Annotated in this window: 48 protein-coding genes; 22 read left to right on the top strand and 26 right to left on the bottom strand. The window is 65.9% G+C overall.

Features of this window, described 5'->3' with window-relative positions:
* Nucleotides 1-99: 99 nt before the first annotated feature.
* Nucleotides 100-2,196, bottom strand: coding sequence for a prolyl oligopeptidase family serine peptidase (locus tag O0K41_RS10540; RefSeq protein ID WP_164222975.1), 2,097 nt, complete (start codon nucleotides 2,194-2,196; stop codon nucleotides 100-102).
* A gap of 69 nt (nucleotides 2,197-2,265) precedes the next feature.
* Entirely contained in the window at nucleotides 2,266-2,592 is a 327-nt protein-coding gene (locus O0K41_RS10545; RefSeq protein WP_024957062.1) for a hypothetical protein, read from the bottom strand.
* A 128-nt stretch (nucleotides 2,593-2,720) separates the two neighbouring features.
* On the opposite strand from O0K41_RS10545, the gene O0K41_RS10550 reads away from it, so the two are divergent.
* The gene (locus O0K41_RS10550) at nucleotides 2,721-3,323 is read left to right on the top strand and encodes a lipocalin family protein (protein WP_005411103.1); all 603 of its coding nucleotides are present in this window, start codon (nucleotides 2,721-2,723) and stop codon (nucleotides 3,321-3,323) included.
* A gap of 70 nt (nucleotides 3,324-3,393) precedes the next feature.
* Here O0K41_RS10550 and O0K41_RS10555 read toward each other — a convergent pair whose 3' ends face one another.
* From O0K41_RS10555 to O0K41_RS10565, 3 genes are all read right to left on the bottom strand, one after another.
* Nucleotides 3,394-4,083 carry a methionine ABC transporter permease gene (locus tag O0K41_RS10555; protein ID WP_005411104.1) on the bottom strand — a complete coding sequence of 230 codons (690 nt, stop codon included), beginning with the start codon at nucleotides 4,081-4,083 and terminating at the stop codon, nucleotides 3,394-3,396.
* Nucleotides 4,080-5,087: a methionine ABC transporter ATP-binding protein gene (locus O0K41_RS10560; RefSeq protein ID WP_005411105.1), complete on the bottom strand. Its 1,008-nt coding sequence runs from the start codon at nucleotides 5,085-5,087 to the stop codon at nucleotides 4,080-4,082. Before O0K41_RS10560 ends, O0K41_RS10555 begins: the two co-directional genes overlap by 4 nt.
* A 201-nt stretch (nucleotides 5,088-5,288) precedes the next feature.
* Nucleotides 5,289-6,185, bottom strand: a complete 897-nt coding sequence (locus tag O0K41_RS10565) for a DMT family transporter (RefSeq protein ID WP_005411106.1) — start codon at nucleotides 6,183-6,185, stop codon at nucleotides 5,289-5,291.
* A gap of 126 nt (nucleotides 6,186-6,311) precedes the next feature.
* Here O0K41_RS10565 and O0K41_RS10570 point away from each other — a divergent pair, with 126 nt between their 5' ends.
* From O0K41_RS10570 to O0K41_RS10580, 3 genes are all read left to right on the top strand, one after another.
* On the top strand, nucleotides 6,312-6,794 hold the full coding sequence (locus O0K41_RS10570) for a YajQ family cyclic di-GMP-binding protein (RefSeq protein ID WP_005411107.1): 483 nt from the start codon (nucleotides 6,312-6,314) through the stop codon (nucleotides 6,792-6,794).
* A 101-nt stretch (nucleotides 6,795-6,895) separates the two neighbouring features.
* Entirely contained in the window at nucleotides 6,896-7,462 is a 567-nt protein-coding gene (locus tag O0K41_RS10575; RefSeq protein WP_024957065.1) for a DUF1415 domain-containing protein, read from the top strand.
* Entirely contained in the window at nucleotides 7,459-8,262 is an 804-nt protein-coding gene (locus O0K41_RS10580) for an SDR family oxidoreductase (protein ID WP_012481308.1), read from the top strand. Before O0K41_RS10575 ends, O0K41_RS10580 begins: the two co-directional genes overlap by 4 nt.
* A 169-nt stretch (nucleotides 8,263-8,431) precedes the next feature.
* Here O0K41_RS10580 and O0K41_RS10585 read toward each other — a convergent pair whose 3' ends face one another.
* On the bottom strand, nucleotides 8,432-10,462 hold the full coding sequence (locus O0K41_RS10585; protein ID WP_099605137.1) for a M3 family metallopeptidase: 2,031 nt from the start codon (nucleotides 10,460-10,462) through the stop codon (nucleotides 8,432-8,434).
* Between the two features lie 170 nt (nucleotides 10,463-10,632).
* Here O0K41_RS10585 and O0K41_RS10590 point away from each other — a divergent pair, with 170 nt between their 5' ends.
* Complete coding sequence (locus O0K41_RS10590) at nucleotides 10,633-11,037, top strand: hypothetical protein (protein WP_005411111.1); 405 nt, start codon at nucleotides 10,633-10,635, stop codon at nucleotides 11,035-11,037.
* A gap of 138 nt (nucleotides 11,038-11,175) precedes the next feature.
* On the opposite strand, the gene O0K41_RS10595 is transcribed toward O0K41_RS10590, so the two are convergent.
* Nucleotides 11,176-12,288: a PLP-dependent cysteine synthase family protein gene (locus tag O0K41_RS10595; protein ID WP_049450416.1), complete on the bottom strand. Its 1,113-nt coding sequence runs from the start codon at nucleotides 12,286-12,288 to the stop codon at nucleotides 11,176-11,178.
* Between the two features lie 125 nt (nucleotides 12,289-12,413).
* Between O0K41_RS10595 and gloA the strand changes: the two genes are divergently transcribed.
* Both gloA and O0K41_RS10605 read left to right on the top strand, forming a co-directional pair.
* Nucleotides 12,414-12,932, top strand: a complete 519-nt coding sequence (gloA, locus tag O0K41_RS10600) for a lactoylglutathione lyase (protein WP_099605171.1) — start codon at nucleotides 12,414-12,416, stop codon at nucleotides 12,930-12,932.
* A gap of 94 nt (nucleotides 12,933-13,026) precedes the next feature.
* Nucleotides 13,027-13,455, top strand: coding sequence for a VOC family protein (locus tag O0K41_RS10605; RefSeq protein ID WP_005414534.1), 429 nt, complete (start codon nucleotides 13,027-13,029; stop codon nucleotides 13,453-13,455).
* A gap of 67 nt (nucleotides 13,456-13,522) precedes the next feature.
* Here the strand turns inward: O0K41_RS10605 and O0K41_RS10610 are convergent, their stop codons facing one another.
* Entirely contained in the window at nucleotides 13,523-13,954 is a 432-nt protein-coding gene (locus tag O0K41_RS10610) for a CBS domain-containing protein (protein ID WP_005411115.1), read from the bottom strand.
* Between the two features lie 1,344 nt (nucleotides 13,955-15,298).
* On the opposite strand from O0K41_RS10610, the gene O0K41_RS10615 reads away from it, so the two are divergent.
* Complete coding sequence (locus O0K41_RS10615; RefSeq protein ID WP_149501333.1) at nucleotides 15,299-15,994, top strand: lysozyme inhibitor LprI family protein; 696 nt, start codon at nucleotides 15,299-15,301, stop codon at nucleotides 15,992-15,994.
* 148 nt (nucleotides 15,995-16,142) lie between these two features.
* Here the strand turns inward: O0K41_RS10615 and glmS are convergent, their stop codons facing one another.
* Entirely contained in the window at nucleotides 16,143-17,981 is a 1,839-nt protein-coding gene (gene glmS / locus O0K41_RS10620; RefSeq protein WP_049450412.1) for a glutamine--fructose-6-phosphate transaminase (isomerizing), read from the bottom strand.
* 203 nt (nucleotides 17,982-18,184) lie between these two features.
* Between glmS and O0K41_RS10625 the strand changes: the two genes are divergently transcribed.
* The 7 genes from O0K41_RS10625 (at nucleotide 18,185) to O0K41_RS10655 (ending at nucleotide 25,983) form a co-directional block, all read left to right on the top strand.
* The gene (locus tag O0K41_RS10625) at nucleotides 18,185-19,462 is read left to right on the top strand and encodes an efflux RND transporter periplasmic adaptor subunit (protein WP_308304503.1); all 1,278 of its coding nucleotides are present in this window, start codon (nucleotides 18,185-18,187) and stop codon (nucleotides 19,460-19,462) included.
* 35 nt (nucleotides 19,463-19,497) lie between these two features.
* Nucleotides 19,498-20,223, top strand: coding sequence for an ABC transporter ATP-binding protein (locus O0K41_RS10630; RefSeq protein ID WP_005411118.1), 726 nt, complete (start codon nucleotides 19,498-19,500; stop codon nucleotides 20,221-20,223).
* 10 nt (nucleotides 20,224-20,233) lie between these two features.
* The gene (locus tag O0K41_RS10635; RefSeq protein WP_043035642.1) at nucleotides 20,234-21,532 is read left to right on the top strand and encodes an ABC transporter permease; all 1,299 of its coding nucleotides are present in this window, start codon (nucleotides 20,234-20,236) and stop codon (nucleotides 21,530-21,532) included.
* Between the two features lie 20 nt (nucleotides 21,533-21,552).
* Complete coding sequence (locus tag O0K41_RS10640; RefSeq protein WP_005411120.1) at nucleotides 21,553-22,770, top strand: FtsX-like permease family protein; 1,218 nt, start codon at nucleotides 21,553-21,555, stop codon at nucleotides 22,768-22,770.
* Between the two features lie 16 nt (nucleotides 22,771-22,786).
* On the top strand, nucleotides 22,787-23,164 hold the full coding sequence (locus O0K41_RS10645) for a PDZ domain-containing protein (protein ID WP_169449123.1): 378 nt from the start codon (nucleotides 22,787-22,789) through the stop codon (nucleotides 23,162-23,164).
* A gap of 123 nt (nucleotides 23,165-23,287) precedes the next feature.
* Complete coding sequence (locus tag O0K41_RS10650; protein ID WP_012481316.1) at nucleotides 23,288-24,634, top strand: sigma-54 dependent transcriptional regulator; 1,347 nt, start codon at nucleotides 23,288-23,290, stop codon at nucleotides 24,632-24,634.
* Nucleotides 24,631-25,983: an ATP-binding protein gene (locus O0K41_RS10655; RefSeq protein WP_024957073.1), complete on the top strand. Its 1,353-nt coding sequence runs from the start codon at nucleotides 24,631-24,633 to the stop codon at nucleotides 25,981-25,983. Before O0K41_RS10650 ends, O0K41_RS10655 begins: the two co-directional genes overlap by 4 nt.
* Nucleotides 25,984-26,039: 56 nt before the next feature.
* On the opposite strand, the gene O0K41_RS10660 is transcribed toward O0K41_RS10655, so the two are convergent.
* Together O0K41_RS10660 and glmU are read right to left on the bottom strand one after the other, a co-directional pair.
* Nucleotides 26,040-26,573, bottom strand: coding sequence for a GNAT family N-acetyltransferase (locus O0K41_RS10660; RefSeq protein ID WP_099605173.1), 534 nt, complete (start codon nucleotides 26,571-26,573; stop codon nucleotides 26,040-26,042).
* Nucleotides 26,542-27,909 (bottom strand): bifunctional UDP-N-acetylglucosamine diphosphorylase/glucosamine-1-phosphate N-acetyltransferase GlmU, encoded by a 1,368-nt coding sequence (gene glmU / locus O0K41_RS10665; protein ID WP_308304504.1) that lies wholly within the window; start codon nucleotides 27,907-27,909, stop codon nucleotides 26,542-26,544. Before glmU ends, O0K41_RS10660 begins: the two co-directional genes overlap by 32 nt.
* A gap of 84 nt (nucleotides 27,910-27,993) precedes the next feature.
* On the opposite strand from glmU, the gene O0K41_RS10670 reads away from it, so the two are divergent.
* Nucleotides 27,994-28,377: a GtrA family protein gene (locus tag O0K41_RS10670; RefSeq protein WP_099605175.1), complete on the top strand. Its 384-nt coding sequence runs from the start codon at nucleotides 27,994-27,996 to the stop codon at nucleotides 28,375-28,377.
* Between the two features lie 244 nt (nucleotides 28,378-28,621).
* On the opposite strand, the gene O0K41_RS10675 is transcribed toward O0K41_RS10670, so the two are convergent.
* From O0K41_RS10675 to O0K41_RS10715, 9 genes are all read right to left on the bottom strand, one after another.
* Nucleotides 28,622-29,044, bottom strand: a complete 423-nt coding sequence (locus tag O0K41_RS10675; RefSeq protein WP_005411127.1) for a F0F1 ATP synthase subunit epsilon — start codon at nucleotides 29,042-29,044, stop codon at nucleotides 28,622-28,624.
* 113 nt (nucleotides 29,045-29,157) lie between these two features.
* Complete coding sequence (atpD, locus tag O0K41_RS10680; protein ID WP_005411128.1) at nucleotides 29,158-30,564, bottom strand: F0F1 ATP synthase subunit beta; 1,407 nt, start codon at nucleotides 30,562-30,564, stop codon at nucleotides 29,158-29,160.
* Nucleotides 30,565-30,601: 37 nt separating this feature from the next.
* Nucleotides 30,602-31,465, bottom strand: a complete 864-nt coding sequence (atpG, locus tag O0K41_RS10685) for a F0F1 ATP synthase subunit gamma (protein ID WP_005411129.1) — start codon at nucleotides 31,463-31,465, stop codon at nucleotides 30,602-30,604.
* Between the two features lie 97 nt (nucleotides 31,466-31,562).
* Complete coding sequence (atpA, locus tag O0K41_RS10690) at nucleotides 31,563-33,110, bottom strand: F0F1 ATP synthase subunit alpha (protein ID WP_005411130.1); 1,548 nt, start codon at nucleotides 33,108-33,110, stop codon at nucleotides 31,563-31,565.
* Nucleotides 33,111-33,154: 44 nt separating this feature from the next.
* The gene (locus tag O0K41_RS10695) at nucleotides 33,155-33,682 is read right to left on the bottom strand and encodes a F0F1 ATP synthase subunit delta (RefSeq protein WP_005411131.1); all 528 of its coding nucleotides are present in this window, start codon (nucleotides 33,680-33,682) and stop codon (nucleotides 33,155-33,157) included.
* A gap of 2 nt (nucleotides 33,683-33,684) precedes the next feature.
* The gene (locus O0K41_RS10700) at nucleotides 33,685-34,155 is read right to left on the bottom strand and encodes a F0F1 ATP synthase subunit B (RefSeq protein ID WP_005419512.1); all 471 of its coding nucleotides are present in this window, start codon (nucleotides 34,153-34,155) and stop codon (nucleotides 33,685-33,687) included.
* A 106-nt stretch (nucleotides 34,156-34,261) separates the two neighbouring features.
* Nucleotides 34,262-34,567, bottom strand: coding sequence for a F0F1 ATP synthase subunit C (gene atpE, locus O0K41_RS10705; RefSeq protein WP_005411133.1), 306 nt, complete (start codon nucleotides 34,565-34,567; stop codon nucleotides 34,262-34,264).
* A 73-nt stretch (nucleotides 34,568-34,640) separates the two neighbouring features.
* Nucleotides 34,641-35,441 (bottom strand): F0F1 ATP synthase subunit A, encoded by an 801-nt coding sequence (atpB, locus tag O0K41_RS10710; protein WP_005411134.1) that lies wholly within the window; start codon nucleotides 35,439-35,441, stop codon nucleotides 34,641-34,643.
* 31 nt (nucleotides 35,442-35,472) lie between these two features.
* Complete coding sequence (locus O0K41_RS10715; protein WP_006394654.1) at nucleotides 35,473-35,838, bottom strand: hypothetical protein; 366 nt, start codon at nucleotides 35,836-35,838, stop codon at nucleotides 35,473-35,475.
* A 457-nt stretch (nucleotides 35,839-36,295) separates the two neighbouring features.
* Between O0K41_RS10715 and O0K41_RS10720 the strand changes: the two genes are divergently transcribed.
* Complete coding sequence (locus tag O0K41_RS10720) at nucleotides 36,296-37,114, top strand: hypothetical protein (protein WP_032967007.1); 819 nt, start codon at nucleotides 36,296-36,298, stop codon at nucleotides 37,112-37,114.
* A gap of 375 nt (nucleotides 37,115-37,489) precedes the next feature.
* Here O0K41_RS10720 and lpdA read toward each other — a convergent pair whose 3' ends face one another.
* The 3 genes from lpdA to O0K41_RS10735 all read right to left on the bottom strand — a co-directional run bounded on the left by lpdA (nucleotide 37,490) and on the right by O0K41_RS10735 (nucleotide 41,808).
* A complete protein-coding gene (gene lpdA / locus O0K41_RS10725) occupies nucleotides 37,490-39,298 on the bottom strand; it encodes a dihydrolipoyl dehydrogenase (protein WP_099606027.1) in 1,809 nt (602 codons plus the stop codon).
* A 108-nt stretch (nucleotides 39,299-39,406) separates the two neighbouring features.
* Nucleotides 39,407-41,125, bottom strand: coding sequence for a dihydrolipoyllysine-residue acetyltransferase (gene aceF, locus O0K41_RS10730; RefSeq protein ID WP_164223112.1), 1,719 nt, complete (start codon nucleotides 41,123-41,125; stop codon nucleotides 39,407-39,409).
* A gap of 167 nt (nucleotides 41,126-41,292) precedes the next feature.
* Complete coding sequence (locus O0K41_RS10735) at nucleotides 41,293-41,808, bottom strand: DNA-deoxyinosine glycosylase (RefSeq protein ID WP_005411139.1); 516 nt, start codon at nucleotides 41,806-41,808, stop codon at nucleotides 41,293-41,295.
* A gap of 186 nt (nucleotides 41,809-41,994) precedes the next feature.
* On the opposite strand from O0K41_RS10735, the gene O0K41_RS10740 reads away from it, so the two are divergent.
* The 3 genes from O0K41_RS10740 (at nucleotide 41,995) to glpK (ending at nucleotide 45,930) form a co-directional block, all read left to right on the top strand.
* A complete protein-coding gene (locus tag O0K41_RS10740; protein WP_005411140.1) occupies nucleotides 41,995-42,630 on the top strand; it encodes an OmpW family outer membrane protein in 636 nt (211 codons plus the stop codon).
* 188 nt (nucleotides 42,631-42,818) lie between these two features.
* The gene (glpD, locus tag O0K41_RS10745) at nucleotides 42,819-44,324 is read left to right on the top strand and encodes a glycerol-3-phosphate dehydrogenase (RefSeq protein ID WP_049450398.1); all 1,506 of its coding nucleotides are present in this window, start codon (nucleotides 42,819-42,821) and stop codon (nucleotides 44,322-44,324) included.
* 106 nt (nucleotides 44,325-44,430) lie between these two features.
* Entirely contained in the window at nucleotides 44,431-45,930 is a 1,500-nt protein-coding gene (glpK, locus tag O0K41_RS10750; protein WP_005414549.1) for a glycerol kinase GlpK, read from the top strand.
* A 106-nt stretch (nucleotides 45,931-46,036) separates the two neighbouring features.
* Here the strand turns inward: glpK and O0K41_RS10755 are convergent, their stop codons facing one another.
* Nucleotides 46,037-46,831 (bottom strand): MetQ/NlpA family ABC transporter substrate-binding protein, encoded by a 795-nt coding sequence (locus O0K41_RS10755; RefSeq protein ID WP_012481327.1) that lies wholly within the window; start codon nucleotides 46,829-46,831, stop codon nucleotides 46,037-46,039.
* Nucleotides 46,832-46,857: 26 nt separating this feature from the next.
* Entirely contained in the window at nucleotides 46,858-47,829 is a 972-nt protein-coding gene (locus O0K41_RS10760) for a YafY family protein (protein WP_005411144.1), read from the bottom strand.
* 81 nt (nucleotides 47,830-47,910) lie between these two features.
* On the opposite strand from O0K41_RS10760, the gene O0K41_RS10765 reads away from it, so the two are divergent.
* Complete coding sequence (locus tag O0K41_RS10765) at nucleotides 47,911-48,513, top strand: hypothetical protein (protein ID WP_049450396.1); 603 nt, start codon at nucleotides 47,911-47,913, stop codon at nucleotides 48,511-48,513.
* Between the two features lie 106 nt (nucleotides 48,514-48,619).
* Nucleotides 48,620-49,396 carry a DUF481 domain-containing protein gene (locus tag O0K41_RS10770; protein ID WP_005411146.1) on the top strand — a complete coding sequence of 259 codons (777 nt, stop codon included), beginning with the start codon at nucleotides 48,620-48,622 and terminating at the stop codon, nucleotides 49,394-49,396.
* A gap of 71 nt (nucleotides 49,397-49,467) precedes the next feature.
* Here O0K41_RS10770 and hemC read toward each other — a convergent pair whose 3' ends face one another.
* Complete coding sequence (gene hemC, locus O0K41_RS10775) at nucleotides 49,468-50,379, bottom strand: hydroxymethylbilane synthase (protein WP_038646370.1); 912 nt, start codon at nucleotides 50,377-50,379, stop codon at nucleotides 49,468-49,470.
* Nucleotides 50,380-50,550: the final 171 nt, after the last annotated feature.

Consider the following 50,550-nt stretch of genomic DNA (forward strand, 5'->3'; position numbering starts at 1 on the left):
CCCCCCCCCCCCCCCCCCCCCCCCCCCCCCCCCCCCCCCCCAAACCTTAAAAAAAAACCCCCCCCCCGGGGGGCGGCGTTTTCCGTTCTGCCTGTCTGCTTACTTACCGCCCAACCGCTCCCACAGGAAGCTGTAGGCCAGCGCCGACATGTGTGCGGCCTGCGCATTGTTGGCTGCACCGCCGTGGCCACCTTCGATGTTCTCGTAGTAGGTCACGTCCTTGCCGGCGTCGATCATCTTCGCCGCCATCTTGCGGGCGTGGCCCGGGTGCACGCGGTCATCGCGGGTGGAGGTGGTGAACAGCACCGGCGGGTACTTCTTCTTCGCGTCGAACAGGTGGTACGGCGAGAAGGTCTTGATGAACGCCCAGTCGCTGGTATCCGGGTTGCCGTACTCGGCCATCCACGAGGCGCCGGCCAGCAGATGGCTGTAGCGCTTCATGTCCAGCAGCGGCACCTGCACCACCACCGCACCGAACAGTTCCGGGTACTGGGTCAGCATGTTGCCGGTCAGCAGGCCACCGTTGCTGCCGCCCTGCACGCCCAGGTGACTGGCGCTGGTGATCTTGCGCTTGACCAGATCGCGTGCCACCGCGGCCATGTCTTCATAGGCCTTGTGGCGGTTCTGCTTCAGCGCCGCCTGGTGCCAGCGTGGGCCGTATTCGCCGCCGCCACGGATGTTGGCAACCACGTACACGCCGCCCTTTTCCAGCCAGGCGCGGCCCATGCCACCGGAGTAGCCCGGGGTCAGCGAGATCTCGAAACCACCGTAACCGTACAGCAGGGTCGGGTTGGAACCGTCCAGCTTCATCGCCTTGTCGTGCACCACGAAGTACGGCACGCGGGTGCCGTCCTTGCTGGTGGCGAAGTGCTGCTCGATCACCTTGCCCTTGGCATCGAAGAAGGCCGGCATGGTCTTCAGCGTTTCCGGGGCCTGCCCGATCTCGGCCAGCGCCAGAGTGGTCGGGGTCAGGTAGTCGGTGGCGGTCAGCCACACCGCGTCGCTGTCGTTGCTGTCGACAGCAGCCACGCCCAGCGTGCCGAAGGCCGGCGCGCCAACGAAGCGGCTGGTCTGCCAGCCATTGGCGCCCGGGGTCAGCACCGACAGGCGGTTCTTGACGTCATCCAGCACGTTCAGCACCAGGTGGCTCTTGGTCCAGGTGGCGCTGGCCAGCGAGGTGGTCGCGGTCGGGGTGAACAGCACGTCGAAGTCACGCTTGCCGGCCAGGAAGTCATCCAGCCTGGTCGCCAGCAGCGAACCGGACGCATAGGTCTTGCCACCCACGGTCCACGGATCACGCAACTCCAGGGTCAGCCACTGCTTGTGCAGGCCCTTCTCGGCCGAGTTCGGCGCATCGATCTTGGTCAGCGTGCCATCGTCGCCACGCAGGTAGATCTCGTTGTTGTAGAACGCCAGCGTGCGGCTGACCAGGTTGCGCTCGAAGCCCGGGGTGTCATCGTGCATCGCCGCGATGTACATGTCTTCCGGCTTGCCTTCATACACCACGCTGGCGGAGGCCATCGGCGTACCACGCTTCCACAGCTTGGCCACGCGCGGGTAGCCGGAGGTGGTCATCGAGCCGGCACCGAAGTCGGTGTAGACGAATACGGTGTCGCGATCGATCCAGTTCAGGCCGCCCTTCGACTCCGGACGGAAGAAGCCGTCCTTGATCCAGGTCTTGTTGGCCAGGTCGAACTCGCGGGTCACGTCGGCGTCGGCACCACCGCGCGACAGCGCGATCAGGCAGCGGCTGTAATCCGGGCGCAGGCAGTCGGCGCCGTGCCAGACCCAGTTCTCGCCCTCGGCCTTGTTCAGGGCATCGAGGTCAAGCACGGTCTCCCACTGCGGCGAGGCCTTGCGGTACTCGGCCAGCGTGGTGCGGCGCCACAGGCCACGCTCGTGCTGCTGGTCCTTCCAGAAGTTGTAATAGTAGTCACCGATCTTCTGCACGGCGGGAATCTTGGCATCGGAGTCGAGCACCTCGCGGATGCTGGTCTCCATCTGCTTGAAGGCCGGGGTCTGCGCCAGGCGCGCCTCGGACTTGGCGTTCTGTTCCTTGACCCAGGACAGCGGCTTGTCGCCGGTGACGTCCTCCAGCCAGGCGTAGCGATCGGTGTCTTCAGCAGCCACGGCGGTCCCCACCGAGGCAGCGGTCATCATGCCAGCCAGCAGGCAGGCGGAAGCGAGTCGAGACATTGCAGCTCCAGGCAGTCATAAGCCGTGGAACGCTAGCATGGATCGCTGCAGCCGCCCCCGTGTCGAAGGTCAGGCCGTGGCCGTAGCGCGGCGGCGACGGCGGGGCGTCCCGGCGGTGCGACGATGTGCCTGTCCACCGGTGCGACGGGCCAGCCGCAGCCACGACAGGCGCGGCACAGGGAAGCGCAGCAGCGCCCACCAGGCCACCAGCGGCATGCCCACCAGCCACATCGGCAGCCAGCCCAGCCAGGCGTTGCTGCCGCGCGCGGCTGGCCAGACCAGTACCAGCGCCAGGCCGGCCAGGGCCACCTGCTGCACGCTGCGCAGCAGGCGCGGATCGGCGCGTTCAATGATGACGCGTTCAGTTGCAGGGCGGCGGACGGAACGTGCGTTCATGGGGCTTCTCCGGTGGACAATGCAACACAGCTTGGGCAAGGCCCTTCTCACAGGTTGCGACACCATTGACGGATCGCGCACGCTCAGTCGACCATGCTCAGGCAAAGCCCTCCTGAGCCCGCTCCCGCATGACTTCGATCCGCCCGCTCTGCGCCATGCTGTTGGCCCTGTCCCTGGCGGGCCCCGCCGTGGCCGCCAGTGAGCCGCCATCGCCCCGCGCCAGCACCCCGCGCGCGACCGACCCGGATGCGCCGATCGACCTGAAGCGCTTCATGGGCACCTGGTACGTGATCGGCCGCGTGCCGAACTTCATCGAACGTGGCCATGTGGCCAGCGTCAACGACTACGAACTGCGGGACGAGCACAAGGTCGGCATCACCTACCGCTACCGTGATGGCTTCGGCGAACCGCTGCAGGAAGTGCGTGCCCGCGCCAGCGTCGACCCGGACAGCGGCAACCACGGCTGGCGCACCTGGTTCTACCGCGTCGTGCCTACCCATTCGCGGGTGCTGGAAGTGGCACCGGATTACTCGTGGGCACTGATCGGTTACCCGGGCCGCGAGATGGCCTGGATCTTCTCGCGTACGCCGGACATGGACAAAGCCCTGTACAAGGAGCTGGCCGAACGCCTGCGTGACGAGTACGGGGTGAACACCGACAAGCTCAAGCGCGTGCCGCAGCACCCGGAGCAGGTCGGGAAGCTGGGTTACGAAGTACCGAACGTGCGTTGACCGCACGTGGGATTGCCGGCCAGCGGCCGGCACTACCCAAACGAGATGCCGGGCGCCGCCCGGCATTCTGTTATCTGCGGCTGTAATGCGCGACCAGGCGGTCGCCAAGCATCTGCAGCAGCTGCACCAGGATCAGCAGCAGGACCACGGTGACCAGCGCCACGTCGGTGTGCGAGCGCTGGTAGCCGTCGCGGAAGGCCAGGTCGCCAAGGCCACCGGAGCCGATCGCACCGCCCATCGCGGTGAAGCCGATCAGCGCGACGGTGGTGACCGTTGCGCCAGCGATCAGGCCCGGGCGCGCTTCCGGCAGCAGCACGCGGGTGACCAGCTGCCAGGTGGTGGCTCCCATCGCCTGGGTCGCTTCGATCACGCCACGGTCAACTTCGCGCAGTGCGGTCTCGACCAGGCGCGCGTAGAACGGCGCGGCACCGATGACCAGAGGCACGATCGCACCGCGTACACCCAGCGACGTCCCCATCAGGAACAGGGTGACCGGGATCAGCACGATCATCAGGATGATGAAAGGCACCGAGCGCAGCAGGTTCACCACCAGCGCCAGCACGCCATAGGCGAACGGACGGCGCTTCATCTGCGGTGCACCGAACAGGTACAGCAGCACGCCCAGCGGCAGGCCGATGGCCAGGGTCAGCGGCAGCGAACCGAGCAGCATCAGCAGGGTGTCGATGGTGGCCTGGCCGATGTCGGCCCACTTGCCCGCGTCCAGGTGGCGGAAGAATCCGCCGGCAGTAGCGATGATCATCGACGCAGCTCCTCAACATGCACGCCGGCGGCCACGAACGCGGCCTGCGCGGCGGACTGGTCGCCGCCCACCAGGGCGACCACCAGTTGGCCATACGGGGTGTCCTTGATCCGGTCGATGCGGCCGGACAGGATGTTGTAGTCGACCCCGGTCTCGCGCGCGACGCGGCCGAGCAGGGGTTCGTAGGTGTCGCCACCGAGGAAGGTCAGGCGCACGATGCGGCCACCGACGGCATCGAAATCGCGGTGCAGCGTGCCCTCGTCCACATGCTCCGATTCGCTGACGAAACGGCGCGTGGTCGGGTGCTGCGGGTGCAGGAACACCCGGGTGACCGGACCGGTTTCGACCATCTGGCCGGCATCGAGCACCGCAACGCGGTCGCAGACACGGCGGATCACGTCCATCTCGTGGGTGATCAGCACGATGGTCAGGCCCAGCTCGCGATTGATCTTCGACAGCAGCGACAGCACCGAAGCGGTGGTCTGCGGGTCGAGCGCACTGGTGGCCTCGTCGCACAGCAGGATCTGCGGACGGGTCGCCAGCGCGCGGGCGATGCCGACGCGCTGTTTCTGGCCACCGGACAGCTGCGCCGGATACTTCTGCGCATGCGCTTCGAGGCCCACAGTCTGCAGCAGCTCGGCCACGCGCGCGTCGATCTCCGTCTTCGGCGTGCCGGCCAGTTCCAGCGGGAAGGCGACATTGCCAGCCACCGTGCGCGAGGACAGCAGGTTGAAGTGCTGGAAGATCATGCCGATGCGCCGGCGCAGCGCGCGCAGGCCGTCCGCGTCCAGCGCGGTGACATCCTCACCGCCGATCAGCAGCCGGCCACCACTGGGTTCTTCCAGGCGGTTGATCATGCGGATAAGTGTCGACTTGCCGGCGCCGGAATGGCCGATGATGCCGAAAACCTCACCGGCCTCGATGGTCAGGTCCAACGGTTGCAGCGCGCTGACTTCGCGGCCGGCAACGGCATAGGATTTGTGCAGGCGCTGGAACTCGATCACGGGCGTGGCTCACCGGCTGGGTGACGGAAGGGGGCGTGCAGCCTACCAGCGCAGGCGGTCGCGCGCCCGCGCCATGGCCCAGAATGTTATTCCTTTTGGTTCTAAGAAACTGTCCCCGGTAGTGCCGGCCGCTGGCCGGCACCTGCAGCGGTCCCTCCGGCGCAAGGGGTTGCCGGCCAGTGGCCGGCACTACCCCCGGGCTCAGGGATGATCCAGCGGCTTCGGCGGTTCCTGCCGGTTTACCCGCTCGCGATGCAGCAGGTACAGCCCCGAGGCGACGATGATCGCCGCGCCCACCCAGGTATAGCCGTCCGGCAGCTGGCCCCAGAAGGCCAGATCCCAGCCGATCACCCAGACCAGGCCGCTGTACTCCAGCGGCGCGATCATCGAGGCCTCGCCCAGCTGGAAGGCCTTGGTCAGGGCAATCTGGCCCAGCGCCCCGGCCAGGCCCATGCCGGCAATCAAAGGCGCGTGTGCCAGCTGCAGCGGTACCCAGCCGGGAATGGCGAGCAGGCCGGCGCCGATGGCCATGATCACCAGGAACCAGACCACCATCGACTGCGAGGTATCGGTGCGGGTCAGCAGGCTGACCGTGATCGCCGCCACGGCATAGGCCGTTGCCGCCGCCAGCACCATCAGGCCGGGCACCGAAATGAAGCCATCCACGCCCGGCCGCAGCACCACCAGCACGCCCACCAGGCCAATGCCGATGGCGACCCAGCGCCGCGGCCCGACCCGCTCGCCCAGCAACGGCACCGACAGCGCGGCGATCAGCAGCGGGGCAACAAAGTAGATGGTGTAGGCGGTGGACAGCGGCAGGTCGCGCAGGGCGAACACGAAGCAGCCGATCATCGCCATGCCCAACGCGCCACGCAGCAGGTGCAGGCCCCAGCGCCGCGGCACCAGCGAACGTGGGCCGGCACTGACCAGCACCCACACCAGCACGAACGGCAACGAGGCCGCACCACGCAGGAAAGTCACTTCCAGGGTGGGATAGCTGGCCGACAGCTGCTTCATGCCAGCGTCCATCAGCGAGAAACAGGCGACCGCAGCGACCATCCAGGCCACCGCACGCGAAGGGGAGCGTTGCACGTTCATGGCCCATTATCGCCGACCGCACCGGATTGTAGGGCGGCCGCCGAGCATGGGCCGGGCTCCACAGAAAGCGGGCACGCGGGCCGGCACGATAGAATGATCGCCACTGAAACCTGCGGAGCATCGCCCATGCCTTCCTTCGACGTCGTGTCCGAAGTCGACACCCACGAGCTGACCAACGCCATCGACCAGGCCAACCGCGAACTGGCCACCCGCTTCGACTTCAAGGGCGTGGACGCAAAGTTCGAGCGCGACGGCGATGTCATCAATCAGTTCGCGCCGACCGAATTCCAGCTCAAGCAGATGAACGACATCCTGCGTGCTCGCCTGGCCGCGCGCGGCATCGACGTGCTCAGCCTGGAGTTCGGCGACATCGAGACCAACCTGGCCCAGGCCCGGCAGAAGATCACCGTCAAGCAGGGCATCGAGCAGAAGATCGCCAAGAAGATCGCGGCGGCCCTGAAGGACGCCAAGCTGAAGGTGGAAAGCCAGATCAACGGCGACAAGCTGCGCGTGCAGGGCAAGAAGCGCGATGACCTGCAGGACGCCATCGCCGTGCTCAAGGCCGGCAAGTTCGAGCTGCCGCTGCAGTTCAACAATTTCCGCGACTGAGCCACCTGCCGGGAATCCCCCGGCGCTGCCAGCCGCAGGTACGACGGCGCGTTGCCAGCGACGCGCCTACAATGTCGGCCCCGCCAGCCGACGTGCCCGCCATGACCGATTCCGACCTGTCCACCGATGACCCGATCGCCGCCACCCGCCTGTGGCTGGAGCGCATCGTCATCGGCCTGAACCTGTGCCCGTTCGCCAAGGCGGTATACGTGAAGGACCAGGTCCGCATCGTGCTCAGCGATGCGACCACGACAGAAGCGCTGGTTGAACAGCTGGCCGAGGAGCTGGTGCTGCTGCGCGACACGCCGGCCGAGCAGATCGACACGACGCTGATCGTGCATCCGCAGGTGCTGACCGATTTCCTCGACTACAACGACTTCCTCGACAACGCAGATGCGGCGATCGAGGCACTGGACCTGCAGGGGATCCTGCAGGTGGCCAGCTTCCATCCGGATTACCAGTTCGAGGGCGTGGCCGCCGACGACGCCAGCAACTACACCAACCGCGCGCCCTTCCCCACCCTGCACCTGCTGCGCGAAGACAGCGTGGCGCGCGCGGTGGATGTGTATCCGGACCCGGACGTGATCGTCGAGCGCAACATCCAGACCCTGGACCGCATCGGCGTGGACGGCTGGCATCGTCGCCTGCGCGGCGAAGACCTGACGTGAGCACGGTGCCGCCGATTGCCGCATGGCCGGCCGCGCCACTGTCGGGCAAGGTGGTGCTGGTCACCGGCGGCGCCAACGGCATCGGTCGCGGTATTGCCCAGGCTGTGCTCGGTGCCGGCGGACGCGTGCTGATCGGCGACCTGGACAGGGAGGCCGGCCAAGCCTGCCTGGACGAATGGCAGCGCGGTGAGGATGCCGCGTTCCAGCGTTTGGACATCACCGACGAAGCCAGCGTGCGCGACTTCATCGCCGAGGCGCTGCAGCGTTTCGGACACATCGACGGGCTGGTCAACAATGCCGGCATCGCCGGGCCGCACGGCACGCGGCTGCAGGACATGGACTGGCACGAATGGCAACGCCGGCTGTCGTCGCTGCATGGCGCCTTCCTGTGCAGCAAGCACGCGCTGCCGGCGCTGACGGACAGTGCTGCGGGCGCGATCATCAACATCGCCTCCACCCGCGCCTGGCAATCCGAAGCGCACAGCGAGGCCTATGCGGCGGCCAAGGGTGGCCTGGTGGCCTTCACCCATGCGCTGGCGATCAGCGCCGGCCCGGCGGTGCGGGTGAACAGCATCAGCCCCGGCTGGGTCGGTACCACTGCGTGGCAGGCACCCTCACGGCGCCATGAACCAGAGTACTCGGCCATCGACCACGCACAGCATCCAGTCGGCCGGGTCGGCCGCCCTGAAGATATCGGTGCACTGGCGGTGTACCTGCTGTCGTCGCTGTCCGGTTTCAGCACCGGCCAGGACTTCATCGTCGACGGCGGCATGACCCGGAAGATGATCTACGCCGAATGACCCCAAGGCGCGACGCCCGGTAGAGGCCAACCTTGGTTGGCCTGGGCTTTCCGCCAACCAAGGTTGGCGCCTACCAAGGCGTTACGCCATGTCCGAACCTTCCGGTGGATCCACGCCATGCGTGGATGGCGGTGAAGTGCCAACCAAGGTTGGCACCCACCACAACGGTTTACGCCATGCCCGAGTGGCGCAGCAGCGCGTCGATCTGCGGCGCGCGCCCACGGAAGGCCTTGAAGTTCTCCGCCGCCGGGCGGCTGCCACCGCGCGACAGGATCTCATCGCGGAAGCGTGCACCGGTCTCGGCCAGTGCCTGCGGCGCTTCCTCGAACGCCGCATAGGCGTCGGCACTGAGCACTTCGGCCCACTTGTAGCTGTAGTAGCCGGCGGCGTAACCGCCCGCGAAGATGTGGCTGAACTGGTGCGGGAAGCGGTTCCAGGCCGGCGGATGGTTCACCGCCACCTCCGCACGCACGCGATCGAGCAGCGCCAGCACGCTGTCCTGCGCCGGTTCGAACTGACTGTGCAACAGCATGTCGAACAGGCCGAACTCAAGCTGGCGCACCGTGGCCATGCCGCTGTGGAAGTTGCGCGCGGCCAGCATGCGCTCGTACAGCCCGCGCGGCAGCGGTTCGCCCGTGTCCACGTGCGCGGTCATGGCCTGCAGGTGCTCCCACTCCCAGCAGAAGTTCTCCATGAACTGGCTGGGCAGTTCCACTGCATCCCATTCCACGCCATTGATGCCGGCCACGCCCAGTTCGCCGATGCGGGTCAGCAGCTGGTGCAGGCCATGGCCCATCTCATGGAACAGCGTGGTCACTTCGTTGTGGCTGAAGGTGGCCGGCTTGCCATTGGCACCGCGGCCGAAGTTGCACACCAGGTAGACCAGCGGCGTCTGCACGCTGCCGTCCGCGCGCACGCGACGGTTGCGGCAATCGTCCATCCACGCGCCGCCACGCTTGCCCTCGCGCGCATACAGGTCCAGATAGAACTGGCCGACCAGCGCGCCCTGCGCATCGACCAGACGGAAGAAGCGCACGTCGTCATGCCACACCGGTGCGCTGTCCTCCTGCACGCGCAGGCCGTACAGCTGCTCGATCACCGAGAACAGGCCGCCCAGCACCTTCGGTTCGGTGAAGTACTGCTTCACTTCCTGTTCGGAATAGCTGTAACGGGCCTGCTTCAGACGGTCGGCGGCGAACGCCAGGTCCCAGGCCTGCAGGCTGTCGATGCCCAGCTGCTCGCGTGCGAACTGCTCCAGGTCGGCCCGGTCCCTGGCCGCGAACGGCTTGGCGCGCGCGGCCAGGTCACGCAGGAAACCCAGCACTTCGGCCGGGTCCTGCGCCATCTTGGTCGCTACCGAATAATCGCCATACGAATCGAAGCCGAGCAGCGCGGCCAGTTCAGCGCGCAGGGCGAGGATCCGATCGATGTTGCCGCTGTTGTCCAGGGACTCATCGCCGAATTCGGACGCACGCTGTGCGCTGGCGCGGTACAGGATCTCGCGCAGGTCGCGGTCCTCACCCCAGGTCTGCACCGGCAGGTAGCACGGCATCTGCAGGGTCAGTTTCCAGCCGGCCTTGCCGTCCTTCTGTGCTGCCGCATGTGCGGCGGCCTTCACGTCTTCCGGCAGGCCCTTCAGCCGCGCTTCGTCCTCGATGATCAGCGACCAGGCATCGGTAGCGTCGAGCACGTTCTGCGAGAACTTCGCCGACAGCGCCGACAGTTCTTCCTTGATCGCCGCGAAGCGCTGCTGCGCCTCCGGCGCCAGCTCGGCACCACCGAGGCGGAAATCGCGCAGGGTGTTGTCCAGCACCTTGCGCTGGGCCGCGTCGAATCGCGCCGCCTCGGCACTGGCGGCCAGCGTCTGGTACTGCCGGTACAACGCCAGGTTCTGGCCCAGCGCGCTGGCGAAGCGGGTCACCCGCGGCAGGTTGCTGTTGTAGGCCTCACGCAGTTCCGGGGTGTTGACCACGCCCTGCAGGTGGCCGACCAGACCCCAGGCGCGCCATAGGCGCTCGGTGGCGTCATCCAGCGGGGCAACGAAGGTCTGCCAGGTGACCGGCTGCACCTGCTCGGCGGCGCTGACGGCGGCTTCGGCCTCGGCCAGCAGCACGTCCAGCGCCGGCGCCACGTGCTCGGGGCGGATGGCCTCGAAGCGCGGCAGGCCGGAAAAATCGAGCAGGGGGTTGGCAACGGTCACGGCAGATCTCCAGGGTACGGGCCCGGCAGGCGGGCAGCGTGCAGGATATGGCGCTGGCAGGCGGGGCTGACAAGGGGGCACGGCCCGGCATTCACGTCGGCCTTACGGTCGCGCACCGAAGCTCTGGCTGCGGGGGAGTCCGCAGCGGTACGCACCGAACGAGGCCCTACATGGAAGGTCTGGCTGCAGTTGCATCCGCCTCACCGGCCCGGTCACTGGCATTGTCCGCCAGTCCGGCCGAACTGACCTGGATCGCCGCATTGTGCGATGCCGGCGATGACGCCCCGCGCCATCTGCAGCAGTTGCAGGCAGTGCTGCAGCAGGGCGGCACGTTCAACGATGCGCAGGAGTGGTACCCGTTCGAGGTGATCGAACGCGGCGCCAGCCAGCTGCGGCTGGGCCATGAGCGCGAGTTCGTGATCTGCGTGCTGCTGTGGCTGCAGGCGCTGGCCCAGGGCCGAGCGAGCATCCTGGACCCGAGCCTGCATCTGGATGATCGCGCGATGGACATCGAGGCCTTGCCCGATGCACTGCGCGACGCGGTGCTGGACGCGTTCACTGCAGCGGGATATTGAGCCGCCCCGGCGACCGGGTAGAGTCGACTGTTAGTCGACTTTCGCGCGCAGCGCGGGATTTTCGCGACCTGAACCTGGAGCAGTCGACTAACAGTCGACTCTACCCAGCCGACACACAGCCGGCCGTGCGTTGCCGCGTTACAACGCTTCCAGGCTGCACCACGGCAATTCGGGCAGTCCCTGCCCGGCCACCGCTGCGGCCAGCTGTGCGTCGGCGCCGTCGACATCGATCCCCATCCGCGCGTACCACGCCGGGTCGTAGTAACTCTGCGCATAGCGCTCGCCGCTGTCGCACAGGATGCTGACGATGCTGCCCTGATGGCCCGCCTCGCGCATCCACTGCGCGGCCTGCAGCACGCCGATGAAGTTGGTCCCGGTCGAGCCGCCGACGCGGCGCCCCAACTGCCGGCTGACATGGCGCATGGCGGCCAGGCTCAGCGCATCGGGCACCTTCACCATCGCATCGACGCTGGTCGGGATGAAACTCGGCTCCACCCGCGGCCGGCCGATGCCTTCCACGCGCGAACCACCGCTGCAGGTCAGCGCGCGCCAGTCCTGTTCACCCGCCACAGCGGCCCTGTAACCATCGAAGAACACCGACACTTCCGGGTCCGCGCACAGGATGCGGGTGTCATGCCGGCGGTAGCTGACATAACGGCCCAACGTGGCTGCGGTACCGCCGGTGCCGGGGCTGCATACGATCCATTCCGGAACCGGGCTGGGCTCTTCGGCCATCTGCTTGAAGATGGACTCGGCGATGTTGTTGTTGGCACGCCAGTCGGTGGCGCGCTCGGCATAGGTGAACTGGTCCATGAAGTGGCCACCGGTTTCACGGGCCAGCTTTTCCGAATCACAGTTGAGGTCGCAGGCACGTTCGACCAGGTGGCAACGGCCGCCGTGGAACTCGATCGCGGCGATCTTTTCAGGCGAGGTGGAGGCCGGGATCACCGCAATGAACGGCAGGCCGAGCAGCCGCGCGAAATAGGCTTCGGACACGGCGGTCGAGCCGCTGGAGGCCTCGATCACCGGACGCCCTTCACGCAACCAGCCATTGGCCAGCGCATACAGGAACAGCGAGCGCGCCAGCCGGTGCTTCAGGCTGCCGGTGGGATGGCTCGACTCATCCTTCAGGTACAGGTCGATGCCCTCGAACCCTGGCAGCGCCAGCGGGATCAGGTGGGTATCGGCGGAACGGTTGAAATCAGCTTCGATCTTGCGGATGGCGGCAGCCACCCATTCACGCTGCGACATGGCGGGCAATCGTTGTCAGGACGGAACGGTGCGATCCGGCCATTGTACGTCGCAGTGCCGCCAGGTGCTGGCCGGTAGAATGGCGCCATCCGGCCGGCAACGGCCCTGTCTGAAGGACCTCCCCCATGACCATTCCCGCCCTGCGCGATGTTCCCGGCGTCGCCGCCCAGGCCCCGGCCGAAACCATCGGCTTCGTGTTCAACCACACCATGCTGCGCGTGAAGGACATTGCCGCTTCGCTGGACTTCTACACCCGCGTGCTCGGCTACCAGCTGATCGACAAGCGCGACTTCCCCGAGGCCCAGTTCAGCCTGTACTTCCTGGCCTACGTGCCCGCTGGCGCCACGGTGCCGGAAGATGACAACGCCCGCCGCCTGTGGATGGCCGGGCTGCCGGGCGTGCTGGAACTGACCCACAACCACGGCACCGAAACCCAGGACGGCGCGGTCTACCACGACGGCAACAGCGACCCGCGCGGCTTCGGCCACATCTGCGTGTCGGTGCCGGACATCGAGGCCGCCTGCCAGCGCTTCGAGGATCTGGGCGTGACCTTCCAGAAGCGCCTGACCGACGGCCGCATGAAGAACCTGGCTTTCATCAAGGACCCGGACGGCTACTGGGTCGAGATCATCGCCAACGTCTGACCCGAAAAGGGGACGGAGGGGATTAAGTCGTTTCTGGCATTATTGGACTGGAAGCGGCTTAATCCCCTCCGTCCCCTTTTTCTGCGAGGTTCGTATGGAAACGATGGAACTGCACCGCGGCCGCCTGATCGACCACATCCAGCTGGTAGTGCGCGATCTGGCGGCCAGTCGCCGCTTCTACCAGGCGGTCTTCGATACGATCGGCATCCCGATCGCCGGTGAAGGCGATGACTACTTCTGGGCCGATGAGCTGTTCATTTCCAGCGCCAGCAGCACGGCCGCCGCCGGCCAGCTGACCGGCCGCCACCATCTGGCCTTCCAGGCCCGCGACAGCGCCACCGTCGATGCCTTCCATACCGCCGCGATCGCCGCCGGCGGCACCGACAACGGCGCGCCCGGTGAACGCCCTTACCACCCGGGCTACTACGGTGCGTTCGTGCTCGACCCGGATGGCAACAACATCGAAGTGGTCTACCACGGCCCAGCCAACTACAGCGCCGACTCGGTGAAGGTCACTTTCTGATTTCACCGATGCCGTGAACGAAGAAGCCGGGCAATGCCCGGCTTCTCTGCTTCCAGCGCTGCAGCCCTCAGTGGGCGGCCATGTAGATGTCCTGCAGCACGGCCTTTTCCAGCTCCAGCTCGCCCAGCAGGTTCTTCACGATGTCGCCCAGGCTGAGGATGCCGACCAGACGAGTGCCTTCGGTGACCATCAGATGACGGCGCCGCGAGTACGTCATCAGCGACATGGCCTGCTTCAGGGTCGCCTCCGGGGCGATGCCCTCCAGGCCGGTGGACGGCAGGCTGGAAATCACCCGGCGGCCGGCCTGCGGGCCGTCGTCGGCCAGGGTACGCACGATGTCCTTCTCGGAAATGATGCCGACCGGGGCATCGTCCTTCATCACCACCAGCGCAGCGATCCTGTTCGCGCTCATCTTGTGGGCGGCGGCACCGATGGTGTCTTCGGCATCGATGGTGATGACAGCTTCTTTCTTGGATTGCAGGAGTTCGCGGACGTTCATTCTTGTTTCCTGGTGCAGGTCACTGAAGTCAAAAAGTGTGCTCTTCCGATACGCCCCCTCCCCGGGAACAGACCTTTCAGCGCACGTCTGGCGCACCCGGCTGCCGCTTGGAATGGATCGGCAGACGACGTGCTGCAACGCGAACGAGGTGGGTTCAACCGCTCAACCCGGACCTCGGTCAAATCGATTCTACGACTGCGACCATCGGTCACTACCGGCATCCATGGGACAGTTCGTCGTGGGAACCAACTGACGATCCAGAGAATGGCACCGCGGCTGAAACCGCCGCTGAATACAAGCGCAGTTGCGCGTTAAAGATTGATTGCCTGCTGCCGACGGCGGACAGAACGCCCAGCCGCTGTCCCACTTGCCACCAGTACCGACGCAAACGAAAGGGGCCACGCCGGCCCCTTTCGCATGCAGCGTCGCAAGAGTCCGATTCAAGCCACTCAAGTTCGCACAACCATCGCCGAAGCGCGGGCAACCGCCCGAATCCGCAAAGTCAGGGAAATGCGTGCCACTCCTGCAGCAAGTTCAGCTGTCCGAAAAGCTCAGCGATCAGTCAACAGCTCGACATGCTCTTTTTTCTTCGACTATCCGAGACTACTTGTCTGTACGGCGGAGCAGGGCCTTGCCAGGGCCGCTTCCGGGCGCAGATACAGCCAAGCAAGTTCAACCCGACCGTCCCGCCGGGACGAGAACCTGCCCTGGCTTAAAGTCATCGACTTGGCAACCAAACACCAACGTTCGCAACTCAAGGCGAAGAGCTCAGAGCGTCAAATAACAGCACGTTTCCCGAGAATTCATTTTTCGACCACACACGTGATCTGCGAGGCAGGCCTCATGCTTGGGCATAGCCATTGCTTCGCCTGTATCCCTCGCTGCCCGGCTGCGCTGAGGATGGCACCGACGAGCCGCGCATTCTGTCGCTTTCAGTCCCCAAGACCACTGGTCGCCGCTCGCAACGTCACTGACTCGCCCCGACGCTAAGCCAGCCCCTGAACACCGGAGCATTACTCAGCGTCGTGCCTCAATTGCACCGAATGTGGCAAAAGCACGCCACACGACGCAAGGTGCAGCACTCGGCATTCGAAAAGATTGCAACAAGCGACCAACCGCACAAGCACTCCAGCACGATGCGCCACCTTGAGCTCAGCACTGTCCACGGAAACAGATGCGAATGGCCCGTAATTCCGCATGAATATGAAGAAGATCAACACCTAGACCATGAAGATCCGTGAACTATTCCTATCGTTCAGCCTCATAGGCTCAATCCTCTCCACCGGGTGCACAGGGACAGGCAGTCCCCCGAAGGAATTCAAGTGCAATCGCGATGATGTAGTCATGGCCGCGATCAAAGACATTCGACACAGAGCCAGCGGCTACACCTACAGCGATTACATATATGCACCCGCAAAGCTCGACAACAAACCCTTCGCTGCGTACTCGGACAAGCAGGACTCAATTCCTATCGCACTGGAGGAAATTGAAACAATCTCTATCAAGAAGATGAGCGACGGATCTGGCAGAAATGCCCTGATTTGCAATGCAAAACTCAGGATTGAAATACCGGCCGCAGTCGCGGACATAATGAAGCTTAATCAGCACCAAAAGATGCGCGTCCTGGATAATGCCAAGGGAAAATTTGGCGACAGGAGCGTCCATTTCGACAACGTCGAGTTCAGAGCACATGAGATTGATGGCGGTTCAATCACAGCAGACGTTTCGAACTACAACGGGCCGTGGTCGTTACATGTCATCACGACACTTGCCGTCAATGGCCGGCACCTGATGCTGGAGGACGCACTCAGGCAATATCGAACTCAGGACGCCAACCTCAACTTGATCTGGGAGAATTTGCCGAAGTATCGGCAGGCGACTGAACGTGACTCCCAGCGGAGCTGGATCAAGTCGAAAACAGATAAATGCGGGGAGATCAATCTCGAACCATATGATTCAGAAGACATCTTTGATCGCATCGACATCATCGAATGCCACGCAAAAATGACAAAGTCTCGAGTCTTCGAGATGCGTAGATAGTTGAGGCCAGGCCTTCCCACAGCTTCAACTGAGTCACATGGCGTACCTGAGGCCATCCTGAGCGTGGCCTCCACAACACCCGGATAGCGAAAGGACGAGAGCAGAAACGCCCTCGTCCCTCACCTCTCAGCCCGTTTCCGGTAACGCCTTACTCCACCGTCACGCTCTTGGCCAGGTTGCGCGGCTTGTCCACGTCGGTGCCGCGCGCCAGCGCGGTGTGGTAGGCCAGCAACTGCACCGGAATGGTGTGCACGATCGGGCTGAGCACGCCGGCATGACGCGGCGTACGGATCACGTGCACGCCTTCGGACTCGTTGAAGTTGCTGTCCTGGTCGGCGAACACGAACAGTTCACCGCCACGCGCGCGCACTTCCTGCATGTTCGACTTCACCTTCTCCAGCAGGCTGTCGTTCGGCGCGATCACCACCACCGGCATGTCCTCGTCCACCAGCGCCAGCGGGCCATGCTTCAGCTCGCCTGCCGGGTAGGCCTCGGCGTGGATGTAGGAGATTTCCTTGAGCTTGAGCGCGCCTTCCAGCGCGATCGGGTAATGCAGGCCACGGCCCAGGAACAGCGCGCTGCTCTTGCGTGCGAAACGCTCGGCCCAGGCAGCGATCTGCGGCTCCATGTTCAATGCGTGCTGCACGCTGCCCGGCAGGAAGCGCAGCTGCTCGAGGTAGTCCGCTTCCTGCGCCGCGTCGATGCGGCCGTGCAGCTTGCCCAGCACCACGGTCAGCTGGAACAGTGCCGCCAGCTGGGTGGTGAAGGCCTTGGTCGAGGCCACGCCGATCTCGGCACCGGCACGGGTATAGCACACCAGTTCGCTGGCGCGCGGAATCGCACTTTCCGGCACGTTGCAGATCGACAGCGTGTGCTTGTGGCCCAGCGACTTGGCGTACTTCAGCGCTTCCAACGTATCCAGCGTTTCGCCGGACTGGGAGATGGTCACGATCAGATGCTTCGGGTTCGCGTAGGCCGCGCGATAGCGGTACTCGCTGGCGATCTCCACGCTGCACGGAAGGCCGGCGATGGCTTCGATCCAGTAGCGCGCGGTCAGGCCGGCGTAGTAGCTGGTGCCGCAGGCGATGATCTGCACGCCTTCAGTGCCCGACAGCACGGCTTCGGCGATCTTGCCGAACAGCCCGGCTGGGAAACCACCGGCGTCGATCGCCGCCTCGATGGTGTCGCCCAGCGCGCGCGGCTGCTCGTGGATCTCCTTCTGCATGAAGTGGCGGTACGGGCCCAGCTCCAGCGATGCCAGCGACACATCGGACAGATGCACGTCGCGCTCGATCGGCCGGTCGTGCTCGTCGAAGATGCGCACGCCATCGCGACGGATCTCGGCGGTATCGCCCTCTTCCAGGAAAATGACCTTGCGGGTGGCCGAGATCACCGCCGAGACGTCGGAGGCAACGAAGTTCTCGCCCTCGCCCAGGCCGATCAGCAGCGGGCAGCCCATCCGCGCGCAGACGAAGCGTTCCGGCTCGGCGCGGCTGACCACGGCCAGTGCGTAGGCACCGGTCAGCTCCTTCACCGTATGCTGCAGCGCCACCAGCAGGTCGTCACCACTCTTCAGGTGATGGTGGATCAGGTGTGCGATGACTTCGGTGTCGGTCTGCGACTCGAAGGTGTAGCCCAGCGCACGCAGCTTCTCGCGCTGCTCTTCGTGGTTCTCGATGATGCCGTTGTGCACCAGCGCCACGCCATGGCTGATGTGCGGATGCGCGTTGGCCTCGGTGACGCCCCCATGGGTGGCCCAGCGGGTGTGGCCGATGCCCAGCACCGCGTTGAAGCCCTCGGCCTCGGCCGCCGTGGCCATTTCCGACACACGACCGGTACGACGCACGCGACGTACATCGCGGCGCTCCCCCTGGTCGATCACCGCGATGCCGGAGGAATCGTAACCACGGTACTCCAGCCGCTTCAGGCCTTCGATCAGCACCGGCACTACGTCGCGATCAGCGATCGCACCCACGATTCCACACATGTCACGCGTTTCCTTGAAGACGATCGTCGCATTCTAGCCTGCGTGCCCGCGCTCCCCCTCCTGTCCGCTTAATGAAAGTGTCCGGAAAGGTGTCCGCGGACACCCGGACACTTCACATCACACCCCAACTCATTGACCCATAAGGAATTAAAGTTGGCACGCTACGTGCTTGGTACTGGCTACCACCGTCAGGCACGCACCCGATGATCCGCGACACTTCCGCCCAGGACCAGATCGTTTCCTCCGCTCCGGCCAGCGCTCCGCGCGCCAACTGGCTCCGTTACCGTTGGCCGGCGCTGGGCACGATCGCCCTGCTCGCCGGCATCGGCTGGGCCGTGCACGCCTGGTCCAATGCCAGCCGCTCCTTCGACAGCAGCCGCGTGCGCATCGCCGAAGTGAAGCGGGGCGACCTGGTCCGTGACATCGCCGCCGACGGCCGCGTGATCGCCGCCAACAGCCCGGTCCTGTATGCCATCTCTGCGGGCACCGTGGACCTGAAGGTGGTCGCCGGTGACGTGGTCAAAAAGGGCCAGGAGCTGGCGATCATCGACAGCCCGGAGCTGCGCAGCAAGCTGGCCCAGGAACAGGCAACGCTGGCGGGCCTGGAAGCCGAGGCCAGCCGCGCCGCGCTGGACGCGACCCTGGCCCGCGCCAAGTCGCGCAAGGAAACCGACCAGGCCACGATCGAACGGCAGGCCGCCGACCGCGACCTGCAGCGCTACCAGCGCGGCTACGACGGCGGTGCGGTGCCGCAGATCGACCTGGCCAAGGCCAAGGACTCGCTGAAGAAGGCCGACATCACCCTGGCCAACGCCACCACCGATGCGCGCCTGCAGAGCCAGGGCGCGGACCTGGATGCCCGCAACAAGCGCCTGCTGGCCGACCGCCAGAAGGCCGTGGTGGCCGAGGTGCAACGCCAGGTCGATGCACTGACCCTGCGCGCGCCGTTCGATGGCCAGGTCGGCCAGGTGCAGGCCGTCCAGTCCACCAACCTGGCCGCCAATGCACCGGTGCTGGGCGTGGTCGACCTGTCCAAGTTCGAAGTCGAGATCAAGGTGCCGGAAAGCTTCGCCCGCGACCTGGCGATCGGCATGCCGGCCCAGCTGACCGGCGGCAACGGCAAGTCCTTCCCGGGCGAGATCAGCGCGGTGTCGCCGGAAGTGGTCAACGGCGAGGTCAACGCCCGCGTGCGCTTTGCCAGTGCGCAGCCGGAAGGCCTGCGCCAGAGCCAACGGATGTCGGTGCGCGTGCTGCTCGATACCCGCAAGAACGTGCTGAAGGTCGAGCGTGGCCCGTTCGTCGAACAGGGCAATGGCATGGCCTACGTGATGGATGGCCGCACCGCCGTGCGCCGTCCGGTGGAACTGGGCGTCAGCAGCCTGGGCGAAGTGGAAATCAAGTCGGGTGTGCAGCCGGGCGACCGCATCGTGGTCTCCGGCAGCGACCTGTTCAAGGACGCCGAACGCGTCTCCGTCAACTGATACCTGATACCTGAATCCTGGAGAGAGGACACCCCATGTACATGCTCGAAATGCGTTCGGTCGCCAAGGTCTTCCGCACCGAACAGGTGGAAACCCACGCACTGCGCTCGCTGGAACTGCAGGTCAAGGAAGGTGAGTTCGTCGCGGTCACCGGCCCGTCCGGCTCCGGCAAGACCACCTTCCTCAACATCGCCGGCCTGCTGGAAACCTTCACCAGCGGTACCTACATGCTGGACGGCCAGGACGTGAGCACGCTGGGCGACGACGCCCGCAGCCGCCTGCGCAACCAGAAGATCGGCTTCATCTTCCAGGGCTTCAACCTGATCCCCGACCTGAACCTGTTCGACAACGTCGACGTTCCGCTGCGCTATCGCAGGATGAGCGCCAACGAGCGCCGCGAACGCATCGAGAAGGCACTGACCCAGGTCGGCCTGGGCTCGCGCATGAAGCACTACCCGAATGAACTGTCGGGTGGCCAGCAGCAGCGCGCGGCCATCGCGCGTGCGCTGGCCGGCAGCCCGCGCCTGCTGCTGGCCGACGAACCGACCGGCAATCTGGATACGCAGATGGCCCGGGGCGTGATGGAGCTGCTGGAGGAGATCAACGCCGCCGGCACCACCATCGTGATGGTCACCCACGACCCGGAACTGGCCGCGCGTGCGCAGCGCAACGTGCACATCGTCGATGGCCAGGTGACCGACCTGGTGCGCGAGCCGGTGCTGGCCACGCCGTTGCGCCACATCGTCGCCGTCAACGAGTGAGGGCCCGACCATGTTCGCCTACTACGCCCGATTGGCGGCGCGCAGTTTCCGCCGCAACAAGGTCCTGACCGCGCTGATGGTGATCGCCATCGCGCTCGGCATCGGCGCCTCGATGACCACGTTGACCGTATTCCACGTGCTGTCCGGCGACCCGATTCCGGGCAAGAGTGACCGCCTGTTCTACGTGCAGCTCGATGCCGCGACCGGCGCCTATGTCGCCGGCGAGGAACCGGAAACCCAGCTGACCCGCTTCGACGGTGAAGCGCTGCTGCGCGAAGCCAAGGGTGAACGCCAGGCGCTGATGAGCGGCGGCGGCGGCACCATCGAACCGGACAACAGCACGCTCAAGCCCTTCAGCATCGACACCCGCTGGACCTCGGCCGATTTCTTCCCGATGTTCGAGGTGCCCATGCAGTACGGCCGCCCTTGGACGCGCGAGGACGATGAAGGCCGCGCACGCGTGGTGGTCATCTCCAAGGCGCTCAACGACAAGCTGTACCAGGGCGCCAACAGCGTGGGCCGCGACCTGCGCATGGAAGGCCAGAGTTACCGCATCGTCGGCGTGATGAAGGAATGGAGCCCGGAGCCGCACTTCTACGACCTGACCACCGGCAGCTACGGCAAGAACGAAGACCTGCTGCTGCCGATCTCTACCTCGTTCGACCTGAAGCTCGGCAACAACGGCAACATGAACTGCTTCGGCGAAAACCCCGACGGCAACAGCTACTCGCTCAATGCCCCGTGCGCGTGGCTGCAGTACTGGGTGGAAATGGACCCGGCCAAGGCCGGCGACTACCGCCGCTACCTGGAGAACTACTCGACCCAGCAGCGCGAGGCCGGCCGCTTCAAGCATCCGCCGAACGTGCGCCTGCGCACCGTGATGGAATGGCTGGACTTCAATGGTGCAGTGCCCAGCGACGTGCGCCTGCAGCTGTGGCTGGCGCTGGGCTTCCTCGGTGTCTGCCTGGTCAACACGGTAGGCCTGCTGCTGGCCAAGTTCCTGCGCCGCAGTGGTGAGATCGGCGTGCGCCGTGCACTCGGTGCCAGCCGTGGCCAGATCTTCCTGCAGTGCCTGGTGGAAGCCGGCGCGGTGGGCGTGGTCGGTGGCGTGCTGGGTATCGGCCTGGCCCTGCTTGGCCTGTTCGCGGTGCGCCAGCAGCCGGTGGAATACGCAAAGCTGGCCCACCTGGACGGCAACATGCTGCTGCTCGCGCTGGGCCTGACCCTGTTCGCCAGCCTCGCCGCCGGATTCCTGCCCGCCTGGCGCGCGATGCAGGTCACCCCGGCCATCCAGCTCAAGTCGCAGTAAGCACCCGAACGAGGACTCCCATGGACATCCGCCCCATCCTCAGCACGCTGCGCCGGCACAAGACCGCTGCCGCCCTGATCGTGCTGGAAGTCGCACTGACCTGCGCCATCGTCTGCAACGCGCTGTTCCTGGTCAGCCAGCGCGTGGAGAAAATCAGCATGCCCAGTGGTATCGCCGAGAGCGAACTGGTGATGCTGCGCGTCAGCGGCATCGGCAAGCAGACCGACGCCATGTCCCGCACCCGCGAGGACCTGGCATCGCTGCGCGCGATTCCCGGCGTCAGCAACGTCACCATCATCAACCAGGTTCCCTTCCGCAACGGCTCCTCCAGCAGCAGCATCTCGCGGGTGATCGACCAGGAACGGCCGACCACCAACGCTTCGATGTACACCCTGTCCGAGAACGGGCTGGCCACGATGGGCATCAATCTGATCGCTGGCCGCGATTTCCTGCCCGACGAGTACCAGAACTTCGAAGACGTCAGCAAGGGTGGCGCCAAGGAAAAGGCCATCCCGGTCATCCTCACCCAGGCCACCGCCGCCAAGATGGAGCCCAACGGCAGCGCCCTGGGCAAGACCTACTACATGGGCAAGCAGTCGCTGCATGTGGTCGGCATCGTCGACACGCTCAGCACGCCCAATGGCTGGAATGACAACTGGACCAACTCGATGCTGCTGCCGATCCGGGTCAGCTTCGACAAGGGTGGCACCTACGTGTTGCGCACTTCGCCGGAACGCCGCCAGGAGGTGCTCGATGCCGGTGCCGCCGCGCTGGAGCGCAACGACCCCAACCGCCTGATGCGCGACAAGCTGACCTATGAAGACCAGCGCAAGGATTTCTTCAAGAACGACCGCGCGATGGTTGGCCTGCTGATCACCGTCAGCATCTCGCTGCTGGTGGTCACTGCGCTGGGCATCATCGGCCTGGCCAGCTTCTGGGTGCAGCAGCGCAGCAAGCAGATCGGCATCCGCCGTGCGCTGGGCGCCACCCGCGGGCAGATCCTGCGCTACTTCCAGACCGAGAACTTCCTGCTGGCCTCGCTGGGCATCGTGCTGGGCATGCTGGCGGCGTACGCGATCAACCTGGCCCTGATGAACCTGTACGAGCTGCCGCGCATGCCGCTGTACTACCTGCCGCTGGGTGCGCTGCTGCTGTGGATACTGGGCCAGATTGCGGTGTTCGGTCCGGCACGGCGTGCGGCGGCGGTACCGCCTGCGGTCGCCACGCGGGGCGCGTGAGATGCGTGCCTGCGCGATGTGCCTGATGCTGCTCCTGCCCCTGCCGGCGCTGGCCGGTGGTGGCAGCGCACAGACGCTGGAATGGCGCCGGGATGGAGCGCGGCTGTCGCTGCGCTCGACCGAAGGCCAGGTGCATGTGGAGGCCGCCAGCCCGGAAGTGCGCTTCGGCGTGCGCAGTGGCGATCGCATCCTCCGCGTAGACGACACGGCGGTGCGCCGGGTTGAACATCTGGCCGAGGCACTGCGCCATTCCCACGCGGCCAGCGCCTATCTGTTGCTGCGCCGCGACAAGCGCGAACTGACGGTGGCGGTCAACGCCGCTGCGTGGCGACAGGCATTGGAGGTCCCGCCACCACCCGCGCCACCACCTGCGCCAGCCCCACCCAGGCGCTGAGCATCATCCGCTCCTGCACGGCCACAGGTTTGGCTATGCTTGATGGGTGGCGCCGGGCTCTCCCGGTGCGTGGACACGAACGGCTCCATCGGCGCCGCCCATCCCTTTCTGCAGAACCGCTTGATGCCTGCGATCCTGATCATCGACGACAACGCCAGCGTGGGTACTGCGCTGGACGTGCTGTTCTCCCTGCACGACATCGACACCCTGCAGGCGCACACGCCCGCCGATGGGCTGGCCCTGCTCGAGTCGCAGCCGGTCGATCTGGTGATCCAGGACATGAACTTCAGCGAGGACACCACCTCCGGTGAGGAGGGCGAAGCGTTGTTCGCGCAGATCCGTGCGCGCCATCCGGACCTGCCGGTGATCCTGCTGACCGCCTGGACCCACCTGAGCAGTGCGGTGGACCTGGTCAAGGCCGGTGCGGCCGACTACCTGGCCAAGCCCTGGGACGACCGCAAGCTGATGACCACGGTCAACAACCTGCTGGAACTGTCCGAGGCACGCCGCGAACTGGACCGGCGCCGCAGCCGTGAACTGCACCAGCGCAACGCGCTGGAAGAGAAGTACGACCTGTGCGGCGCGGTCTTCGCCGACCCCGCCAGCGAGCGCGTCATCGCCCTCGCCTGCCAGGTCGCACGCTCGGAACTGCCGGTACTGATCACCGGCGCGAACGGTGCCGGCAAGGAGAAGATCGCGCAGATCATCCAGGCCAATTCGCTGGTGGCCAAGGGCCCGTTCGTGGCGGTCAACTGTGGCGCGCTGCCCTCGGAACTGATCGAAGCCGAACTGTTCGGTGCCGAGGCCGGTGCGTATACCGGCGCCAACAAGGCGCGCGAAGGCAAGTTCGAGGCCGCCGATGGTGGCACCCTGTTCCTGGATGAGATCGGCAACCTGTCGCTGGGCGGGCAGATGAAGCTGCTGCGCGTGCTGGAAACCGGCCGCTTCGAGCGCCTGGGTTCCAACCGCGAGCGCCAGGTCAAGGTCCGCGTGGTCAGCGCGACCAATGCCGACCTGCCGGCGATGATCCGCGAGGGTACCTTCCGCGAAGATCTCTATTACCGCCTCAACACGGTGGAACTGGTGCTGCCGCCGCTGGCCGACCGCCCGGGCGACATCGTGCCGCTGGCCGAGCGATTCCTGACCGCTGGCAAGCCGCTGTCCAGCGCCGCCACCGCAGCACTGCAGCGGCACCCCTGGCCAGGCAACGTGCGCGAGCTGCGCAACGTGATCCAGCGTGCCGAACTGCTGGCCACCGGCAACCGCATCGAAGTGGCCGATCTCAACCTGCCGCGCGCAGCCGCCGCACCACGACCGGCACCCAGCGCAGGCAATGATCCCGACCGCGCACGCATCGAGGATGTGCTGGCGCGCAACCATGGCGTCATCGCCCAGGCTGCCGCCGAGCTCGGCCTGAGCCGCCAGGCGCTGTACCGGCGCATGGACCGCCACGGTATTCCACGCGAATGAAGCGGCGCTCGTTCACTTTCCGCCTGTTCCTGCGCCTGCTGCCGGTGCTGGCACTGGCTGCGGCACTGCCGTGGCTCCTGGCCTACTGGATGGACCATGGCTGGGTGGTGACCACGGTGTCGGCGCTGATCCTGCTGTCACTGATGTGGTGGACCCTGCGTCGGGCCACCGCCCCGGTGCGGTCACTGATGCGGGCCCTGGCGGGCACCACCAGCAGCTATCGCGACGGCGAATACAACTTCGGCGTGCACTGGCCCGGCAATGACGAGCTCGGCGACCTGGTGCAGGCACACCGGGAGCTGGGTGATGTACTGCGTGAGCAGCGGCAGGGCCTGGTGCAACGTGAGCTGCTGCTGGACACCATGGTGCAGAACACGCCGGTTGCGATGCTGTTGATCGCCTCCGGCGGTGATGGCATCGCCCGCGTGGTGTTCTCCAACCTGGCCGCGCGCAAGCTGCTGCACGGCGGCTGGAAGCTGGAAGGCCAGCGCCTGGAAGACGTGCTGGAACAGGTGCCGGTGGAACTGCGCGATGCCATCGCCCGTGGCGGTGACAGCCTGTTCGCGGTGCACGCCGAGGGGGAGGACGGCGATGAGGATGACGAGCAGGTCTATCACCTCTCGCGGCGTGCCTTCCAGCTCAACGGCCGCCCACACGACCTGCTGCTGGTGCGCCTGTTGACCGCCGAGCTGCGCCGCCAGGAAGTGCAGACCTGGAAGAAGGTGATCCGGGTGATCAGCCACGAGCTCAACAACTCACTGGCGCCGATTGCTTCGCTCGCCCATTCCGGCGGCGTGCTGGTGCAGCGTGAACGCTTTGACCGGCTGCCCGAGATCTTCACCACCATCGAGGATCGCGCACGCCACCTGGAAGGCTTCATCCGTGGCTATGCGCGCTTTGCCAAGCTGCCACAGCCGCAGCTGCAGACCGTGCACTGGGCGCCGTTCCTGTCCAGCCTGCGCCAGCAGATCCCGTTCGGCATGGAACGTGAGCCGGACGAGGAGCTGAGCAGCCGCATCGACATCGCGCAGTTCGGGCAGGCGTTGTTGAACCTGCTGAAGAATGCGCACGAAGCCTGCGCTGAAGCCGAGCCGCCCAACGACGATGTGCAGGTACAGCTGACCCGGCTGCCGCAGTGGCTGCGCCTGGACGTGCTTGACCGCGGCAAGGGCATGAACGAGCAGGTGCTGCAGAACGCACTGATGCCCTTCTATTCGACCAAGCGCAATGGCACCGGGCTGGGGCTGGCGCTGACGCGGGAGATCGTGGAGGCCCACGGCGGACGGGTGTCACTGCAGAACCGCAGCGATGGCGGGTTGTGCGTGTCGATCCTGCTGCCGGTGGGTTGAGCGGACCGATCGGGTAGATCCACGCGATGCGTGGATTTGCCGACCGAGGTCGGCACCTACCAGGCCTGCCGCATCGCCACGCGTAGATGCATCGGAAACCCCAGCGCGGCCTCTTCGGCCATCACCGCCTGCAGCCCTGTACCCCACTCCGCCTCCGGGGCGGCGACGAACCCTTCACTGGCATAGAAGGCCGCATTCCACGGCACGTCGGACAACGTGGTCAGCACGGCCGAGCGATAGCCTTTCGCCCGGGCCTGTACCAATGCATGGCGCAACAACGTGCGTCCATGACCTTGCCGCGCGTGTGCAGGATCCACATCCATCTGCAGCACGTGGAACTCACCTGCCAGTTCGCCGGCAAGCAGATAGCCGGCGATGCCACCGTCTGCCGCATCCACCACCCACAGCTGCCCGCGTTCAAGGCCATCCTGTAGTGTCGGCAGGTCCAGGCCATGCCCGGCGAACACCGGATAGGCCTCATGGCCCCTCAACACCTCGCCGGCGCGCTGCTCGATGCCGGGCAGCACACCGAGTTCATCGGCGCGGGGAATGCGGGGCTCAGGACTTCTTGAGCGGGCGCTTCCAGCCATCGATGGTTTCCTGTCGGGCACGCGCCAGTGTCAGTTTGCCGTCCGGCGCGTTGCGGGTGATGACCGAACCGGCGGCAATGGTCGCGCCGTCGCCAATGGTCACCGGTGCCACCAGCGAGCTGTTGGAGCCGATGAACGCGTTGTCGCCGATGGTGGTGGTCGACTTGTTCACGCCATCGTAGTTGCAGGTGATGGTGCCAGCGCCGATGTTCACCTTGCTGCCGATCACCGCATCGCCCAGGTAGGTGAGGTGATTGGCCTTGCTGCCCACACCCAGCGTGACCTTCTTGGTCTCGACGAAGTTGCCGACGTGCACGCCATCGGCCAGCACGGTGCCCGGTCGCAGGCGCGCGAACGGGCCGATCTGCGCGGCGCCCTCGGTAACCACGCCCTCCAGATCGCAGTGCGCACGCACTTCGGTGCCCGGCCCAAGGTTGACGTCCTTCAAATGGTTGAACGGACCGACGGTGACGCCGTCGCCGAGCACCACCTTGCCCTCGAGCACGACATCGACGTCGATCAGCACGTCGCTGCCCACGGTGACAGTGCCGCGGATGTCGAGCCGGGCGGGATCGCGCACGCGCGCCCCCTGTGCGCACAAGGCCCGCACCGCACGACGCTGCCAGGCACGCTCCAGCTGCGAGAGCTGCCAGGGGTCGTTTGCTCCTTCGGCCTCCTGCGCGTCGGCCACCAGCGCCATTTCGGCCGGCGTGTATTCATGGGCGGCAAACGCAAAGACATCGGTGAGGTAGTACTCGCCCTGTGCATTGCTGTTGGAAAGCTGCGACAGCCACCGGCGCAGCGCAGTCGATTCGGCGGCGATGATGCCGGTATTGATCGTACGCACGCGCAGCTGGTCATCGGTGGCGTCCTTCTGCTCGATGATCGCGCCAACCTTGCCCTCGGCATCGCGCAGCACGCGGCCATATCCGGTCGGGTCATCGACATCGGCCACCAGTACCGCCAGCCGGCCCGGCTGTGCGAGCAGGTCGCGCAGGGTCTGCGCACGGATCAGCGGCACGTCGCCGTACAGGACCAGCACCTGCGCCAGGTCGGGAACCTGGGGCATCGCCTGCGCTACCGCGTGGCCGGTGCCGAGCTGCTGTGCCTGCTCGGCCCATTGCAGGTCGGGCTGGCCGGCGAAGTACTGGCGCACCGCCTCGCCGCCATGGCCATGGACCACGTGGATCGCCGCCGGCTGGAGCTCACGGGCCGCGTCGATCACGTGCGCCAGCATCGGCTGGCCCGCGATCGGCTGCAGCACCTTCGGCAGCACCGACTTCATGCGCTTGCCTGCGCCGGCAGCGAGGATGATGACGTGCAGGGGTTGGGTCATGGGAACGGCGGTCCGTGGTTCGTTGCCGGTGATTCTAGAGCGTGCGCCGTTAACATGGGCATCCCTCCTCTCCTCGCCATGCCGATGAGCCTCGTCCGCCAGGGAAGCGCCTACCTCGTCATCGGGCTCGTGCAGCTGCTGCTCGACTGGCTCGTGTTCGTGGTCACCACCGCACTGGGCATGCCCGTGGCGCCGGCCAACATCGCCGGGCGCCTGGCCGGCATGCTGCTGGGCTTCTGGCTCAACGGCCGCTACACCTTTGCCGAGGCCGGCACCCGCAAGCTGGGATGGAAGCGATTTGCACGCTTTTTCAGTCTATGGCTGCTGCTCACCGTGGCGAGCACATTGCTGGTGAGCCTGGTGGACCATGCGCTGGGCCTGCAGTACACCTGGCTTGCCAAACCGCTGGTGGAAGGCGGCCTGGCGTGTGTGTCGTTCCTGCTGATGCGGTCCGTGGTGTATCGCTGAGACGGCACCAGGATCGGGATCGGGATCGGGGATCGGGACTGGGGATCGGGGATCGGGGATCGGGACTGGTAGAGTCGACTGTTAGTCGACTAACGCGCGCAGCGCGGGATTTTCGCGGCCTTAACGTAGAGCAGTCGACTAACAGTCGACTCTACCCAGTCGAATCTACCCGGTCGGCTCTACCCAGCCACCCGAACAAAAACGCCGGCGCAGGGCCGGCGTTTCGTGGATGCAGCGCGGAACCTCAGTGCTTGAGGGTCTTGCGCAGGCGTTCCAGGGCCTGCAGCTGGACGACGGCTTCGGCCAGCTTCTGCTGGGCTTCGGCCACTTCCATGGCTTCACCGCGGTTGGCCAGGATGCGCTCGGCTTCTTCCTTGGCCTTGCGGACCGAGGCTTCGTCGATGTCCTGCGCGCGGATCGCGGTGTCGGCCAGCACGGTCACCACCTGCGGCTGCACTTCCAGGATGCCGCCGGAAATGGCGAAATCCAGCTGCTCGCCATTCGGCGTGGTCACCACCACCTTGCCCGGCTTCAGGCGGGTGATCAGCGGCGCGTGCTTGGGCGCGATGCCCAGTTCGCCCAGCTCACCGGTGGCCACGACCAGGGTCGCTTCGCCACGGAAGATTTCCTGCTCGGCGCTGACGATGTCGCAACGGATCGTGCTCATGCAAATCTCTTCGCTGTTCGCGGCGGCGCAATGCCACCGTGGGAGTCCACCGGCGCGGGCGGTTGCCGGGCGCCGGCGTCAGGTCGGGCAGGATCGCTCCCGCCCGCCCCGGATCAGGCCTTCTCGGCCATCTTCTTGGCCTTCTCGACCGCTTCTTCGATGCCGCCGACCATGTAGAACGCCTGCTCCGGCAGGTGGTCGTACTCGCCATCGACGATGGCCTTGAAGCCACGGATGGTGTCCTTCAGCGGCACGTACTTGCCCGGCGAACCGGTGAACACTTCCGCCACGTGGAACGGCTGGCTGAAGAATCGCTCGATCTTACGGGCGCGCGACACGGCCTGCTTGTCCTCTTCGGACAGTTCGTCCATGCCCAGGATCGCGATGATGTCCTTCAGTTCCTTGTACTTCTGCAGGGTCTGCTGGACGCGCTGGGCGGTGTCGTAGTGCTCGTGGCCGATGACCAGCGGGTCCATCTGGCGGCTGGTGGAGTCCAGCGGATCGACGGCCGGGTAGATACCCAGCGAGGCGATCGAACGCGACAGGGTAACGGTCGAGTCCAGGTGAGCGAAGGTGGTTGCCGGCGACGGGTCGGTCAGGTCGTCCGCGGGAACGTAGACGGCCTGGATCGAGGTGATCGAACCGTTCTTGGTCGAGGTGATGCGCTCCTGCAGGACGCCCATTTCCTCGGCCAGGGTCGGCTGGTAACCCACGGCGGACGGCATGCGGCCCAGCAGTGCCGACACTTCGGTACCGGCCAGGGTGTAGCGGTAGATGTTGTCGACGAACAGCAGGACGTCCTTGCCCTTGCCGTTTTCGTCCTTCTCGTCGCGGAAGTACTCGGCCATGGTCAGGCCGGTCAGGGCGACGCGCAGACGGTTGCCCGGCGGCTCGTTCATCTGGCCGTACACCATCGCCACCTTGTCGAGGACGTTGGAGTCCTTCATTTCGTGGTAGAAGTCGTTGCCCTCACGGGTACGCTCACCCACGCCTGCGAACACGGACAGACCGCTGTGCGCCTTGGCGATGTTGTTGATCAGCTCCATCATGTTGACGGTCTTGCCGACGCCGGCGCCGCCGAACAGGCCGACCTTGCCGCCCTTGGCGAACGGGCACATCAGGTCGATGACCTTGATGCCGGTTTCCAGCAGTTCGGTGGCCGGGGACTGGTCTTCGTACGACGGGGCCGCACGGTGGATTTCCCAGCTGTCGCTGGCGGCCACCGGGCCGGCTTCGTCGATCGGACGGCCGAGCACGTCCATGATGCGGCCCAGGGTGCCGGCGCCGACCGGCACCGAGATGCCACGGCCGGTGTTGACGGCAACCAGGTTGCGCTTCAGGCCGTCGGTGGAACCGAGGGCGATGGTACGCACCACGCCGTCGCCCAGCTGCTGCTGGACTTCGAGGGTGATCTCGGTGTTTTCCACCTTCAGTGCGTCGTACACCTTCGGCACCGATTCACGCGGGAATTCGACGTCGACGACCGCGCCGATGATCTGAACGATCTTGCCCTGACTCATTGCTGCATCCTCTAATGTGTGCTTTGAACGAACGCGGTCAGACTGCTGCCGCGCCGCCGACGATTTCGGAGATTTCCTGGGTGATCGCTGCCTGGCGCGCCTTGTTGTAGACGAGCTGCAGGGTGCCGATCAGCTTGTTGGCGTTGTCGCTCGCCGCCTTCATCGCAACCATGCGTGCCGCATGCTCGGAGGCGACGTTTTCCAGCAGTGCCTGGTACACCAGCGACTCGATGTAACGCGTCATCACGTGCTCGAGCACGGTCGCGGCATCGGGTTCGTACAGGTAGTCCCAGTCGTGGTGAGCGACCTGCTTCTCAGCCGGCGGCAGCGGCAGCAGCTGATCGAAGCTGGCCTTCTGCACCATGGTGTTCACGAAGCGGTTGTAGACCAGGTACACGCGGTCGATCTTGCCTTCGGTGAAGGCGTCGAGCATGACCTTGATCACACCGATCAGCGATTCCAGCTTCGGCACGTCGCCGATGTGGGTCACGCTGCCGACCATGTTGACCTTCACGCGGCGGAAGAAGGTCGAAGCCTTCTGGCCGATGGTCACCAGGTCCACTTCCGCACCCTTGTCCTGCCATGCCTTGGCTTCGCCCAGCATCTTGCGGAACAGGTTGTTGTTCAGGCCGCCGGCCAGGCCGCGATCGGAGGAGATCACGATGAAGCCGACCCGCTTGACCTGCTCGCGCTCGACCAGGAACGGATGCTGGTAGTCGGTGCTGGCCTGGGCCAGGTGACCGATCACCTGCTTCATCGCCTGCGCGTACGGACGCGAGGTCTTCATCCGATCCTGCGCCTTGCGGATCTTGGAGGCCGAGACCATTTCCAGGGCGCGCGTCACCTTGCGGGTGTTCTGCACGCTCTTGATCTTGGTTTTGATTTCGCGTCCGCTTGCCATCTCTTGTTTCCCGTGGCGCGGGGCTGCTGCCCCGCGTTGTTCAACCGTTTGTCATCTGGTCCAGCGGAGCCAGCGGCTCCGCTCTACAGGACCGCGATTACCAGCTGCCGGTGGTCTTGAACTCGGCGATGCCCTTCTTGAAGGCACCTTCGATGTCGTTGTCCCAACCGCCGGTGGCGTTGACCTTGCTGACCAGCTCGCCCTGGGTGTTGGCGAAGTGGGCGTGCAGGCCTTCTTCGAACGCCAGCAGCTTGTTGACCGGCACGTCGTCGAGGTAACCCTCGTTGACGGCGTAGATCGACAGTGCCTGGTTGGCGATCGACATCGGCGCGTACTGCTTCTGCTTCATCAGCTCGGTGACGCGCTGGCCACGCTCCAGCTGCTTGCGGGTCGCTTCGTCCAGGTCCGAGGCGAACTGCGCGAACGCAGCCAGTTCGCGGTACTGGGCCAGCGAGATACGGATGCCGCCCGACAGCTTCTTGATGATCTTGGTCTGGGCCGAGCCACCGACGCGCGACACCGAGATACCGGCGTTCACGGCCGGGCGGATGCCGGCGTTGAACAGATCGGTTTCCAGGAAGATCTGGCCGTCGGTGATCGAGATCACGTTGGTCGGAACGAAGGCGGACACGTCGCCGGCCTGGGTTTCGATGATCGGCAGCGCGGTCAGCGAACCGGTCTTGCCGGTGACCTTGCCTTCGGTGAACTTCTCGACGTACTCCTCGGACACGCGGGCAGCGCGCTCGAGCAGACGGGAGTGCAGGTAGAACACGTCACCCGGGTAGGCTTCACGGCCCGGCGGGCGCTTCAGCAGCAGCGAGATCTGGCGGTAGGCGACAGCCTGCTTGGACAGATCGTCGTACACGATCAGCGCGTCTTCGCCGCGGTCCATGAAGTACTCACCCATGGTGCAGCCCGAGTAGGCGCTGATGTACTGCATGGCAGCCGATTCGGAAGCGGTCGCGGCCACCACGATGGTGTGGGCCAGCGCGCCGTTCTCTTCCAGCTTGCGCACGATGTTGGCGATGGTCGAAGCCTTCTGGCCGATCGCAACGTACACGCACTTGATGCCGGTGCCCTTCTGGTTGATCACGGCATCGATCGCCATCGCGGTCTTGCCGGTCTGGCGGTCACCGATGATCAGCTCGCGCTGGCCACGGCCGATCGGGATCATCGAGTCGACCGACTTGTAGCCGGTCTGCACCGGCTGGTCGACCGACTTGCGCCAGATCACGCCCGGCGCAACACGCTCCACCGGAGCGGTCAGGTCGGTGCCCAGCGGGCCCTTGCCGTCGATCGGCTCGCCCAGCGCGTTCACGACGCGGCCCAGCAGTTCCGGACCGACCGGCACTTCCAGGATGCGGCCGGTGGTCTTGGCGACGTCGCCTTCGCGCAGGTGCTCGTAGTCACCCAGCACCACGGCGCCGACCGAGTCGCGCTCCAGGTTCAGGGCCAGTGCGAAGGTGTTGTTCGGCAGTTCGATCATTTCGCCCTGCATCACGTCGGCCAGACCGAAGATGCGCACGATGCCGTCGGACACGCTGGTCACGGTGCCTTCGTTGCGCGATTCCGCGGCCAGCTTGACCTTCTCGATGCGGTTCTTGATCAGTTCGCTGATTTCGGAGGGGTTGAGCGTGGTTGCCATCGTCAAGTCCTAGTGCCGGCAGCGGGGCCGGACGTTAAATGAATTCAGTTAGCGAGCGCGGTCTGCAGACGGGCCAGCTTGCCCTTCAGCGAACCATCGATGACCACGTCGCCGGCGTCGATCACGGCGCCGCCGATCAGCGAGGCATCGACCGCGGTGGTCACGTCGACCTCGCGGTTGAAGCGCTTGCGCAGCGCGACCTTGATCGCGTCCAGCTCACCGGCCGACAGTTCGGCGGCCGAGGTGACGGTGGCCTTGACCACGTGCTCGGCTTCGGCGCGCAGGGCGTCGAACATGCCGGAAATCTCCGGCAGCAGCGGCAGACGATGCGATTCGGCCAGGATGGCCAGGAAGCGCGAGTAGGTCTCGCCGTGGGACACCGGCGCCAGCAGGGCGACGGCGTCGTCACGACCCAGCTCCGGGTTGGCGAGCAGGGCCGCCACGCGCGGGTCGGCGGCGACGTGGGCGGAGAACGCCAGGGCGTCCGACCACGGCGCGAACGCGCCTTCGTCGCGCGCGGTCGCGAACGCGGCGCGGGCGTACGGGCGGGCAAGCGTGAGGGCCTGGCTCATCCTTAGATCTCCGAGGCCAGCTCGTCGAGCAGCGCCTTGTGGGCGTTGGCGTCGATTTCGCGCTTGAGCAGCTTTTCGGCACCGGTCACGGCCAGCGCGGACACCTGCTTGCGCAGATCTTCACGGGCACGGTTGGCGGCGGCGTCGATTTCAGCCTGGGCCAGTTCCTTCTGACGGGTGGCTTCGGTGATCGCTTCGTTACGGGCAGCATCAACGATCTGGTTGGCACGCGCGTGGGCCTGATCGATGATCTCGTTGGCCTTGGTGCGTGCTTCCTTCAGCGCTTCGTTGACCTTCTCCTGCGCCTGGGCCAGATCTTTCTGGCTGCGGTCGGCAGCAGCGAGGCCTTCAGCAATCTTCTGCTGGCGCTCTTCGATCGCGTTCATCAGCGGCGGCCAGATCTTGGTCGCGATGATCCAGATCAGACCAGCGAAGGCCAGCGCCTGCGCAAGAAGGGTGAAATTGATATTCATGGTTAGCTCGATCGCTGGTTTCGGGGTGGACGCGCCGCCGTAGCGGCACATCCGGCCTTCATCCGAAACCGGGTGCATCAGCACCCGGTCGTCTCAAACCGCTGTATCAGCCGGCCAGAGCCTTGGTGACGGCGCCAGCGAAGGCAGCCGACAGCGGGTTGGCGAAGGCCAGCAGCAGGCCAACGGCGACCGAGATGATGAACGCGGCGTCGATCAGGCCGGCGGTGATGAACATGCGGACCTGCAGGACCGGGATCAGTTCCGGCTGGCGGGCGGCCGACTCCAGGAACTTACCAGCCATGATGGCCAGACCCAGACCGGCGCCCAGCGCGGCCAGGCCGATCATGATGCCGACGGCAAGGGCGGTGGAGCTCTGAATCTGCGCGAAGTTGGTCAGGACGGCGAAGTACATGGTTATCTCCAGGAACTTAAGTTGCTAAGGGTGATGAAACGGATGAAGGTTGAAACGCGTTGAAGCTTGAAACTCAGTGAGCGTCTTCCGACAGGCTCAGGTACACGATCGACAGCATCATGAAGATGAAGGCCTGCAGCGGGATCACCAGCAGGTGGAACAGCATCCAGCCGAGGCCGAACACACCACCGGCAATGGCACCGAAGAAACCGGCACCACCCAGCACCCAGATCAGCAGGAACACGATTTCGCCGCCGAACATGTTGCCGAACAGTCGCATCGCCAGCGAGATCGGCTTGCTCAGCCACTCGACGATGTTGAGGATCAGGTTGAACGGCATCATCCACTTGCCGAACGGGGCCGTCAGGAATTCCTTGATGAAGCCGCCCAGGCCCTTGGACTTGAGCGCGAAGAACAGCATCAGGAAGAACACGCTGATGGCCATGCCCAGGGTGGCATTGACGTCAGCGGTCGGCACCGGCTTCCAGTAGTGCACGCCCGCCCATTCCAGCGGCTTGGCGATGAAATCGGCCGGGATCATCTTCAGCAGATTCATCAGCAGAATCCAGAAGAAGATGGTGATGGCGATCGGCGTGACCAGCTTGCTCTTGCCGTGGTAGGTGTCCTTGGCCTGGCGGTCGACGAACTCCAGGCAGATTTCAACGAAGGCCTGCCACTTGCCCGGCACGCCGGCGGTGGCCTTGCGGGTGCCCAGCCAGAACGCGACAACGATCACCAGGCCCATCAGGACCGCGGTGAGGAAGGTATCGACGTGGATATGCCAGAACATACCCTCACCCTTGCCGACCGGCGCGGTCAGGTTGTGCAGGTGATGCTGGATGTAGCTGGTAGGGGTTAGAGCCTCGCCCGCCATGTGTCCGGAACCTTCAGTTAATTGAATTCTGTCAACGCCTGGCCATCGCCAGGACCTGGAACATCAAGCCGACGGCGATACCGGCCAACAGCGCCAATGCAGGCAGCTTGAAGACCAGGAACCCCACCAGCAGGACGCCGAAAACCACGACCCACTTGGCCACGATCGCAATGATCAGGCGAGCCATCGCCGATCCTGCGGCCAGTGCCCCACCGCCCAGTGCCATCCGTGCCGCCACCCAGCCACCGGCCGAAATGGCCACACCGGACGCCAGCGCGCCGAGGGCGTATTTCGGACCTACCAGCAGGAAGGCCAGGGCCAGGACAGCCACTGCGGCCAGCGGGTAGACCGCGGCGCGCAGCATCAGTCGCCGACCCGCATCAACGGAGTTCAGCACAGGACGTCCCGCGTGGTTGCAAGTGGAGGGCTGAGGCGGCTACAGCAGGGGGGCCTCATCGAGCCGCCAAATTATAGCAATGGGACAATTTGCGAGACAACCGCTCCCTGTTCATCCCTGGAAGCCGCAAGTTGCGGTAACGGTTACATTTTTGCGTGCCACCAGGGGGACAATGACGTCCGCACCATGTTGCGACGCACTATTGAACTTTGGTCGCAGGCTGCGGAACTTTCGTCAGACATGCCGGTCCGATCATTTGACCTGCCTGCAGCATCCTCGTCGGCTCCGCCCCGCAGGTCCCGCGATGGCCCCGAAGCCCGGCTCCGGGGCCATCTTTTTGCATCGTCGCGACAGCACTGAACCGTACACATGCCATGGACCATACGTTCACGCATGGTGGACGGGCCTGTCCGGCACAGTGGCTTTCATTCTGATGAACCACTGCAAGGACTCTTCGATGCGCCCCGTACCCACCCTGCTCGCCCTCTCCCTGCTCGCTGCCGGCGCCTCGTTCGCCAATGCGGCCCACGCCGCCGAAGGCGATGACCGCTTTGCCATCCGTCTGGGTGCGATGAACATCGATTCGGACAACACCCTCCGCGGCAGCACCACCGTGGCCGGCCAGGACATCTCCCTGAACCAGGACTTCAAGCTGGGTGGCAAGGAATGGGAGCCGCGCATCGACGGCATGTTCCGCATCAGCAACCGTCAGCGCCTCCTGTTCAACTACTTCAAGTACGACAAGGACCGCCGCGAGACCCTCGACCAGGGCATTTCCTTCGGCGGTGAGAACGTGCCGGCCGGCAGCTTCGTGAAGGGTGAGCTGAAGTACCAGGTGGCCAGCCTGGTCTATGACTACTCGGTGGTTGATACCGACACCTTCGACCTCGGCCTGCAGATCGGTGGCGAATACGCCAAGGTCAGCACCAAGGGCTACGCCGACCTGGGCACGGTGTACGAAGGCCAGTTCCTCGACGAGAAGGCCGATGGCGTGGCACCTGTGGTGGGCGCCCGCATGACCTTCACGCCGTCCGAGCGCTGGATGATCACGCTGCAGGGCCAGTACCTCAACACGCGCTGGGGCAGCTTCGATGACTACAAGGGCGACCTGAGCCGCGCCAATGCCATCGTCGATTACCGCTTCACCAAGAACTTCGGTGTGTTCGCCGGCTACGACTGGTTCAAGCTGGACGTGGACAAGAAGGGCAGCGACGGTACTGTCGGCCTGAAGCAGGAATTCAAGGGCCCGGTGGCCGGTATCAGCTTCGTGTTCTGATCCCCCGCCCCTTCCACGGCACCCTCTCTCCTGGCGCGGCCTCCGGAACATCGGGGCCGCGTTTTTTGTGGGTTCCTGTCAGAAGAGCAGAAGCGGGTTGGTCGAGCGCTTGAGGGAGCGTGTCAGGCGTCCAGACGGCCTGGCCGGTGGCTCTCGACTGTCCGCAAGCCGAGCCACTGCGCGGGTGGCGGGCGTTTCGACAAAGTAAAGGAGGAGGCGACCGCCACAGGCGGGCGACGGGGGACATTTGTCGAAATGCCTGCCACCCGCGCAGTGGCCCGGACCCTCGCGATGACAACAGCCGAAGACATTCCTGCAGCCAACAAAAAACCCCGGCAGAAACCGGGGCTTTTCGTTCGGAACGGCGCGGGCGCCTTACTTCTTCTTCGGCATGTACAGATCGGTGATCGTGCCGTCGTAGATTTCCGACGCCATCGCCACCGACTCGCTCAGCGTCGGATGGGCATGGATGGTGTGGCCGATGTCTTCGGCTTCCGCACCCATCTCGATGGCCAGGCCGATCTCGGCCAGCAGGTCACCGGCGTGCACGCCGACGATCGCACCGCCGATGATGCGGTGGGTTTCTTCGTCGAAGATCAGCTTGGTGAAGCCCTCGGTGCGGCCGATGCCGATCGCGCGGCCACTGGCGGCCCACGGGAACTTGGCCACGCCGACCTTCAGGCCCTTGGCCTTGGCTTCGGTCTCGGTCACGCCAACCCAGGCGATTTCCGGGTTGGTATAGGCCACCGACGGAATCACGCGGGCGACCCACTCCTTCTTGTGGCCGGCTGCCACTTCAGCGGCCAGCTTGCCCTCGTGCGTGGCCTTGTGGGCCAGCATCGGGTTGCCGACGATGTCGCCGATGGCAAAGATGTGCGGCACGTTGGTGCGCATCTGGCGGTCCACCGGGATGAAGCCACGGTCGGTGACCTGCACGCCGGCCTTTTCGGCATCGATCTTCCTGCCGTTCGGCGAGCGGCCCACGGCCACCAGCACACGGTCGAAGGTGCCCTGCGCCAGCGCAGGCGCCTGGCCTTCCTCGGCAGCTTCGAAGGTGACGGTGATGCCCTTGGCATCGGCGGTGACGCCCGAGGCCTTGGTCTTCAGGTGCACTTCGATGCCCTGCTTCTTCAAGCGGTCGGCCAGCGGCTTGACCAGGTCCTTGTCGGCGCCCGGCATCAGCTGGTCCATGAACTCGACCACGGTGACCTTGCTGCCCAGCGCACCGTACACGGTGGCCATTTCCAGGCCGATGATGCCGCCGCCGACGACCAGCAGCGAAGCCGGCACTTCAGCCAGCTCCAGCGCGTCGGTGGAATCCATCACGCGCTTGTCGTCCCACGGGAAGTTCGGCAGCTTCACCGCCTGCGAACCGGCGGCGATGATGCACTTCTGGAAGCGCAGCAGCTGGGTGCTGCCGTCAGCAGCGGTGATTTCCAGCTCGTTGGCCGAAACGAATTTGCCGACGCCCTGCACGCTGCGGACCTTGCGCTGCTTGGCCATGCCAGCCAGGCCCTTGGTCAGCTGGTTGACGACCTTTTCCTTGTACTGGCGCAGCTTGTCCAGGGTGATGGTCGGCTTGCCGAACTCGACGCCGAAATCACCGGCATGGGCCACTTCGTCGATGACTGCTGCAGCATGCAGCAGTGCCTTGGACGGAATGCAGCCCACGTTGAGACAGACGCCGCCGAGGCTGGCGTAGCGCTCGACCAGCACCGTATCCAGGCCGACGTCAGCGGCGCGGAAGGCGGCGGTGTAGCCGCCCGGGCCCGAGCCCAGCACGACCATTTCGCATTCGATGTCGGCCGGCTTGCCACTGGACAGCGCCGGCTTCGGTGCAGCCGGTTCAGCCGGGGCGCGGTGCGACGGGGTCACCGGCGGCTTGCTGGCCGGAGCGGCCGCAGCCGGGGCCGGCGCAGCGGCCTTGGCCGGCGCTTCAGCGGCGCCTTCGGACTCCAGCAGCACGACCACGGCGCCTTCGGACAGGGTGTCGCCCAGCTTGACCTTGATTTCCTTGACCACGCCGGCAGCCGAGGACGGCACTTCCAGAGTGGCCTTGTCCGATTCCAGGGTCACCAGACCCTGGTCCTTCTTCACCGTGTCGCCGACGGCGACCAACACTTCGATCACCGGCACATCGCTGTAATCGCCGATGTCGGGAACCTTGACTTCAATCGTGGCCATGGTGGGTTTTCCTCATGCCCGCCCGGCATGGCCGGTGGGCTGTCACTGCATCTGTTCACGCGGCCGCGCCAGGGGCTGCGGCCGCACGGTGGGGGCGAAGCGGGTGCCTTACAGCAGCACGCGGCGCATGTCGGCCAGTACCTGGGACAGGTACGTGGTGAAGCGTGCGGCCAGGGCGCCGTCAATGACGCGGTGGTCGTAGCTCAGCGACAGCGGCAGCATCAGCTTCGGTGCGAATTCCTTGCCGTTCCAGACCGGCTGGATGGACGACTTGGAGATGCCGAGGATGGCCACTTCCGGTGCATTGACGATCGGGGTGAACGCGGTGCCGCCGATGCCGCCCAGCGAGCTGATCGAGAAGCAGCCGCCGCTCATGTCGGCCGGGCCGAGCTTGCCGTCGCGAGCCTTCTTGGCCAGTTCGCCGGTTTCCTGCGCGATCTGCACCACGCCCTTTTTGTCCACGTCGCGGATCACCGGCACGACCAGGCCGTTCGGCGTGTCGGCGGCGAAGCCGATGTGGAAGTACTTCTTCAGGGTCAGGTTTTCACCGCTGGCATCGAGCGAGGCGTTGAACTCCGGGAACTTCTTCAGCGCTGCGGCGCTGGCCTTGATCAGGAAGGCGAGCATGGTCAGCTTGATGCCGGCCTTCTCGTTCTCCTTGTTCAGCGCCACGCGCAGGCCTTCCAGGTCGGTGATGTCGGCCTGCTCGAACTGGGTGACGTGCGGGATCATCGCCCAGTTGCGGGCCAGGTTCGCACCCGAGATCTTCTTGATGCGCGACAGCGGCTGCACTTCGGTCTCGCCGAACTTGCTGAAGTCGACCTTCGGCCACGGCAGCAGGTTCAGGCCACCACCGGCAGCGACAGCAGCACCGCCGGCAGCCGGCACGCCACCACTGAGCGCGGCCTTGACGAACTTCTGCACGTCACCCTTGGTGATGCGGCCACCCTTCTCGGTGCCGTTGATCTGCAGCAGGTCCACGCCCAGTTCGCGGGCGAACACACGCACCGCCGGGGTGGCATACGGCACCTTGGCCGGCAGCACGCCATCGGCGTTGAACTGCACCGGCGGGCTGGACGGGGTACCGGCCGAGGCGATCTCGCGGGCCGCCAGCTTGTCCGGCTGCACCGGCACAGCGACCGGCTCGACCTTGGTGGCGGTCTCGGCGGCAGCCGGAGCGGCCGCAGCGGCCGCCTTGGTCGGCGCCGGCGCGGCAGCGCCCTCGGCCTCGATGATGGCGACCACATTGCCCTGCGACAGAGTGTCGCCGACCTTGACCTTGATCTCCTTGACCACGCCGGCCACCGACGACGGCACTTCCATGGTGGCCTTGTCGCTTTCCAGCGTGACCAGGCCCTGGTCCTTCTTGACCGTGTCGCCGACGGCGACCAGCACTTCGATGACCGGAATGCCGGCGTAGTCGCCGATATCCGGCACCAGCGCTTCAACCGCACCACCGCTGGCAGCCGGGGCGGCCGGCGCAGCTGCGGCCGGGGCCGGTGCGCTCTGGGTGGCGGCAGCCGGGGCAGCGGCCTTGGCCGGTGCCGGCGCGGCAGCCGCCGGCTTGGCGGCTTCGGCTTCGCCTGCGGCCACTTCGATCAGGGCCACGACCTTGCCTTCGGACAGGCTGTCGCCGACCTTGACCTTCAGTTCCTTGACCACACCAGCCACCGAGGACGGCACTTCCATGGTCGCCTTGTCGCTTTCCAGCGTCACCAGGCCCTGGTCCTTCTTGACCGTGTCGCCGACGGCGACAAGCACCTCGATTACCGGGATATCGCTGTAGTCACCGATATCGGGGACAAGTGCTTCCTTGATTTCGGCCATGGGGATAACTCCGGCAATCTGGTGTAGGGAAACGTCTATTGTGCGGCCAGCGGGGTCCAGCGCCAACCGTTACAGGTGTTTTCAGTACGCACGCAGCCGGGACAGGCTGTTGCCCATGGGTCGCGGCCGCGACCAGTCGGTAGCGTATTGTCCGGACGATGTCCGCTTCATGTCGCCCGCGCGTCGGCCACCGGCTGCCAGGCCTGGCGCAGGCGCGGCAACGACCACGCCGCATTGGCAGGGCTGGTCGACGGCAATGCGACCAGCTTCGGCGGGGTTTCCAGCCGTGGCAGCACCCAGCGCTGGAATGCCTGCAGCGAGGCACCACCATTGCAGCCGATCAGCTTCAGCTCAGGCAGCGTGGCGATCAGTTCCGGCAGCGCATTGGCCACTTCCGTGCCACGCACGATGTCGGCATCCAGGCTGCCGCGCCGCTCGCAGCGGCCGATCACATCCCACAGGCCGATGCCCGCGGCGTTCAACGCCTGCAGCCGTTGCACATAGGGCAGAGCCGCGTCGAAACCGCAGATATCGGCCATCAGCGGCCAGAAGCGGTTGCGCGGATGCGCGTAGTAACGCTGCTCCTGGAGGGATGCCACGCCTGGCATCGAACCCAGCAGCAGCACCCTGCAATCCACGTTCACCTGCGCTTGCAGGCCGACGCACAGCGTTGCCGCGCTCACATCTTCTCCAACTGAATGAATGCCACTGACGACCAGAAACCCCATGGATACAGGCTTTTCGCGCTGATCGCTGAACAAGGAAAACTATTTTTTAACGCGCGTCGGATTCGATTCATGTTGAGGCGACTACGGTGTGCTCGCCCCGCAACCGGGGGCCCAAAACAAGAAACATTAGGAGATACCCCCATGCGCTCCATCCGTATCCTGAGTCTCGCCCTGCTGACCTCCGCCGCCTTCGCGCCGGCCGCTTTCGCCCAGGACAGCAGCTCCACCGATACCGCTTCGGGCAAGCATTTTGCCGTGGTTGGCGGCGTCGCGCTGCTGCAGCCGAAGAATGATCCGATCGACGGCATCAAGAAGGTCGATGGTGGCCCGGCGCCGACCGTCAGCTTCAGCTACTACATCAACGACAACTGGGCCGTTGAACTGTGGGGCGCCGCCGACAAGTTCGACCACAAGGTGAAGGGCCCGAACAATGCCCGCCTGGGCAACGTCGAGCAGCAGCCGGTCGCGCTGAGCGGCCAGTACCACTTCGGCCAGGCTGACAACGTGTTCCGTCCGTTCGTGGGCGTGGGCTACTACCAGTCCAGCTTCAGCAATGAAACGCTGGCCGACGGCAGCAGCTCCGACATCCGCCTCAAGGACGCCAAGGGCGTGATCGGCACCGTCGGCGTGGACATGAACATCAACTCCACCTGGTTCGCCCGTGCCGATGCCCGCTACATGCGTTCGCGTCCGGACGTGAAGGTCGGCGGCGAGAAGATCGGCGAAGCCAAGATGGATCCGTGGACCGTCGGCTTCGGCATCGGTGCCCGCTTCTGATCCAGGCAGCACCGGCTTCACTGATGTAACGCGACGGGCCCTGCGGGGCCCGTCGTCGTTTCCGTCACCCGCGTTCTGTAGAGTCGACTGTCAGTCGACTGCTCTTTCAAAAGTCGAGCATGCCTCGACTCTACAAAAGGCAGTCAACTGTCAGTCGACTCTACGCACACACAGGACACGGAGACGCGATGGACGACGTCGACCTGCTGGTGATCGGTGGCGGCATCAACGGCGCCGGCATCGCCCGCGATGCGGCCGGCCGCGGCCTGCGGGTGCTGTTGTGCGAGCAGGATGACCTGGCCGCACACACCTCCAGCGCCAGCAGCAAACTGATCCACGGCGGCCTGCGCTACCTTGAACAGGGCGAGTTCGGACTGGTGCGCAAGGCACTGGGTGAACGCGAAGTGGTGCGGCGCCAGGCCCCCCATCTGGTCCGTCCGTTGCGCTTCGTGCTGCCATGGGAACCCCACCTGCGACCGCGCTGGATGCTGCGCGCGGGCCTGTGGCTGTATGACCATCTGGGCCGGCGCAGCCCGAGTTTTCCCGCCTCGCGCGCACTGGACCTGCAACGCGACCCGCTTGGCCCCTGGCTCTCCCCGGCGCTGCGGCAGGCCTTCAGCTACGCCGATGCGCAGGTCGATGACGCGCGGCTGGTACTGCTCAATGCGCTGGATGCCGCCCGGCGTGGCGCACGGGTACATGTGCGCAGCCGCTGCATTGAACTGCGCCCTGTGCTGGGCCGTTGGCAGGCCACGCTGGAAGCCACCGACGGCCGGCAGCAAACGGTGATCGCCCAGGCCGTTGCCAATGCAGCCGGCCCTTGGGCAGGAGGCCTGCTGGAACGTATGCAGGCGCGCGATGGCGGCCCCGCCCTGCGCCTGGTACAGGGCAGCCACATCGTGCTGCGCCGGCCCTGGCCCGACGACAGCGCCTGCCTGCTTCAGCAGCCCGATGGCCGCGTGGTGTTCCTGCTGCCGTTCGCCCACGACCACCTGCTGGTCGGCACCACCGACACCGACTACCGTGGCGACCCGGCCCGGTGCAGCGTGCTGCCTTCGGAGGTGGCTTACCTGTGCGAGGCCGCCAACCACTACCTGCGCGAGCCGATCACCCCGCAGGACGTGGTCTGGCAGTTCGCAGGGGTACGCCCGCTACTTGCCGATCCAGATCCGCGTGCAGCGAAGCTGAGCCGTGACTACCGCCTGCAGTTGCAGTCCGACCCGGCGCCCGCGCTGCATGTGCTGGGCGGCAAGCTGACCACGTACCGCGTGCTGGCCGAAGAAGCGCTGGACCTGCTGCGCCCCGCCCTGCCGCAGATGGGACCGGCATGGACGGCAACGGGCCACCCACTGCCGGGCAGCGACTGGGGCGACGCCACGCAGGCGTGCTCGCGCCTGCAGGCACTGGCACCGTGGCTGCCCGCAGAGATTGCGCGCCGCTGGGCCGGCGCCTACGGCAGCCGCAGCGCGGAGCTGCTGCACGGCCTGAGGGGTGTGAACGATCTCGGCGAGGACTTTGGCGGCGGCCTGCATGCGCGGGAAGTGGCTTTCCTGCGCGACCACGAATGGGCGCGTAGCGCCGAGGACGTGCTGTGGCGGCGGAGCAAGCTGGGGCTGCGGCTGGATGCGGCGCAGGTGGCGCGGCTGCAGGCGTGGATGGGGGGTCGGATCCCTTTCCCAGGGAAAGGGCTCTGACCCCCCGTGTTGCCACGTGTGCCAACCAAGGTTGGCAGCTACCAGGGTGGCCGCGCGCGACGCGATCGATGCATTAGGATTTCCCCATCGCCACCGGAGACGCTGCATGACGCCCCGCTACGTGCTGGCCATCGACCAGGGCACCACCAGTTCGCGCGCGATCCTGTTCGACCGTGCTGGCGACATCGTCGGCAGTGCGCAGCGCGAGTTCGCGCAGATCTTCCCGCAGCCCGGCTGGGTCGAGCATGACCCGCGCGAGATCCTCACCAGTGTCTATGCCACGCTGACCGAACTGCTCAGCCGCGAACAGATCGACCCGCGTCATATCGCCGCGCTGGGCATCACCAACCAGCGCGAGACCACCGTGGTCTGGGACCGCGCCACCGGCCAGCCGATCCACAACGCCATCGTCTGGCAGTCGCGGCAGAGCCATGCCATCTGCGAGCGACTGAAGTGCGACGGGCATGAGGCACTGGTCCGCGAACGCACCGGCCTGCTGATCGACGCCTATTTTTCCGCCACCAAGGTGCGCTGGATCCTCGACCACGTGGAAGGTGCGCAGCAACGCGCCGAGCGTGGCGAGCTGCTGTTCGGCACCATTGACAGCTGGCTGGTATGGAACCTCAGTGGCGGCCAGGCGCATGTGACCGACTACAGCAACGCCGCACGCACGCTGTTGTTCAACATCCACACGCTGGACTGGGATGACGACCTGCTGGCGCTGCTGGACATACCCCGCGCGATGCTGCCGCAGGTGCGCGATTCCAGCACGGTGTATGCGCACACCCGGCCGCAGTTCTTCTTCGACCACCCGATCCCGATCGCCGGCATCGCCGGAGACCAGCAGGCGGCGCTGTTCGGCCAGGCCTGCTTCCAGCCGGGCATGGTCAAGAACACCTATGGCACCGGCTGCTTCATGCTGATGCACACCGGCACGCAGGCGGTGCGCTCGCGCAACGGCCTGCTGACCACCATTGCCTGGGGCCTGGACGGGCGCGTGGAATATGCACTCGAAGGCTCGATCTTCATCGCCGGCTCGGTGGTGCAGTGGCTGCGTGACGGCCTGCGCATGATCGAGCGTGCCAGCGACAGCCAGGCACTGGCCGCGCAGGTGCCGGACAGCGGCGGCGCGTATCTGGTGCCAGCATTCGTCGGCCTGGGCGCGCCCTACTGGCGCAGCGATGTGCGCGGCGCGATGTTCGGCCTGACCCGTGGCACCCGCAAGGCACACTTCGTGCGTGCCGCGCTGGAGGCGATGGCCTACCAGACCCGCGACGTGCTTGATGCGATGCAGTCCGATGCGGGCATCGCGCTGACCGAACTGCGCGCCGACGGCGGTGCGATCGGCAACGATTTCCTGGCCGGCTTCCAGGCCGACATCCTTGGGGTGCCTCTGCTGCGGCCGCGGCTGACCGAGACCACCGCGCTGGGCGCGGCCTACCTGGCCGGTCTGGCCGTCGGGTTCTGGTCCAGCCGCGAGCAGATCGCCGCGCAATGGGGCCTGGACCGGCGCTTCGAGCCACAGATGGAAGTGGCGCGGCGCGAGAAACTCTATGCAGGCTGGCAGCAGGCCGTGGCGGCCACCCTCGCCTTCCACGTCGACTGAAGGTCGTGCCGGCCGCTGGCCGGCAACCCCATGATCCTTGGCGGCGTTTGCAGATTGCCGGCCAGTGGCCGGCACGACCGCATGGCCAGAACGTCCGTAGCGCCGGTCAGAACGCCGGCAGCACCGCGCCCTTGTACCTGGTCTCGATGAAAGCCTTCACCTGCGGGCTGGTCAGGGCCTTGGCCAGCTTCTGCACGCGGGCGTCGTCCTTGTTGTCCGGCCGCGCGACCAGGAAGTTCACGTACGGCGAGTCCTTGCTCTCGATCGCCAGTGCATCCTTGGTCGGGTTGAGGCCCGCATCCAGCGCGTAGTTGGTGTTGATCAGGGCCAGGTCGACCTGGTCCAGCACGCGCGGCAGCATCGCCGAGTCCAGCTCGCGGAACTTCAGGTTCTTCGGGTTGGCGGTGATGTCACGCAGGGTCGACAGCGCGTTGGCCGGATCCTTCAGCTCGATCACGCCGGCCTTGTGCAGCAGGATCAGCGCGCGGCTGTTGTTGCTCGGGTCGTTCGGGATCACCACGTCGGCACCGTCGCGCAGCTCGGCCAGCGACTTGACCTTGCGCGAATAGGCACCGAACGGCTCGATATGCACGCCGATCACCTTCACCAGATCGGTCTTGCGATCGCGGTTGTAGGCATCCAGGTACGGCTCGGTCTGGAAGTAGTTGGCGTCCACCTGCTTCTGCACCAGCTGGTCGTTGGGCTGCACGTAGTCGTTGAACACGCGCACGTCCAGGTCCACGCCTTCCTGCTTGAGGATCGGCTTGACCACCTCAAGGATCTCGGCATGCGGCACGGCCGTGGCGGCCACCACCAGCTTCTGCGAGGGCTCGCCGGACTTGCCGCAGGCGGTCAGGGCCAGCGCAGCGGCGAGCAGGGGCAGCAACAGGGTCTTCTTCATGGGCGGAGGAGTTCTCGGGGGGAGTGTCAGGATTTTTCGTAGTTGCTCAGGGCCAGCTCAAGCAGCGCCTTGGCCTGCTCGCGCAGCATCACCGGCTCGACGATTTCGGCATCCGAGCCGTAGTGCAGCACGTCCATCAGCAGTTCGCGTGAGACGCTGTACGGCACCTTCAGTTCATAGCGGCCATCGGCAAGGAAGCGGCCCTGCTGCTTGGAGTGCCAATGCTCGTCGGCCACCCAGCGCGCGGCCTTGGCACTGAACAGGATGGTCGCCCAGCCCTTCGGCGCACCGGAGAAGATGCCGTAGCTGGCACCCAGCTGCTCGTCCAGCTCGCTGTCGGCGACGTCACGCGCAGTACTGTCGACCACGCGCGCCTTGTGGATGCGGTCCACGGCGAAGCTGCGCAGGGCTTCGCGGTCATGGTCCCAGGCATCCAGGTACCAGTTGTCGCGGTAATGGGTCAGGCGCTGCGGCGAGACGGTGCGCTTGGTCGGCTCGTCGGTGGAACGGGCACGGTACTCGAACGCCAGCTGGCGGCGCTCCAGCACCGCCGAGGCCACGCTGCGGAAGCTGCCTTCATCGAACTTGCGGCCGCGGTGCGGGATTACCCGCACACGGTCCACCGGCCAGTTGGAGACACCGGCCTGGGCAGCCAGCAGGCTCTCGATACGCTGCTGCAGCGGCGCCAGCACCGAGGACAGCACGCCGCCGCCGGTACGCGCCAGCAGGTGCTGCGAGGCCAGCAGGGCGTGCAGCTCCTCCGAGCTGAGCCACAGGCCAGGCAGTTCGAAGCGGTCGCTCTCGTCGGCCTGGTAGCGGAAGCCGGCCTCGCCGTCGCCCTCGATCGGTGCCATCAGCGCATCGCGCAGGAAGGCCAGGTCGCGGTAGACGGTGGCACGGGAACAACCGAGCTTGTCCTGCAGGGTCGCCACCGTCACCGGATAGCGCGCGGACTTGAGCAGACGATGCAGGGCGGTGATGCGTTCGTATCGGTCCATACCCCCGATTATGTCCGAGTCGCGGGTCTTGTGTGGGACGTTTGGGCTATCGTGGTCGCCCCCACCCCCATGGAATGCCCGATGCGCCGGTTGCCCGCCCTGTCCCTGCTGGTCTGCCTGCTGCTGGCTGCCTGCGATCGCGCACCGGCGCCGGCCAGGACCGAAGCCCCCGTGCCCGCGGCAGATCCGGCCCAGGCCGTACTGGGCGCCAGCCAACGCTTTGCTGCCCTGGGCAGTTTCCATGCCGAGCTGGAGGTGCTGGGCGCGCCGCAGCCGGTGCGCAGTGCCATGGACTTCGTCGCTCCCGACCGCTTCCGGGTGCAGACCCCGGGCGGGCCGCAGACGATCATTGGCGACACCATGTTCCTGCAGGCCGACGGTGCGATCCGCCAGGTTCCCACCCCGCCGGGCCTGCTGGAGCAGTGGCGCAATCCCTTGCCGGCCGACGCCCTGCCTGCCGAGCTGCAGGCCGAAGACCTGGGCAGCCAATCGCTGGATGGAGTTGAGACCCGTCACTACCGCCTGCGCGGCGCGCAGGCCGGCGAACGCCTGGAGTACTGGGTGGACGCCCAGGGCCTGCCACGGCAGATCGTGCGCAGCGGCAGCAGCAATGGCCGCAGTTTCCAGCTGCGCCTGCGCTATTCGCGCTTCAACGACCCGGCATTGCGTATCGATCTGCCCTGAATAGGCGTCCGCGGCAACGTCTGCTGAAGCGCGCCTTGGATCGATTCTGACCGCCATCACGCTTCCAGTATCATCACCGGCTGTCAACCGCTTCGGAGAAGCCCCGATGTCCCTGCGCGTGTCCCTGCTGATCCCCCTGCTGCTGTGCGCGCCGCTCGCGTATGCACAGGATGCCTCCGAACTGGCGGCGATGTCTTCGCCGTGGAGCGGCAGCGGCGGCGAGCTCGGCTTCGCCTCGGCACGCGGCAACAGCAGCACCGAGAGCTTCAACGGCCGCCTGCGCCTGCGCTACACCGACGGCGACTGGGTGCACAGCATGGACCTGGCCGGCCTGCGTTCCAGCTCCAAGGTGACCGAGACCCGCGACGACGGCACCACTACCCGCCGCAACAACACCACCGCCAACCGCTACACCGGCAGTGCCGGCAGCGCGCTGCAGCTGGGCGAGCACCGCCAGCTGACGGCCACGGTGCGTACAGAGCGCGACGACTTCGCCACCTACGACCGCCAGAGCTCGTTCGGTCTGGGTTACGGCACCCGCCTGTGGAACACCGAGCGCTTCTCGTTCGACGCGCAGATCGGCCCCGGTGTGCGCCGCACCCACAGCACCGAGGACGACCGCACCCGCACCGGCATGATCGGCCGCGGCCTGTTCGACATGAAGTACTCGCTGACCGACAACACCGACCTGGTCAACACCCTGCTGGTCGAATCCGGTTCGTACAACACCTTCGGCCAGAACGACTTCGGCGTGTCGGTGAGCATGAACGAGCACCTGGCGCTGAAGGCCGGCTGGCAGGCGCGTTACAACAGTGACGTGGCCGAGGACAAGCGCAAGACCGATACGCTGACGACGATGAACGTGGTCTACAAGTTCAAGTAAGAAACGGGCGCCAAGGGCGCCCGTTCTTCTTCCGGTGGTGCCGGCCGCTGGCCGGCACGACCTGCGATGGCTCAGACGTTCAGCAGTTCGCCGGCACCGGCATCCAGCAGCATCTTCGCCACCTGCTGGCCCAGCGCTTCCGGATCACTGCCTGGGCCCACGGCTTCGGCGCGCACCGCACGGCCGTCGCTGGCGCTGCCAACCAGCCCCTGCAGGTGCAGGTCATCGCCCTGCCACTGCGCGATGGCCGCCACCGGCACGTGGCAGCTGCCATGCAACGCACGGTTCATCGCCCGCTCGGCTTCCACGCAGGCACGCGTGGCCGCGTCATCAAGCGGGGCGAACAACGCCATCAGACGCGCATTGCCACTATCGCACTCCACCGCCACCGCGCCCTGCGCCGGGGCTGGCAGCCACTGCGGCGGTTGCAGGCGCGCGACGATGCGCTCGCCCAGACCCAGACGCTCCAGGCCGGCCACGGCCAGCACGATGGCGTCGTAGCCACCGTTGTCGAGTTTGGCCAGCCGGGTGTTGACGTTACCGCGCAGGTCGAGCAGTTCCAGGTCCGGTCGCAGCGCGCGCAGCTGCGCCTGGCGACGCAGCGACGAGGTCCCGACCCGCGCACCGATCGGCAGCGCGTCCAGCGAGGCGTACAGGTTGGAGACGAAGCCATCGGCGGGATCGTGACGGGTCAGCATTGCCGGCAACGCGAACGGCGCATCCAGTTCCATCGGCACATCCTTCAGCGAGTGCACCGCGCAGTCGGCCTCACCGCGCAGCATGGCCAGCTCCAGCTCCTTCAGGAACAGGCCCTTGCCACCGATGGCGGCCAGCGAACGGTCGAGCACTTCGTCGCCGCGGGTGCTCATCGGCACCAGTTCCACATGCAAGCCGGGATGGGCCTGGCGCAGGCGGTCGGCGACGTGTTCGCTCTGCCAGAGGGCGAGCGGGCTCTTGCGGGTGGCGATGCGGACGGTTTCCATCCGGTCATTATCGCGCCTTCGGCGCGGATACGGCCAACGGCGGAGCCCCTCGTGGCTGGTGGAGGGGTCATGAAAGCAACAGCCGCGCGTGGCCGGGCGGGGTGGGCCACGCAGGGGACGCTGCAAGTACGTCCATGTAAGCTCGGTCGCCGCATCCATGCGGCTCACGCC

The organism is Stenotrophomonas sp. Sm2128, assembly GCF_030985535.1.
In the GTDB taxonomy this organism is placed as follows: domain Bacteria; phylum Pseudomonadota; class Gammaproteobacteria; order Xanthomonadales; family Xanthomonadaceae; genus Stenotrophomonas; species Stenotrophomonas maltophilia.

Coding starts and splice junctions, on each gene's coding strand:
- O0K41_RS10540 (WP_164222975.1), bottom strand. CDS start 2,196: ATGTCTCGACTCGCTTCCGCCTGCCTGCTGGCTGGCATGATGACCGCT.
- O0K41_RS10545 (WP_024957062.1), bottom strand. CDS start 2,592: ATGAACGCACGTTCCGTCCGCCGCCCTGCAACTGAACGCGTCATCATT.
- O0K41_RS10550 (WP_005411103.1), top strand. CDS start 2,721: ATGACTTCGATCCGCCCGCTCTGCGCCATGCTGTTGGCCCTGTCCCTG.
- O0K41_RS10555 (WP_005411104.1), bottom strand. CDS start 4,083: ATGATCATCGCTACTGCCGGCGGATTCTTCCGCCACCTGGACGCGGGC.
- O0K41_RS10565 (WP_005411106.1), bottom strand. CDS start 6,185: ATGAACGTGCAACGCTCCCCTTCGCGTGCGGTGGCCTGGATGGTCGCT.
- O0K41_RS10570 (WP_005411107.1), top strand. CDS start 6,312: ATGCCTTCCTTCGACGTCGTGTCCGAAGTCGACACCCACGAGCTGACC.
- O0K41_RS10575 (WP_024957065.1), top strand. CDS start 6,896: ATGACCGATTCCGACCTGTCCACCGATGACCCGATCGCCGCCACCCGC.
- O0K41_RS10590 (WP_005411111.1), top strand. CDS start 10,633: ATGGAAGGTCTGGCTGCAGTTGCATCCGCCTCACCGGCCCGGTCACTG.
- O0K41_RS10595 (WP_049450416.1), bottom strand. CDS start 12,288: ATGTCGCAGCGTGAATGGGTGGCTGCCGCCATCCGCAAGATCGAAGCT.
- gloA (WP_099605171.1), top strand. CDS start 12,414: ATGACCATTCCCGCCCTGCGCGATGTTCCCGGCGTCGCCGCCCAGGCC.
- O0K41_RS10605 (WP_005414534.1), top strand. CDS start 13,027: ATGGAAACGATGGAACTGCACCGCGGCCGCCTGATCGACCACATCCAG.
- O0K41_RS10610 (WP_005411115.1), bottom strand. CDS start 13,954: ATGAACGTCCGCGAACTCCTGCAATCCAAGAAAGAAGCTGTCATCACC.
- O0K41_RS10615 (WP_149501333.1), top strand. CDS start 15,299: ATGGCCGCGATCAAAGACATTCGACACAGAGCCAGCGGCTACACCTAC.
- glmS (WP_049450412.1), bottom strand. CDS start 17,981: ATGTGTGGAATCGTGGGTGCGATCGCTGATCGCGACGTAGTGCCGGTG.
- O0K41_RS10625 (WP_308304503.1), top strand. CDS start 18,185: ATGATCCGCGACACTTCCGCCCAGGACCAGATCGTTTCCTCCGCTCCG.
- O0K41_RS10630 (WP_005411118.1), top strand. CDS start 19,498: ATGTACATGCTCGAAATGCGTTCGGTCGCCAAGGTCTTCCGCACCGAA.
- O0K41_RS10635 (WP_043035642.1), top strand. CDS start 20,234: ATGTTCGCCTACTACGCCCGATTGGCGGCGCGCAGTTTCCGCCGCAAC.
- O0K41_RS10640 (WP_005411120.1), top strand. CDS start 21,553: ATGGACATCCGCCCCATCCTCAGCACGCTGCGCCGGCACAAGACCGCT.
- O0K41_RS10645 (WP_169449123.1), top strand. CDS start 22,787: ATGTGCCTGATGCTGCTCCTGCCCCTGCCGGCGCTGGCCGGTGGTGGC.
- O0K41_RS10650 (WP_012481316.1), top strand. CDS start 23,288: ATGCCTGCGATCCTGATCATCGACGACAACGCCAGCGTGGGTACTGCG.
- O0K41_RS10655 (WP_024957073.1), top strand. CDS start 24,631: ATGAAGCGGCGCTCGTTCACTTTCCGCCTGTTCCTGCGCCTGCTGCCG.
- O0K41_RS10660 (WP_099605173.1), bottom strand. CDS start 26,573: ATGGCTGGAAGCGCCCGCTCAAGAAGTCCTGAGCCCCGCATTCCCCGC.
- glmU (WP_308304504.1), bottom strand. CDS start 27,909: ATGACCCAACCCCTGCACGTCATCATCCTCGCTGCCGGCGCAGGCAAG.
- O0K41_RS10670 (WP_099605175.1), top strand. CDS start 27,994: ATGAGCCTCGTCCGCCAGGGAAGCGCCTACCTCGTCATCGGGCTCGTG.
- O0K41_RS10675 (WP_005411127.1), bottom strand. CDS start 29,044: ATGAGCACGATCCGTTGCGACATCGTCAGCGCCGAGCAGGAAATCTTC.
- atpD (WP_005411128.1), bottom strand. CDS start 30,564: ATGAGTCAGGGCAAGATCGTTCAGATCATCGGCGCGGTCGTCGACGTC.
- atpG (WP_005411129.1), bottom strand. CDS start 31,465: ATGGCAAGCGGACGCGAAATCAAAACCAAGATCAAGAGCGTGCAGAAC.
- atpA (WP_005411130.1), bottom strand. CDS start 33,110: ATGGCAACCACGCTCAACCCCTCCGAAATCAGCGAACTGATCAAGAAC.
- O0K41_RS10695 (WP_005411131.1), bottom strand. CDS start 33,682: ATGAGCCAGGCCCTCACGCTTGCCCGCCCGTACGCCCGCGCCGCGTTC.
- O0K41_RS10700 (WP_005419512.1), bottom strand. CDS start 34,155: ATGAATATCAATTTCACCCTTCTTGCGCAGGCGCTGGCCTTCGCTGGT.
- atpE (WP_005411133.1), bottom strand. CDS start 34,567: ATGTACTTCGCCGTCCTGACCAACTTCGCGCAGATTCAGAGCTCCACC.
- atpB (WP_005411134.1), bottom strand. CDS start 35,441: ATGGCGGGCGAGGCTCTAACCCCTACCAGCTACATCCAGCATCACCTG.
- O0K41_RS10720 (WP_032967007.1), top strand. CDS start 36,296: ATGCGCCCCGTACCCACCCTGCTCGCCCTCTCCCTGCTCGCTGCCGGC.
- lpdA (WP_099606027.1), bottom strand. CDS start 39,298: ATGGCCACGATTGAAGTCAAGGTTCCCGACATCGGCGATTACAGCGAT.
- aceF (WP_164223112.1), bottom strand. CDS start 41,125: ATGGCCGAAATCAAGGAAGCACTTGTCCCCGATATCGGTGACTACAGC.
- O0K41_RS10740 (WP_005411140.1), top strand. CDS start 41,995: ATGCGCTCCATCCGTATCCTGAGTCTCGCCCTGCTGACCTCCGCCGCC.
- glpD (WP_049450398.1), top strand. CDS start 42,819: ATGGACGACGTCGACCTGCTGGTGATCGGTGGCGGCATCAACGGCGCC.
- glpK (WP_005414549.1), top strand. CDS start 44,431: ATGACGCCCCGCTACGTGCTGGCCATCGACCAGGGCACCACCAGTTCG.
- O0K41_RS10755 (WP_012481327.1), bottom strand. CDS start 46,831: ATGAAGAAGACCCTGTTGCTGCCCCTGCTCGCCGCTGCGCTGGCCCTG.
- O0K41_RS10760 (WP_005411144.1), bottom strand. CDS start 47,829: ATGGACCGATACGAACGCATCACCGCCCTGCATCGTCTGCTCAAGTCC.
- O0K41_RS10765 (WP_049450396.1), top strand. CDS start 47,911: ATGCGCCGGTTGCCCGCCCTGTCCCTGCTGGTCTGCCTGCTGCTGGCT.
- O0K41_RS10770 (WP_005411146.1), top strand. CDS start 48,620: ATGTCCCTGCGCGTGTCCCTGCTGATCCCCCTGCTGCTGTGCGCGCCG.
- hemC (WP_038646370.1), bottom strand. CDS start 50,379: ATGGAAACCGTCCGCATCGCCACCCGCAAGAGCCCGCTCGCCCTCTGG.